We start from the raw sequence: 57,671 nt of genomic DNA, 5'->3' as shown, positions 1-57,671 counted from the left end.
CTGTTTTCATGGATGACGATGACGGTGCCGAGCTTGCCGGTCTGGTTTGCCGGTTTGACCAGATAGCCCTTCATCTCGCCGCCAGTGCCGGGATAGGTGATGTCCTCGCCTTTCACCCTGATATCGTTGTCGGCGACGATCGCCGCCTGGGCGGAGTTCGCCGCCAGCATCGGCACAATGGCCGCCGCTGCCGCGCCCGACCCGGCAAGCCTGGTCAGCTGTTCCATGAAGCGGCGACGATCGAGCGTCAGATGCGTATATTCGTCATAGGCATCGATCATCGCCTGGGTGATCGCAGGCTTGGTGTTGACGTCGGTCATGGCGCGCTCCTTCGGTCTCGGGATATGCGCAAGATAGGGGCGCGAGTCGCCCCGTCCAGTCACGAATGACTGAGACGTCGATCCGGCATTTTCATCGCGAACGCATGAGACCGGTGGCCGCGTCAATGAACGCGCGCAGCTTCGGTTGCGCCTGGCTGCGGGTCGGAAAATAGAGAAACAGGCCTGGTTTGGTCGGCAAATAGGGCTGGAGCACCGGCTCGAGCGCACCCGATGCCAGCTCGGCTGCGGCAACTCTATCGGCGGAATAACAGAGGCCGACGCCTCTTGTGGCCAGTTCGATCATGCTGATGTGATCGTTGACCACGATGCCGCCGGGCGCATCGAGCGAGAATTCGCGGCCGTCGCGCGCGAACTGCCAGCGGTAGATTGTTCGCGCGGTCGGAAACCGGTAGCGGATACATTCGTGGTGCATCAGGTCTTCGGGTGCTTGCGGCCGTCCACGCGTGGCGAAATAGGACGGTGCGCCAAGCACCGACCAGGCGAAGTCCGGCGTGATCCTGACGGCGATCATGTCTTGCTCGATGAATTCTCCGATGCGGATGCCGGCATCATAGCCACCCGCCATCAGGTCGACCGAGGCGTCGTCGACGTCGATGTCCAGGGTTATGTCGGGAAAGGCGTGGCGAAAGCCGGGCAGCAGCCGATAGAGCACCAGGTCCAGCGCAATGCGCGGCACCGAGAGCTTGAGGTTTCCCATCGGGCGCTGGCTGAGAACCGACAGCGCGTCGAAGGCGTCGCCGATCTCGGCGGAGGCTGGCTTCAGCCGCGCCAGAAAATCCCTCCCCGCTTCCGTCAGCGCCACGCGCCGTGTCGTGCGCTGGAACAGCGGCATGCCGGCGCGAGCCTCAAGCGTACGGACCGCCTGGCTGACCGCCGCGGGCGTCACGCCAAGTTCGGCCGCCGCGACCCGGAAGCTTGCATGCGCGGCAACCGCGAGGAACTCGGACAGGCCGGTGAAAACGTCGGTACGGGCCATGCTGCTCTCTAGATTATATAGATGATGTTTATTACCTATACCGATTTCACCAATTTTTCCAGCCAATTGATTCCGCTAGCTTTGCCTCCATCGACAGCGTTCGAAAAGGAGACGACCGATGAAGTCCATCGAGCAAATGGTGAGCCGCTATGTCGCCATGTGGCATGAAACCGACGCCGCCGTTCGGCGCCAAACGATCACTGAGCTGTGGGCACCGGAAGGCGCGAACTATCTGACATCCGCCGCCCATCATGGTCATGCCGAAATCGAGGCGCGGGTGACCGCCTCGCATGAGAAAAATGTCGTTCAGGGACGCAACCGGTTCCGCGCAAGGCCTGGCGTTCAGGTCGTGCAGAACGGCGTCTTGCTGACCTGGGAAATGCTGCCGCGGGACTCCGATACGGTGCTTGCTGTCGGCCATGAGTTCTTCGTCCTGGACGATCAAGGCCGCATTCTTTCCGACCACCAGTTCATCGTGTCGTAGATCACACCGTCAACAGCCGGGCGGCTGCCCGAACACCAGGAAAACACCATGAAAACCTACCGTGCCAATCTCGGCGGCGGCATTGACGGCATCGTCATGCGCGACGAACCCATCCCCACGCCCGGCCCGAACCAGATACTGGTCGCCGTCCGTGCCGTCTCGCTCAACGCCCGCGAATTGTCGATCCTGCAAGGCTACTATCCGCTGCCGGTCAAGCCCGATCTCATCCCTGTTTCCGACGGCGCCGGCGAAGTCGTGGCGATCGGCGACGACGTAACCCGCGTCAAGGTCGGCGACAGGGTTGCCGCCGCCATCTTCCCGCGCTGGATCGACGGACCGTTCGGCTGGGACTTCGCCGCACAGCTCGGCGGCTCGCTCGACGGCATGTTGAGCGAATACGCCCTGTTGCCCGAGGATGCCGCCATGCACATACCGCCGCATCTATCGTTCGAGGAGGCTGCCACCTTGCCTTGCGCCGCCGTCACGGCCTGGAACGCGATCTCGGGTGGTGCGCCGCTCCTACCCGGCCAGACCGTGCTGACGCTGGGGTCGGGTGGCGTTTCGCTGTTCGCGCTGCAACTGGCCAAATTGTTCGGCGCCCGCGTCATCGCCACCACGTCCAGCGACAGCAAGGCAGAGCGCCTGCTGGACCTTGGCGCCGACGCGGTGGTCGACTACCGCAAGACCCCGGACTGGCATGCCAAAGTGGGCGAACTGAATGGCGGCCGCGGCGTTGACGTGATCGTCGAGGTCGGCGGCGCCGGAACCATGGAGCAGTCCTTGAAGGCCGTGGCGTTCAGCGGCCAGATCAGCCAGGTCGGCTGGCTGGACAAGAGCGCCTCGTCGATCAGCATCGCCGCGCTCTCCGCCACCGTCACCACCGTCAGGCGCATTGCCGTCGGCAGCCGCGCCCAGTTTCTCGCCATGAACAATGCCATCGCCATGCACAGGCTGAAGCCGGTCATCGACAGCGTCTTCCCGTTCGAAGATGCGTTGGCGGCTTTCCGCCACTACGCGCGTGGCAATAGTTTCGGCAAGATCGTCATTCGCCACGATTGAGAGGTTTGCCGGAGCCTCATCACATTCTTGTCATCGGCGACAAATCTTGATGGCGCCGCCACAATAGTAGGGGGAAACTAACCATCCGGCCGCCCCATGGCGCGGCCACGGTCCTGAAAGGCCCGATCTGACCTTAAGGGCCGATCTGAAAAGGAAAACGCCGATGACCATGCCCTCGCCGATCCTGGCAACCGCCTTCATGGTTGCCGCAGCCGCCCTTCTTGCGATGCGCGCGACTGTTGTCGCGGCGAGCCGGAAGTCCCCGGTCAAGGTCCGCAGCCGCCAGCGCCATCCGGCAAACACGAAAACCCAAGGTTGAGGTGAGATCATGAACGTCCAGGATATCGTCAATACCGTCAGCCAAAAGGCGGGCCTCGACCAGGCGACGACGGAAAAGGTCGTCGGCACCATTTTCTCGGTTCTGGAGCATGAGGCCGAAGGCACCAGCGCCTCGTCGTTTTTCGCCAAGATTCCCGGCGCCGACGACCTTGCGCACCAGTATGATGTCATGGCCGCAGCCCCTGCCGGCGGGGGTGGCGGCTTCCTGTCTTCGCTGCAGGGCGCGCTTGGCGGCGTTCTCGGCGAGAAGGCCGGCGCGCTGGTCAACGGCCTCGCCGCGCTCAAGGCATCCGGGCTCGACATTGCGCAGATCCAGAAGGCCGGCGAGACTTTGGTCCAGCAGGCCGAAGTCGCCGCCGGTCCCGATTTGACCAACCAAGTGCTGGGCTCTGTGCCCAGCCTGAAAGTCATTTGGGGCTTGGCTAACCCTTACCCGACTCGCCTGCTTTCGCATTCTGCGGCAGCAGGCGCATCAGTTCCTCGGCCACCGTATCAAGCGGTGCGCTGCTGCCTTCCGCGCGACACAGGATGAGTGCGCCTTCCATTCCCGCAACCGTGGTGACCGCGATGGATGCCGCTCGGTCCGACGGAACGCCGGCAGCCTCCAGCTGCGCCCTGAGCAGGTCAACCCAGGATCGAAATGTGGAGCGCACCACCTCGATCAGGGCGCCCTCGCCCGGCCCGCTGTCGATGGCAACACCGGCCACGGCGCACCCTGACGCGCCGGCCGAGGCCAGCACCACCTGACGCCACAGGTCGACGAAGCAGGACAGGACGTCCGCTGCGGTGGTGCCTGCACAAGCGCGCTGACGCGCCAGCACCCACTCGCCGGTCAAGCGCACCGCATCTTGCGCCAGCTGGTGCTTTCCCAGGGGAAAATGGTGGTAGATCGAACCGCGCGGCGCCCCACTATCCGCAAGCACATCCGAGAATGACGTCGCGTTTACACCGCGCGAGGCGATCAGCAACGCCGCGCTGCGCACCATTTTCGCCCGACTATCGGATTCCATCACCACTCCATTGACTATGACGATCGTCATATGCCATTGCTGAAGCTCCTATGACGGCTGTCATAGTGCTTTGAAGGGACCGTTTCATGCCCATGATCGACGTGTACGCCGCCAAAGGAACATTCGGCAACAAACCAGAGCTGACCAAGGCGCTCAACGAGGCGCTGATGCGGTGGGAAAAGGTGCCTCCCATTTCATGGTTCACCGACAACACCGCGGCCTTCATCCATGAAATGGAGCCCGATTCACTGGCAAACGCCAATGGCGACAGCACCTATGTGCGCATCCAGGTTCTGACCCCGGTTGGCGTCCTCGATCGCGACAAGAAACTCGGCGTGACCAGGGAGATGACCGACATCGCTGCCCTTGCGGCCGGCGACCCCACGCTCAAGGAGCGTACCTGGGTGCAGATCATCGAAGCCCCAGACGGCGGCTGGGGCATCGGCGGACACGCCTACACCAACGAGGAAATCGCCACTGAAGCCAGGCGCCGGCTCGCTGCACGCTGAGACGCCGCCTCTATTTCGGCAGCGCGTAAGCCATCACATAATCCCCGGCTTGGTGCCGACCGAGCCATGGCCGCCGGCGACGATGACCACGAACTGGCGGCCGTCGGCGACCGTATAGGTCATCGGCGTCGATTGCCCGCCGGCCGGCAACCGTGCCTGCCAGAGCTGCTTACCCGATGTCAGGTCATAGGCGCGCAGATAGTCGTCGACCGCCGCTCCCAGGAAGGCGACGCCACCGGCGGTGATCATCGGCCCGCCAATGCCGGGCACCCCGACCTTGAGCGGCAGCGGCAAGGGCGTCATGTCGTAGACGGTGCCGTTGCGGTGTTTGTAGGCGATCGCGCCGGTCCTGAGATCGACGCCGGCGACATACCCCCAGGGCGGCGCCTGGCAGGGAATGCCGAGCGGCGACAGGAATGGTCCCATCACCACCGCATAGGGCGCGCCCTCATTGCGGTTCAGCCCCTGCTCGCTGCCCTTGGTGTCGTCGCCCGGCGCCGGCACGTCCGCGCGGGGAATAAGCCTGGATGTAAAGGCCAGATAGGTCGGCATGCCGAACATCACTTGCCGCACCGGATCGACCGCCACTCCGCCCCAGTTGAAGGTACCGAAATTGCCGGGATAGATCAGCGATCCCTGCAGCGAGGGCGGCGTGTAGCGGCCTTCATAGCGCAATTTGTGGAAGGCGATCCGGCAGGCCAGCTGGTCGAACATGGTGATGCCCCACATGTCGGCATCGGTCAGCGGCTTCGGGTTGAAGGAAAGGTCGGAGGATGGCTGCGTCGGCGAGGCCTTGTCGCCCTCGATGGCGCCGCCGGGCGCCGGCACTTCCTTGACCGCGATCACCGGCTCGCCGGTGCGCCGGTCGAGCACATAGAGGTCGCCCTGCTTGGTCGGCCCGACCAGTGCCGGCACGACCGAGCCGTCGGCCTTGGTGATGTCGATCAGGCTCGGCTGCGCCGGCACGTCCATGTCCCACAAATCGTGATGCACGGTCTGCCGCACCCATTTCAACTGCCCGGTGTTGAGGTCGAGCGCGGTGATCGAGGAGGAGAATTTCTCGACATTGGCGCTGCGCCCGGCGCCGAGCTGGTCCGGCGTCTGGTTGCCGAGCGGCACGTAGAGCAGGCCAAGCTTCTCGTCGGCACTCGGCGTCGACCACATGTTGGGCGAGTTGGCGGTGTATGTCTGGCCGGCCGGCAGCGGCGTCGTCTGGTCCGGATTGCCGGAATCCCAGTTCCAGATCAGCTTGCCGGTGCTCGCATCATAGGCGCGGATGACACCAGACGGCTCCTGCGTCGAATAATTGTCGTTGACCGCGCCGCCGACGATGATCTTGCCGCCTGATATCAACGGCGCCGAGGTCGAGTAATAATAGCCCGACTTCGGGTACGGCATGCCGGTCAAGAGGTTGAGCGTGCCGGCCTCGGCAAAGGCGGGACAGACCTGGCCGTTGGCGGCATCGAGCGCGATCAGCCGCGCGTCAGACGTCGGCAGGTAGACACGGGTCGCGCAGGGTTGGCCGGCAGCAATCGCGGCATCGGCATAGTAGGACACGCCGCGGCAGGTCTGGTGCTGGCGGTCCTTGTCGAGCTTGATCTTGGGATCGAAGCGCCACTTCTCCTTGCCGGTTGCCGCGTCCACCGCGATGGCGAAATTGTGTGGCGTGCAGATGTAGAGCGTGTCGCCGATTTTAAGCGGCGTCACCTGATAGGTGGTCTCGCCGACGTCGTCCGGCCCCTTCACGTCGCCGGTGCGGTAGGTCCAGGCCGGCTGCAGATTGGCGACATTGTCCGGCGTGATCTGGTTGAGCGGCGAATAGCGCTGGCCGAACTGCGTGCGGCCATAGAAGTGCCATTCGCCCGCCGGCACATCATTGCCCAAATTGGCATTGGGGATCACCTTGTCGGTGTCGAGCGCGCCTCCAATGTCCTTCGGGTCCGTGGTCATCGAATAACCGGCCACCGCCAGCGACGCCAGCACCGCGAGGATGAGCGGCGCGCGCCCGTCAGGACCGGCAAGACCCCGCCTTGCCCATGGCGTCAGCAGCCACAGCGCCACCAGCACGATGATGCCGCCGCGCGGGCCGAGTTCCCACCAGTCGAAGCCCGTTTCCCAGACCGCCCAGGCCAGCGTGCCGAGCACGATCGCCGCGTAGAGCCACAACGCCGTGGTGCGGCGCCGGTAAAGCAGCCAGGCGGCGATCAGGAACGCCAGACCGACGATGATGTAATACCAGCTGCCACCCAACGAGGCCAACCAGAGACCGCCGGCGCCAAGCGCCAGGCCGATGAGGAAAAGGATGAGGGAGGTGATGGTGACAGCCAAGATGATACTCCTTCGACTGTTGCGCCCAGCGGCGCGGCCATGGGCAAATCGGTGCACCGTTCCTGCCCTCGGCCCAGCTTTCTCCCGCCTGCCTCGCCTGTCAAGTTGGCCCACACGCCAAGGTGGCAATTCATCTTGCCTGTATTCGGGTTTTCCAGCAGTCTCCACTGGTCATCTCTCCCGTGGAGCAAGCAAAATGCCGTCATTCGTTCCGCCACTGACGCGCATCGCGCTTGTGCTCTGCTGCCTCGTCGCCCTTATCGCCGGGACCGTGGCCGCGCCGGCGCAGACAATCAGCGACATCAACAAGGCGAACGGCTTTCACGAGATGCTGATGGGCATCGGCCCGGGTTTCACCGCGGCCGTGAAATCGGCGCCGGGAACGCCGGTGCAAAAAGTCCAGGACGCCCTTGCCGCCGCCATGGAAGGTGCCTTTGACCCGAACAAGATGGAGACGGCTATCGAGGCGCGAATGGATGGCAAGCTGTCCGCCAAGGACCTGTCCGACCTCGCTGCTTTCTATGCTTCGCCCTTGGGCAAACAGGTCACCGGGCTGGAGATCCAGGCTTCCTCACCGGAAGCGAGAGAGGCCAAGAAGATCGAGGGCGCCAAAATCCTCGGCGAGCTTCCATCCAGGGATCCGGCCCGGCTCGCATTGTACAGGAAGATGATGGACGATATCAGCGCCGTCGACACTGGCGAGGCCGTCGCCTTGAACATGGGCTATGCGATGCTCACCGAAATGCTGGGCGCGGCCGGAAAGCCCCTGCCCGACGACCAGGTCATGGCCCTGCTGCGCAAGCAAACCGAAGGGCTTCGCCGTGACATCGACAACGATGCCATGGAATCCTCGGCCTACATCTACCGGGATATGTCCATGGCCGACCTGAAGCTCTATGAGGCCTTCCTGGCCTCACCCGCCGGCGGCCGCTATTACGACCAGATGCAGGTCGCTCTGGGCGCGGTGATGACGGACGAGGCCCGCTCGTTCGGCCATCGATTCTTCGTCGCCCTCGGTTACCGCAAGGCTTGAACCGCTATATCGGGCACTTTACCGGGAACAAAACGTAGACAGTTCTGGTCTTTCCCCGCCGAATCACTACATTCGGGGGAGATGTCCGGCTTTTCGGAAGACATGTCCTTTTTCGACGAACCCAATGCGCGGCCCACGGCCCCGTCGGGCATTGCCGCGCGCGCCATGGCTGCCCGCAGCGGGCAGAACAGTGCGCCGGACTATCTGAAGGGGCTCAACCCCGAACAAAGGCTGGCGGTGGAAACCACCGAAGGTCCGGTTCTGGTGCTGGCCGGCGCCGGCACCGGCAAGACCCGCGTCTTGACCACCCGCATCGCCCACATCCTTGCCACCGGCAAGGCCTTCCCGTCGCAAATCCTTGCCGTCACCTTCACCAACAAGGCCGCGCGCGAGATGAAAATCCGCATCGGCGTCCTGATCGGCGAAGGCAATGTCGAAGGCATGCCCTGGCTCGGCACCTTCCACTCGATCGGCGTGAAGCTGTTGCGCCGTCATGCCGAGCTTGCCGGCCTAAGATCCGATTTCACCATCCTCGACACCGACGATGTCGTGCGGCTGATCAAGCAATTGATCCAGGCCGAGGGGCTGGACGACAAGCGCTGGCCGGCCAAGCAGTTCGCGCAGATGATCGACGGCTGGAAGAACAAGGGGCAAGGCCCGGCCGACATCGCCGAGGGCGACGCGCGCAGCTTCGCCAACGGCAAGGGCCGCGAACTCTACAAGGCCTATCAGGAGCGCCTGCAGACACTCAACGCCTGCGACTTCGGCGACCTGCTCTGCCACCCCATCCGCATCTTCCGCGCCAATCCGGATGTGCTGAAGGACTATCACCGGCGCTTCAAATACATCCTCGTCGACGAATACCAGGACACCAACACCGCCCAATACATGTGGCTGCGGCTTTTGGCGCAGCGGCCGCAGTCCTCCCCCTTGAGGGGGAGGTGCCCGCGAAGCGGGCGGAGGGGGTCGCCGCAGAAGGCACCGCTGCAGCGTCGCGCACTGCCGCGAGGACCCCACCCGACCGGGCTTCGCCCGGCCACCCTCCCCTCAAGGGGGGGGAAATCCGCGCCCGGCCACCGTAAATATCTGCTGCGTCGGCGATGACGACCAGTCCATCTATGGCTGGCGCGGTGCCGAGGTCGACAACATCCTGCGCTTCGACAAGGATTTCCCGGGCGCCACCATCATCCGGCTGGAACGCAACTACCGCTCCACCGCGCACATCCTTGGTGCCGCTTCCCATCTCATCGCCCACAATGAGGGCCGCTTCGGCAAGACGCTATTCACCGACCGCAACGAGCCGGAGGACGGCAAGGTCAACGTCCACGCCTCCTGGGATTCGGAGGAGGAAGCCCGCGCCATCGGCGAGACCATCGAGGCCTATCAGCGCCAGAAGCATAACCTCAACGACATGGCGATCCTTGTTCGCGCATCCTTCCAGATGCGCGCCTTCGAGGACCGCTTCATCACGCTCGGCCTCAACTACCGCGTCATCGGCGGCCCGCGCTTCTACGAGCGCATGGAAATCCGTGACGCACTGGCCTTCTTCCGCGTCGTCGCCAACGGCGGCGACGACCTCGCCTTCGAGCGCATCGTCAATGTGCCCAAGCGCGGGCTGGGCGAAGCCACCATCCGCCAGATCCACGACACGGCGCGCGCGCTGCGCATCCCGATGCTGGAAGCGGCCGCCAACCTCGCCGAAAGCGACGAATTGAAGCCAAAGCCGCGCGCCGCGTTGCGCGAAGTCGCTGCCAATTTCGAACGCTGGCAGAAGGCGCTGGAAACGAAGCCGCACACCGAACTCGCCGAGACCATTCTCGAGGAGAGCGGCTACACCGACATGTGGAAGAACGACCGCTCGGCCGAAGCGCCGGGGCGACTGGAGAACCTCAAGGAACTGATCCGCTCGATGGAGGAGTACGAGTCGCTGCGCTCCTTCCTCGAACATGTGGCGCTGGTCATGGATGCCGAGCAGAATGCCGGGCAAGACGCCGTCTCGATCATGACGCTGCATTCGGCGAAAGGCCTCGAATTCGAGACGGTTTTTCTCCCCGGCTGGGAGGAAGGCCTGTTCCCGCACCAGCGCGCGCTCGATGAAGGCGGCCGTTCCGGGCTGGAGGAAGAGCGCCGCTTGGCGTATGTCGGCCTGACCCGCGCCAAGAAGAACCTGCATATCTGGTTCGTCTCCAACCGCCTCATCCATGGGCTCTGGCAATCGACCATCCCGTCGCGCTTCCTCGAGGAACTGCCGGAATCCCATGTCGAGATCGCCGAAAGCGGCAACAGCTACGGCGGCTATGGCAATTCGTACGGCGGCGGCTCATTCGCGTCGGGTCGTGGCGGCGGGCGGCAGAACCCGTATGGCGCCTCGCGCTTCGACAATGTCGGCGCCAACACCGAAAAATCCGGCGCCTTCTCCAACACCTATTCGACGCCGGGCTGGCAGCGCGCGCAGGCCAACCGCACGGAGGCGACCGACCGCAACTGGGGCACCCGCTCAGGCCACCAGGTGGAGCGCATCGGCTATGGCGAGACCGACAGCGGCTACGGCGCCGGCCGCACCTCGGTCAAAGGCCGCACCATCGACGGCGAACTGGTCGCCAAATCCGTCTCCGACACGCCGTCCGCCTTCAGCGTCGGCGACCGCGTCTTCCACCAGAAATTCGGCAACGGCAATATCTCCGCCATCGAAGGCAACAAGCTGACCATCGACTTCGACAAGGCCGGCCAGAAACGCGTGCTGGACGGGTTCGTCGCGGCGGTGTGAGAATCCGCGCGTCCCGTTGTCCTACAAGCGACCACTTTATCATTCTCTGGCAGAGCCCTCCCCGCCTTCGTCATCCACGGGCGAAGCAGGAGCGAAGCTCCGTCGCGGAGACCCGAGGATCCATGCCGTGACCTTGGCCGTGGAACGCAGCGGAGCAGAATTCTGGACCGTGGTGACGCGTTGGAGTCCCGGCATGGATCCTCGGGTCTGCGCTGCGTCGCTTCGCTCCTTGCTCCGCCCGTGGATGACGAAGCGACGGACGTCTGCCGCAATCGTCAAGGCACGCGGCCCATCAACGAAACGCCTCACCTGTACCTTGCCTGGTTCCATTTATGCCCGAGCAGCGACAGGATGATGATCAGTCCGTTGAAGAACTGCACGTAGAAGCCGCTCAGGCCCGCCGCGACGACGCCGGTCTGGATGAAGAGACACGGTGACCGCGCCGATCGCTCCACCGGCAACCGTGCCGATACCGCCCCAGGTTGGGGTGCCGCCGACGAACACCGAGGCCAGCACTGGCAGGAGATAGCCGTCGCCGGCCGTCGGCCACCAGGTGAAGTTGATCATCACCGAAAACGTGCCGGCGATCGCCGCCCCGATGCCGACGAAAACGAACACTTTCACCCGCACGCGCTTGACGTCGATGCCCATCTGCTGGGCGCTGTCGGGATTGTCGCCAACCACTTTCACCTGCGCGCCGAAACGGTGCCTGTTGTAGAGCATCGCCGATAGCACGACGAAGGCGATGGCCCAGAAGATCTGCACCGGGATGCCGTAAACCTGGCTGGAGAAGATCTTGTAGGCCCAGCTGTCGGCGAGGCCCGTCAGCGACATCGACTTGCCCTCGTTGATGATCTGGATCAGGCCGCGCAGGAGGAAATTCATGCCGAGCGTGGCGATCAGCGACGACAGCCCGCCATAGACGACCAGCGACCCGACGAGGAAGCCGAGCAGCATGCCGGTGAGAACCGCGGCGGCAATACCGAGAAACGGATCGTAGCCGGCCTGCACGACCAGGGCGAAGACCCAGGAGGCAAAACCCATCGTTGCCGGAAACGACAGGTCGATCTCGCCGCAGGTGACGACGAAGACCAGCGGCACGACCACGAACAGCGCAACGGGGAGCGTCGTCAGCACGGAACTGTAGAGATACCAGGTGGTGAACACGGTCGGGTTGGCGATCATGAACACCGCCATCATGACGATGAACACGGCGAGCGTGCCGAGCGAGGCGCGGTTGTCGAGGACGAAGCCGCGCAGCCAGTGATCGGATGGGTGTTTCCACTCTTTGCGGGCGGCTCCGCCATGCGCGCCGAGAGGCGTTTCGAGATCGGGTTCCATGGTCTTGCTCATCGCGCTTGCTGCTCCGCTTCGCCGGCCTCGTGCAGTCCGGCCAATCCGCCGGGATGCGCGACGTCCTCCATGAAATTGATCAGCTCCTCCGCCGACTTGACCTGGCTGCGGTCGGCGGTCAGCGCCACCTTGCCGCGATCGAGCACCACGAAGCGGTCTGCAATGTCGAAGACGTGATGGATGTTGTGGCCGATGAACAGGATCGATCGCCCGCCGGCCCGCACCTGGCGCACGAAGTGAAACACCTTGGCGGTCTCGGTCAGCGACAGCGCCGTCGTCGGCTCGTCGAGGATGATCAGCTCGGCCTGCTTGTAGATGGCGCGCGCGATCGCCACGCCCTGGCGTTCGCCGCCCGAAAGCTGGCCGACGATCGAATGCGGCGTGAACACCTTCGAGGTGAAGCCGATCTCGCGCATCAGCCGGCTCGCCTCCTCGATCTCCTTGTTGACCTTCAGCCAGCCCATGAAGCCGGTCAGCTCGCGGCCCATGAAGATGTTGCGCACGATCGTCTGCTGCACGGCGAGCGCCCGGTCCTGGAACACCGTCTCGATGCCGGCGTCGCGCGAGCGTGCCGCGCTCCAGCCGCTCACTGGCTTGTCGCGCACGAGGATCTCGCCGCTGGTCGGCCTGACGACACCGGACAGGATCTTGATCAGCGTTGACTTGCCGGCGCCATTGTCGCCGATCAGGCCGACCACCTCGCCGCGATCGACGCTGAGATTGACGCCGCCCAGCGCATAGACCTGGCCGTAGGATTTCTTGATATCGCGCAGTTCGATGATGCGTTCGGCCATCGGATCCTCGCTTGTCATTGTCGCTTGCCGGCCTTCTCAACCGGCGGTCCTGCCGGCCGGGTCAACCCGGCCGGCAGCCTTGGGAGGTCAGCGCAGCGCCTGCTTGGCGAGCTCTGAGACGATCTCATAATTCTGCGGCGTGACGAAGCCCGCACCCGTGTCGACATTCATCGGCGCCAGGCCCAGCACCACTTGCTGGCAAAGGCTGAGGATCGGCAGATAGCCCTGCAGGAATGGCTGCTGGTCGGCCGTCAGCTGTACCCAGCCGCCCTTGAAGCCCTCGACGATCTGCGGGCTGGTGTCGAAGCCGAAGTTGAAGACATCGCCGGGCTTCCTTCCCGCGGCCTGCATGTAGGTCGGCACATTGCCGAGCATCTGCCCGCCGGGGTAGCCGACCGCCTTGACGGTGGGATTGTTGAGCAACGCCGCTGTGATCACCGGGATGGCGAGATTCGGATCGGCTGCCCACTCGGGTACAGAATTGATTTGTACGACATCGACGCCCGCCTCTTTCAATGCGGCCACCGTCCCGCGCTCGCGCGCGCCCCGGCTCTCATTGTCGAACGGGCCGATCATGATCGCCTTGTCGCCGGATTTCAGCCCGGCCAGCTTGAACGCCTCGGCGCCGAGCGCGCGGCCCTGCTGCTCCTGCTGGGCGCCGACATAGCCGCCGCCGAACGCCGCCGTCACCTTCGGCACCGGCACGTTCTGGTACATCATCTTGATGCCGTCCTTGTGCGCCTGCTCGGCCAGCGGCATGATCGCGTCGTCGCCTGGATGGCCCATCATGGCGATGCCACCGGGCTTGACCGCGACCGCCTCGCGCAATTGCTGCACCATCTTCTCGACGTCCCAGCCCGAGAAGATGTAGTCGACCTTCGGTCCGAGATCGGCCGCCGCTTGCTTGGCGCCGTTATAGACGATGGTGCCGAAAGCGTCGCCCTCGGCGCCGCCGACGAAGAAGCGGATATGGACATCCTTGCACCACTGCGCGTCGAGCGCCTGTGCCGGCAAGGTCGAGATGGCGGCGCAGAGCGCCGTGGCGGCGGCCACGACGGTCGTGCGCAGAAGTGTCGTTCTGATCGCGATGCTCATGCACTTGTCCTCCCATTGTTTCCCCTCGTCAGCCGAGGGGCTTTTGACGATTTGCTGGCATTGGCACTTGACGGCCGGCTCCTCCCGCCGGCCGTTTCTCACGTCGGATTTGGCAGGTAGCTGGCACCTCCCCGGCATTGCTTGAGATACTCCAACGCTCGCGCCTGCCCCGTGATTTCGAGGTCGCCGCGATAGACCGGATCGTGCCAGCCCTCGATGTCGATGGCGCCCTTGTATCCGGCCAGCCGCAATTCGCTGATCACCCGCGTCCAGTCGCTGTCGCCAAACCCCGGCGTGCGCATCTGCACGAAGGGCAGCCGGCCGAACACGCCATGCTCGCGGATGACGTCCCAGCGCACGGTGGCGTCCTTGCCATGGACATGGAAGATGCGTGGCGCCCATTTGCGGATCTGCGGCATCGGGTCGATGAGATAGACGAGCTGATGGCAGGGCTCCCATTCGAGACCCAGATTGTCGTCGGGCAATTCATTGAACATCAGCTCCCAGGCATCCGGATTGTGGGCGATGTTCCAGTCGCCGGCGGCCCAGTTGCCGTCCATGGCGCAATTCTCGAAGGCGATGCGCACACCCTTGTCGGCGGCGCGTTTGGCCAGCGGTCCCCACACCTCGCGGAAGCGCGGCAGGCTGTCCGACAGCTTCTTGCCGCGCAGGCGGCCGGTGAAGCCGCTGACCATCGACGTACCGAACAGATGCGCATTGTCGATGACGGTTTCCCAGGCCTGGAGCACACCCTGATCGACCTCGCCGCTCTCCAGCGGATTGCCGAACACGCCGATCGAGGACACGCTGACATCGGCATCGCCGATCGCCTCGCGGATCTCGCCGGCCAGCCGTGGCAGGTCCTTGCCGCCGAACGTCTGCCAGAAGAAGGGCTGGATGCTCTCGAAGCCGAGCGGCAGGATCTGTTTGATGTAGGCGGCCGGGTCGTCGAGATTGGCCCGCACCATGGTGCCGATCCGGATGTCGAGAAGTGGGTTTGGCATCACTGTGCTTCCCTTGTGATCGCCACGCGGCGTCCGGTCTCGGCGCTTTCGATGGCGCCAAAAACCATGGCCAGGCTTTTGATGTTATCGGCGCCGCGCGTCTCCGGCTCGGTGCCGGCCTCGATGGCGTGCATGAAATCCCTGATGATGCCAAGATGACCGCCGATGCGGTCGGCCGGATCGAGCGGCGGCACGTCGATCGGTTGGGTCTTGTCGATCAGGCCATCGCGGCCCGGCGCCACCACTTCCGCCTTCAGGCCGTCATGGCCGTCCCAAATCAGACTGCCGCGCTCGGCGACGATGCGCCAGCTGCCTTCCCAGCTCGTGCGAAAACCGTCGGCGCACCAGGAGCCGGTATAGGTGAAGACCTTGCCGCCGCCGAGATCGAAGACGGCGCTCGCCGACGATCCCTGCCGGTACCAGGAATTGGCCGGCTCCCACTCCTGGCAGTAGACACCGGCCGGCTCGCCGCCGACCATGTAGCGAGCGGCGTCGAAAGTGTGGATCGCCATGTCGAGCAGCAGCACATGCGCCATCTCCTCGCGAAAGCCGCCGAAATGCGGCGCGACGAAGAAGTCGGCATGAATGCTGGTCGCCGCGCCAATGGCGCCGGAGTCGAGAAAGCGGCGGATGCGCCTGACATTGGCGACGTAGCGGCGGTTCTGCACGACAGCATGAATACGCCCGGCCTGGCGGGCTGCCTCGATGATGGCACGGGCATTCTCAGGACTGTCGGCCAGCGGCTTTTCGGTCAAGAGATGACAATTGTGGGCAAATGCCGAAAACGCGACCTCGCGCCGGGCGGCGGGAACCACGACATCGAAGACCGCGTCAGGCCTGGTCTGGTCGAGCACGGCGTCGAGGCTGGTGCCGATGACGGCATTGGTGAGGTTGTATTCGTCCGCCCTCGCCTTCGCCCGCTCGGCGTCGAGGTCGACAAGGCCGACAATGGCGAGCCCGTCGATCTGCCTCGCGGCATCGAGCCACTGCCTGCTCATCGCTCCGCAGCCGACGAGGACGACATTCATCATCCGGCATTCCTCCCGTCCGGTCCCTCCAGACCGAATGTCACGGCATTCACGGCATCACCGTAAACGTTTTCCCGTAAACGTTTACGAGAACATACCCGATAGCGTAGAATGTCAATCGGCTGCCAGCGAAAATCGTCCCGAAGCCTTGGCCTGAGCGGCAGCCGGTGCTAGCCAAGACAGGGGGAGAGAAGTCTTTGGCGTCCAGCATCCACGACCTTGCGCGTCACCTGAACATTTCGATCGGCACCGTGTCGCGGGCGCTGAACGGCCGCGCCGACGTCAATGCCGACACCCGCCAGCGCGTGCTCGCCGCCGCCAAGCAGCTGAACTACTCGCCGAACCAGTCCGGCCGCAGCCTAAGGCAAGGCGCCACCCATTCGATCGCCTTCATGCTGCAGCCGCATCCGGGCGACCAGCAATATGGCGAGCCGTTCTTCATCCCGTTCCTGATCGGCTTGCAGGGCCGGCTTGCCGAAAGCGGCCTCGACCTGACCGTGGTGATGGGCGCGCCGGGCGACTATCAGCAGGAGCGCCTGCGCCGCGTGGTCGAAACCCGCCGTGCCGATGCGGTGGTGCTGGCCTGGACGCGGCGCGAGGACGAACGCATCGACTATCTGCTCGAGGCCGGCTTCCCCTTCGCCACGCTCGGCCGCAGCCGATCCGGCGGCAAGGCGTACTCCTCGCTCGACCTCGATTTCGAAAAGGCCGGCAGCGACGCGGTCGACCGGCTGGTGGCGCGCGGCCATCGTCGCATCGCCGCCATCCGCCCTTCCCTCAATCTCAATTTTGGCTATCTGTTCCTGGACGGCTACCGCAAAGCCCTGAAGCGGCACGGCATCGAGGTCGATCCGGCGTTGATCGCCGATGGCTTCATCAACGAGGCCGGCGGCTACCAGGTGACGCCACGCGTGATGCTGGCCAAGGAGCGGCCGACGGCAATCATCTTCAACAATGACGCCATGGCGCTCGGCGGCTGCAAGGCGCTGGCCGAGATGGGCATCCGGCCCGGCCAAGACATCGCGGTGACCGTCATCGTCGACACGCCGCTCTGCCGCTATTTCTCCCCGGCGCTGACCGCTTTCCGCCCGGCGCTGGAGCCGATGGGCCGGCGGCTGGCCGAAATGCTGCTGGCCTCGCTTCCCGCCTTCGCCGGCCCGGAAGGCCCGCGCATCATCCGCGAAGTATGGCCGCTGGAGCTGATCGCGCGTGACAGCGATTGATGAGAGAGCCGGCTAAGGCGCTCAATCCACCTTCTTCTCGCCCCGCTCGCCGGCCTTGACGATGTCGCCCGTCGTGAACAGGATTTCCTTCAGCTCCGCGCGCCAGTCCTTCTTCTGGCGCAGCAGGAATTCCAGATCCATGCCGAAATGCTTGAACTCCTCGCCTTGCGCGTTCTTCATGATCGCGCGGGCTTGCGGGTCCTTCTCCACCGAGATGCGCTGTTCGTACCAGCCGATCGCTTCCGCCTCCTCGATCAGCGAGGTGATCATGCGGGCAAAGGTCCGCACCTTCTGCGACAGTTCTTCAGGCGGTTCGTGATACTGGTCGAAACCCATGTCGTCCTCCGTGAGCCATTCCCATGAATGCCTGGGAATGCCGCCGGTTCCGCCTTATCGCTGCAATTCCGCCAATGCCCGCTCCAGCGGCGCCGACGAAATCTGGATCGGTCCGGAGAACGCCACGTCCATGTCCAGAATCAGGTAGATCGCCCCGGCGATCAGTGCGGCCGACATCAAGAGGGTGGCGACAGTGATGGCATTCTGTGGCGCCCTGAACCCGAAGCTGGCGAAGATCAGCGCCAGCCATATAACCAGCATCGCGATCAGCGGCCAAGGGATCGCGCCCTCCGACTGCTCGACCAGGATCCAGCGCTGTTCCAGCACCTTCTGCAGGCGCTGGCGTGCATCCTGCAGAAGGGAACCACGTGCAGCGTCGGGCGGTGTCAGGGCATTCAGCCGTGAGCCGATCTCCGTCAGCAGATGTTCGGACAGCTGGTTGGCGGCGATAGTCGTCTCGCTGTTTTGTGACGAGGTGGTCACCACCCTCTGCACATAGGCGATCAGCGGCTGGCGCACCGCGTCGGTTTCCGGGCCATACAGGCGCAATGTCCTGTCGAGCAGGATCAGTTCCGTTGCATAGGCGTGCACATTGTGGTCGATCGATTCGAAGGTGTTCTTAGCAGAATTGATCATCAGGCCGAGCATCAGCGAGGTCATCACCCCGAACAGATTGGCGGCGAGCCGAACCACGGTGTTCGTGTCGTCATCACGATGTCTGGCTGGCAATCTCGGCCAGATCGCCATGCTGGCGAACGCCGCCCCCGCCAGGCACAGGAAGATCACCATTGCGATGAACGCTTCGAGCATCGCTCATCTCTGCACGGGACGCGCCAATTGCCAATGGCAGGGCGACCTGTCTAAAGCGAAAGTTGCGACGGCGTCAGCTGTTTCCCGCCGCTGTCTCACGAGACAGGCAGCGCGCCGCCCTCTTTGGTGCGCCGCGCGATGAATTCGTCGAGCACGCCTGATGTCGCGGCAGCCGATGCGGGCGGCTCGAAATCGGCAACCGCGCGCCGCCAGACCCCGGTGGCGCGTTCGTTTGCCGTCTTCGATCCGCTTTGCGTCCAGTTGCCGAAGTTCGACCAGTCGGCCACCAGCGGTTCGTAGAAGGCGGTGCGGTAGCGCGCCATGGTGTGGCCCGCCGAGAAGAAATGACCGCCCGGCTGCACTTCGGCGATCGCCTCGAAGCCGATAGAATCGTCGTCGCCGGGCGTCGCGGCGCAGAGTTCGGCGACCGTCTGCAGCGCCTCGATATCGGTGATCATCTTCTCGAAGGAGACGCTCAAGCCACCTTCCAGCCAGCCGGCGGCATGGATGCACATCGTTGCGCCGGCCAGCACCGAGCCCCACAGCGCGAACTGCGTTTCGTGTGCTGCCTGCGCGTCCGAGATGTTGGCTGCACTGCCGCCGCCGGACCGCCAGGGCAGTCCGGTGAAGCGCGCCAGCTGGCCGGCGCCCAGCGTCGCCTTGACATGCTCCGGCGTGCCGAAGGCCGGCGCTCCGGATTTCATGTCGACATTGGAGGAGAAGGAACCGTAGACGACCGGTGCGCCGGGCCGCACGATCTGCGCCAGCGTCAGGCCCGCCAGCGCTTCGGCATGCTGCAGCGCCAGAGCGCCGGCGACCGTGATCGGCGCCATCGCACCGGCCAGGCAGAACGGCGTGATGACGGAGACCTGGCCAGCCTTGGCGAAATCGATGATGCCTTGCGCCATCGGAATGTCGAGCTGGCGCGGCGAGTTGGTGTTGATCACCGTGTAGCAATGGGCGTTCGCCAGGAATTCGTCCTGCGACAGGCCGCGCGCCAGCCGGATCATCTCGAAACCATCCTCGACCTGCGGCGTGCCGCGCGCGAAGACGAACGGAAACTTGTCGGACAGCGTCAGCTGCGCGCGGTTGACGGCATAGTGGCGAAGGCGGTTGTCGACATCCTGCGGCTCGATGCAGGGGCCAAGCATGTGCAGCACGTCGAAATGCTGCACCAGCCGCAGAAGGTCCTCGAAATCGGCCAGCGTACCCGGCCGGCGGCCACGTTCGAGATCGGTGACGTTCGGCGCGCCGCATCCAGCCAGGAAAGTCATCGACCCGAGTTCCAGCGTCAGGTCGCGCGAACGGTCGCCAGCTTGCGCGTGGATCGACTTCGGCGCCGAGGCCAACGCCGCCACCACCATGTCGCGGCCGATGCGCACCATGTCGGTGTCCGGGTCGACCAGGGCGCCGGCGCTGGCGAAAACCTCTCGTGCCTGCGGCAGCAGCACCTTGATGCCGAGTTCTTCCAGCACGCGCAGCGCCGTGTCGTGGATGGCTGCCACCTGATCGTCCGAAAAGATCGGCTGCGGCAGGAACGGGTTCTTCAGCGACCGGTAATTGGGCCGGCGGCTGCTCTCGCTGCCGGCCTCGCCCGTGCGTCCGCGCCGGCGTTCGCGCCTGCTGTCTCGTGCCGCGTCATCGACCATCGAAAATCCTCCTCATTGCCGCATCGCCTTGCCCGAGGGATCGTAGGGCGAGGCCGCGATGATCCGCGCCGGCCGTTCGACGCCGACAATGTGCACCGAAAGCGCCGTCCCCTCCTCGGCAAAATCGTCGTCCACCAACGCCAGCGCGACGCTCTTGCCGATCGTGTAGCCAAATCCGCCCGAAGTAACGAAGCCGACGCGGCGGCCGTCGCGCCAGACCGGCTCGAAGCCGCTGGCGTCGGCGTCATGCGCATCGATCTCCAGCGTCACGATCCGTTGCGAGGTGCCGGCATCGCGCTCCTTGAGCGCCGCCTCGCGGCCGACGAAATCGCCCTTGTCGAAGGCGATGAAGCGGTCGAGGCCGGTCTGGCGTGGCGTGTAGCCCTGCGTGAATTCGCGCGACCAGATGCCGAAGCTTTTCTCCAGCCTGAGCGCATTCAGCGCATAGTAACCGATCTCGGCCAGGCCAATATCCTCGCCGGCGGCAAGCAGCGTGTCGCGCAGTGTGGCATGCGTGGCCACCGGGCAACTGATCTCGAAGCCGAGTTCTCCAGCGATGGAGAGGCGGGCGACCCGCGCCCGCACCATGCCGATGTCGAACGCGCCGCAGGCCATGAACGGCAATGCCGCGGCCGAGACGTCCTGATGCGTGGCGCGTTCGAGGATTTTCCGCGCGTTCGGCCCGGTCAGCAGGAAGCCGCTCATCGCGTCGGAAATGTCAGTGACGGCAACACCTTCCGCCGCGTGGCTCTCGAACCAGCGCATGTGGAATTCCCTGAGATAGTAGGAGCCCATCAGCCAATAGTCACTGCTGCCCCAGTTGATCACGGTGAGGTCGCCCTTCAGCCGCCCGTCCGGCCCGAGCATCGGCGCCAACCCCGCCTTTCCAGCTTTCGGCAGCTTGCAGGCAAGCAGCCGGTCAAGCCATGCCTCGGCGCTTGGCCCCGACACCGCATAGCGTGCGTAGGCCGAGATATCGACGAGGCCGGCGGCACGCCGGACCTGCAACGCCTCGTCGCCGACGATATCGAAGGCATTGGAACGCTTGAGCGTGGTGTTCTCGCGAAAACCCATCGGCGCGAAATAGGCCGGGATTTCCAGCCCCCACGATGCCGTCCATTCGCAGCCCGCCGCACTCATGCCGTCATAGGCGCCGGGGCGTTTCAAGGGCCTGCCCGCCGGCAGCCGCTCATTGGGAAAGCTCATGACGAAGCGGCGTGAATAGAATTGCCGCGTCGTCTGCTTGAGATATTCCCGGTTGGCGGCAAAGGCGCCGTAGCGGGCAATGTCCATGCCGAAGATATCGGCCTGCGGCTCGCCGTAAATCATCCATTCGGCCAGCGATTTGCCGACGCCACCGCCCTGGCTGAAGCCGGCCATGACGCCACAGGCGACCCAGTAATTTTTCAGGCCGCGCACCGGTCCGACGATCGGATTGCCGTCGGGGGTAAAGGTGAAGGCACCGTTGACCCATTTGCGGATGCCGGCTGTCGCCAGGCAGGGAAAGCGCTCATGTGCCTTGGCGAGCTCCGGGCTGATGCGGTCTATGTCTTCCGGGATCAGCTCGATGCCGTAGTCCCATGGCGCGCCATCCATGTTCCAGTGCTTCGGGTTCTGCTCGTAGACGCCGAGCAGCACGCCCTTGCGCTCCTGCCTGAGATAGGAAAACCCGTCCAGATCGACGGCGATACCGATCTCCCGGTCCAGTGCCGCGATCTCCGGAATGTCCTCGGTGATGAAATAGTGGTGCTCCATCGGCGTCACCGGCAAGTCGACACCGGCCATGCGGCCGAGCTGCTTGGCCCACAGCCCGCCGGCATTGACGACATGCTCGGCAACGATGGTGCCCTGCTCGGTGATGACGTCCCAGTGGCCGTCGGCGCGCGCCTTCAGCTCGACGACGCGGTTGCGCAGGATGATATCGGCGCCGCGCTTCTTCGCGGCACCGGCATAGGCATGTGTCGTGCCGTAGGGGTCGAGATGGCCTTCGTTGGCATCATGCAGGCCGCCGAGCACGCCGGTGACGTCGACGATCGGGCAGATTTCCTTGATCTCGTCGGGTGTCACCAGCCGGGCGGTTTCGATGCCGACTGACTGGAACACCGCCCAGGCCGATTTCAGCCATTCCCAGCGCTGGGGATCGCTGGCGATGTTGACGCCACCAGTCATGTGCAGGCCGATATTCTGGCCGGATTCAGCCTCGATCTCGCGGTAGAGGTTGATGGTGTAATCCTGCAGCGCCGCGACATTGGGATCGGCGTTGAGCGCATGGAAACCCGCCGCCGCATGCCAGGTCGAACCGGCGGTCAGTTCGGCACGCTCGATCAGCGCCACGTCAGACCAGCCGAACCGCGTCAGATGGTAGAGCACCGAAGCGCCGACCACCCCACCCCCGATAACCACTGCGCGGTAGTGCGACTTCAAGGCTTCCCTCCCGGTCTGTCAGAAGCCGCACCATATACGCACTGGACATAAGTGTCTAGTGCTGTGCTTGGGCACCCGAACGGATACGAGGGGATGATCAATTCTTGCGTCCGACGCGTGTTTTTCTCGGCGTGCGAACAAGCCGGCTGACCTGCATGCCGCGCTGTCACGCAAGCATCATGTTCGCGCCGTAGACCGCTTTGCGGGGGCGGCGCGCGGCATCATCGATGTGCCGCCTCTTTCAGCTTTTTCGTTCTTCGGCCGCTCCGGCACATCCGTCACAAGAGGATATCCATGAAACAGCTTTACCGAACCGCCTCGCTCGGCGTCGCGCTGGCCCTGTTCACCGCCTTGACGCCGGCGCTCGCCGACAGCACAGCGACCGCCCTTGTCAACAAGGGCCTGGTCGGCGTCGGCCGCATCCCGGCCGCCCAGCGCGACAAGTTCGGCGAGACGTTCGGCTCGGGCTCCGGCATGGCGATCGACACTGCTGGCTGGACGCATGATGCGGGCACCTACAAAGGGTCGCTCTGGCTGCTGCCGGATCGCGGCTACAATGTCGCCGGCACCACCGATTACCGGCCGCGCATCAACACCATCGGCATCGAATTCACCCCGGCGGCACCAGGCACCGCCGGCCAGGAGCAGACTGAAGTCAAGGCGACGCTTGCCGACACCATGCTTCTGACCGACGACAAGGGCGCCGACGCCACCGGCCTCGATCCGCTGTCGGATGTGCGCGCCGCCGCCGGCGACATGCCGATGCTACCCGCCGCCACCAATGGCAAGCTCGCCCTCGACAACGAGGCGATCGTGCGGCTGCCCGACGGCTCGATGTTCATCTCCGACGAATATGGTCCCAATATCTATCGGTTCTCGGCGCAAGGCCGCCTGCTGTCGGCGACCCAGCCGCCGGCGGCCCTCGTACCGACGCGCAAGGGCGCTCCGAATTTCTCCTCGGACAATCCTGGTCCAGGTGCTGCCGAGCCCGATCCGAAGGATCCCGATACCGGCCGCCAGAACAACCAGGGCCTGGAAGGCATGGCGATGACGCCGGACGGCAAGTTCCTGATCGCCGTGCTGCAGTCGGCGACCCGCCAGGATGGCGGCGATTCGGGTTCGACCCGGCAGAACACACGGGCGCTGGTCTATGACGCCTCCGACCTCGCCCATCTCAAGCTGGCGCATGAATATGTCGTGCCGCTGCCGGTGTTCAAGGATGCCAAGGGCAAGACCAAGGTCGCCGCGCAAAGCGAGATCGTGGCGCTGTCTGACACGGCGTTCCTGATGCTGGCGCGCGACAGCGGCAACGGACAAGGGGTGAAGGGTGACACCTCACTTCTGCGCCAGATCTTCGTCGTCGACGTTTCGACCGCGACCGACATCGCCGGCGGCGCCTTCGATGCCGCCGACAAGCCGGTCGCCCCCAAGGGCGTGCTCGATCCGTCGGTGACGCCGGCCAAGCTGACGCCGTTCATCGACATCAACGACAATGCGCAGCTCAATCGCTTCGGCCTGCACAATGGCGCGCCGAACGACCACAACAACCTCTCGGAAAAGTGGGAAGCGATGTCGCTGGCCAGCGTGCTCGACCCGAAACTGCCCGACGATTACTTCCTGTTCGTCGCCAATGACAACGACTTCCTGGCCCAGGACGGCTTCCAGGTCGGCGCCGCCTACAAGGCCGATGACGGCGCCAATGTCGACACCGTGTTCCTGGTCTATCAGGTCACGCTTCCCGGCCTCGCCAAGAAGTAGTCGCAGACAAAAAGGCGGGCGCGCTTGGCTCGTCCGCCTGTTTTAGCCCGGTCGAACCATCGATTGTGAAGGCTACTTCAAGAACTCCGCATCCTTCGGCACGCCCGCATCGATCGGCTCGGCCGTCCGGCTCGACACCGCCATGATCTTGCCGGCAGCCGACAAATTGGGACGCACGAAAACCTGGGCGGGGCCGTTGACGCGGCTGTAGAGGTCGATGATGTCCTGGTTCATGAAGCGCACGCAGCCCGACGATGCGTTCTTGCCGATGGAATCCCACTCCGGCGTGCCGTGCAGCCGGTACATCGTGTCCTTGCCATCGCGGAAGAGATAGAGCGCGCGGGCGCCGAGCGGGCTCTGCGGGCCGGGCGGCATGCCGTCCTTGAATTTCGCCAGTTCCGGCCGGCGCTTGATCATTTCCGGCGGCGGCGTCCACACCGGCCACTTCTTCCGCGCCTGGATCACGGCGCTGCCGGTCCAGCCGAAGCCGGCCTTGCCGAGGCTGACGCCGTAACGGATGGCCTTGCCGCCATCGCGCACCAGATAGAGGAAGTGCTCGGAGACATCGACGACGATCGTGCCGGGTTTTTCACCGGTCGGATCGGCCACGATCTGGCGCACGAACTTCGGATCGAGCTTGGCCACTGGGATGGCCGGCAGCTGAAAGCCCTCATCGGTGCGCGCGGTATACATTGTTGCGGTATCGCCGAGCGCAGGCTCGGGCGGCGCCGAGGCCACTGGCGGCGGCGTCACCACCTCCGTCGTGGTGCATCCTGAAACAGCCACGGCGGCCGCGCCCAAGGCGGACGCACCAAGAAACGCACGCCGGTTCAGGCGCTCGGAAAACAGCGTAATATCGGACATAATCCCCCCGGCTATTCATAAGATCTGGTAAGCAATGCGGGCCCCACGCCCCCGGGATCAATATCCCATTCCGGGAACTTTGAGAACATGATTAGATCAACATACGTCAGGCGGAATTTTCCGGCGCAGCATCGACCTGTCTCGTTGAATCGGCAATCATCACGGACCGGACTTGAGACAGGCCTTCAGCCATGACCGAAAAAATGCCCACGCGCCGGCGCACCGGCGACCTCACCAGCGGCCCGATCCCGCGCACGCTGCTGCTGTTTGCCTTGCCGGTGCTGGGCTCCAACGTGCTGCAGTCGCTCAACGGGTCGATCAATGCCGTCTGGGTCGGCCGCTTCCTCGGTGAATCGGCGCTGACCGCCACCTCCAACGCCAACCTCGTCCTGTTCCTGATCCTGGGCACGGTGTTCGGCATCGGCATGGCGGCGACCATCCTGGTGGCGCAGTCGGTCGGCGCCCGTGACCTGCCCGAGGCCCGCCGCATTGTCGGCACCAGCGCCACCTTCTTCTTCCTCGTCTCCATTGTCTTCGCCGTCTGCGGCTGGATCTGGGTCGACGCCATTCTCAACACGCTTGGCACACCCGCAGACGCCTTGCCGCTGGCGCGTTCCTATCTGCGCATCATCTTCGTCGCCGTGCCGATGATGAATCTTCTGTCCTTCGTCATGACCGTGCTGCGCGGTGCCGGCGATTCGCGCACGCCCTTCTTCTTCATGGCGCTGGCGGTGGTCCTCGATATCGTGCTCAACCCGCTGCTCATCCGCGGCATCGGACCCTTCCCGGAACTCGGAATTGCGGGCTCCGCCACTTCGACGCTGATCGGCCAGACGGTGAGCGTCATCGCCATTCTTGTCGTGCTCTATGTACGCAAGCATCCGTTGCGGCTGGCCGGCGCCAATCTCGCTCTGCTGCGGCCCGATCCGGCTTTGCTGCGCATAATCGTCTTCAAGGGCGTGCCGATGGGCCTGCAGATGATCGTCATCTCGGCGGCGGCACTGACCGTGATGGGCATCGTCAATGCCTACGGCTCACAGGTCGCCGCCGCCTACGGCATCGCCGCGCAGTTGTGGACCTACATCCAGATGCCGGCGCTGGCCATCGGTGCAGCGGTCTCCTCGATGGCAGCGCAGAATGTCGGCGCCGGCCGCTGGGATCGGATCGGCCGCATCGCCGCCTCCGGCGTCGGCTTCAACCTTGTCCTGACCGGCGCCCTGGTCGCGCTGCTGTGGCTCTTCGACCGCTCGATCCTCAGCCTGTTCCTGAGCAGCGACAGTGCTGCGATCGATATCGCCGCCCACATCAACTCTGTTGCGTCCTGGTCGTTCATCCTGTTCGGCATCACCATCGTGCTGTTCGCCACCGTACGTGCCACCGGTGCGGTGATGCCGCCACTGATCATCCTGGTGATCTCGGTGCTCATCGTGCGCACCGGCTTTGCCTATTTCATGCGCGGCGTGATCGGCGAGGAAGCGCTGTGGTGGAGTTTCCCGGCCGGCTCGATCACCTCGCTGGTTCTGGCCGCGGCCTATTACCGCTTCGGCGGCTGGCGCAGCTTGCACATGATCGAGAACAGGCCGGCCGCCGGCGAGCCGCCGGACACCGGGCTTGGCGTGCCGCGCGGGCGCGCCAACATGGCGCCGGAAACGCCGAACGGCTGAAAGCCGACTTCATTGACGCCGGCGACGCCGAACTGTCGGCGATCTATCGCGCATGCTTCGCGCCAAAAGCGAGCGCCACCAGGGAAAAGACCGTGATCATGCAGGCAAAGGCCAGGCTTGCCGTCGTTGCGGTGGTCCAATTCGACAGAATGCCGATACCGATGACCGGCAGCGCGTTGCCACAAAAACAGCAGATGAAAAAGGCCGACACCACCTCGGCGCGCCTGTCGGCAGGCGCAATCTGGTTGACCACTTGCAAACCGCCGCGATAGCCAAGCGCCGACGCCAAGCCGCAGCAGGCAGTGGCGATGATCATGATGGCCATCGAGCCGAAGAATTGTGCCGCCACAATCAATCCAACGGTGGGGATGATCAAGACCAGCGCCGCAAACATGGTGACACGGCTTGAGAGCCGCGTCGTCGCCAGAATGGTCACGGCGGCCACGATTGTGAGTTCGAAGAACACCGCGCCGGCTGCGGCATGGTTGGTCACCTTGAGCTGCTGCGCCAGGATGCTCGGCGCAAGTGCCGCATAGAAACCGACCAGTGCCATGGCACCGAAGCCGGTCACCGCAGGCGCCACGAAGCGGGCTCGGACGTTGCCAGGCACGGAAAGCCTGGGCCGCATCGAAATATCAGCCAGTTTCCCTGGTCGTGAAACGGTCTCGCGCGTGCGCAGGATCAATAGGGTGACCAGGACAAGCACAGCCAGATTGACAACGAAGGTCAGCCTGAGCGGCCATGGCGCATATTCGGCCAGCAGGCCCGCTCCCAGCGCGCCAAGTCCGAGACCCAGGAAATTGGTGCTGGTGGCGATCGTGGCGGCACGCGACTTGTCGCTGGTCGCGATCAGTTCGGTCAGCCATGCCGTGCCGGTTCCGGTACCGACGCCGATCGCCAGACCCATCAGAATCCGCGCGGCGTCGAGCCACGCAACATTTTCGGCGAACAGAAAAAGCAACGTGCTGACCACGGCCACAGCCATCGCCGCCAAGGCAGCCGGACGACGGCCGACTAGATCCGACACGCCGCCGAACATCAAAAGCGCCGCGAGATTGCCGATCACATACACGGCGTAGATCAGGGTCAGCGTGATCTGGGAGAAGCCGAACGCCTGCTTGTAGATGATGTAGAGCGGCGTCAGTGCCGTGCTGCCGGCAAACAAGACCGCGATCATGGCAGCGACGACCGCCCTTGCCGCAGCGCCGTCGAATTCGTTGTTACGTGTCAGGACGATGCTGTGAGCGGTCATTTCGACATCTTGGTCGGGGGATCTCATCACCAACGGCTTTGCGAGGCATGCGTTCCCCGCCTGAATTCACTCCTGCCAAGTTGAAGTTCGCCCATGGCGCTGGGCGAAATCCTCTCTTACCTTCGACCGGATTGGTAAGGGGAGAATCCATGGGCAAAGGCAGGGTCGAGGCATTCACCGATGGCGTGGTGGCCATCATCATCACCATCATGGTGCTGGACCTGAAGGTGCCTGAGGGCGAGGACATTTCGGCGCTGCTGCCGCAATGGCCGGTCTTCCTCTGCTATGTACTGTCCTTCATCAATGTCGGCATCTACTGGAACAATCTGCACAACATGTTCCACACCGTGCAGCGCGTCGACGGCCGGGTCCTTTGGGCGAACCTGCACCTGTTGTTCTGGCTGTCCTTGATGCCCGTAACGACTGCTTTCATGGGCGAGAACCATTTCGCCACGGTCCCGGTCGCGGTCTATGGCGTCGACCTCGCACTGTGCGCGACCGCCTATGCCATCCTGGTCCTGGCGCTGCACCGGCTGCATGGTCAGGATACCGCCTTTGCCAAGGCAATTGGCAATGACCGCAAGGGAAGGCTTTCGCTCGCCGTCTATATCGCAGCCGTTGCGCTGGCCTTCCTCAACCGGTGGGTCAGTGTGGGCCTCTACGTTGCCGTCGCCCTGGTCTGGCTTGTGCCGGATACGCGCTTTTCGCGCGTTCTCGAAAAATAACGCCAGGAATAGCCCTATTTGCGCATCGCCTTCAGCTTTTCCGCCACTGAAGCCGCAAGGTCGGCGTAGCGCTCCTCCAACCGTTCGGCTGCCTTGATGATCGAGAAATCATGGCCGAATTTCTCCAGCGCCATGCGCAGTTTCTCGACGAACTCGGCCTGTTTTTCCAGCGCGGCGAACAGTGTCTTGACCTGCGCTTCGCTGATATCGGGGTTGGCCAGCATCTGCGGCACCTCGCGCCCCATCTGGTCGCCGGTGGCGGTCTGCTCCTTCAGAATTACAACCCAGTCCGTCAATCGAAGATCTCCATTTTGCCCAGGCAAAAGGCTCCTTTTGCCCCGGCAGTGCCCAAGCAACATGCGCAGCCTCGACCGGAGTGGTCAACCCGAACACGTGTTGACGGAGGCTTGCGCAAGCCCGTTCGAGCGCTAAGTTCGGCGCCATCGAGAAAAGGACACCGTTGCTCATGATCACCGACGCCGAAATCCAGACCGCCCTGCCCGCGCTTGGCAAAGGCAACACCGCCGTCATCACCGGAGCCGCCAGCGGCATCGGTCTGGCAGCCGCCAAGCGGCTTGCGCTCATGGGCATGAAGATCGTGCTCGCCGACATTGGCGGCACCCGCCTTGACGATGCCTCCCGGGCGATCTCGGCCATTGCCGGCGACGACGCCGTGCTTGCCGTTGCGTCAGACGTGTCGAAGGCCGATGAGGTCGATCGTCTCGCCGATCGGGCATTCGGCGCCTTCGGCGAGGTCTCGCTGTTGATGAACAATGCCGGCGTCGGCGACAATCCCGGAAAGCCGTGGGAAAACCGCGATGCCTGGAAACGGCTGCTCGACATCAATTTCTGGGGCGTCGTGCATGGCGTCGAAGCCTTCGCGCCGCGCATGCTGGCGTCGGCCAGGCCAGGCCTGGTCATCAACACCGGCTCCAAGCAAGGCATTACCACGCCGCCCGGCAACCTGGCCTACAATGTCTCCAAGGCCGGCGTGAAGACATTCACCGAAGGCCTGGCGCATGCACTGCGCAACGAGCCGGGCGCCCGCCTCTCGGCGCATCTGCTGATCCCCGGCCTCACCTATACCGGCCTCACCGAAGGCGCGACGGAAAAGCCGGCTGGCGCCTGGACCGGCGAGCAGGTCGTTGATTTCATGCTGGAATCCCTGGTCAGGGGCGACTTCTACATCCTGTGCCCGGACAATGATGTAGCGCGGCCGCTGGACGAGAAACGCATGGCTTGGGCGATCGGCGACATCATCGAAAACCGGCCTGCTCTGTCGCGCTGGCATCCCGATCACAAGGATGCTTTCGCGGCCTTCGTGAAGCAATGAGCGTCGCCTCGAAAGCATGTCTTCGGACCTACCTCGAGGACAGGAACCGGTTTTCGGATCAGGTCACGCTCAAACAAGAACAGGCAGGACCCTGAGGTTGATTTCTCGTTCAATCTGAGGCGCTTACGCCGCGTTCTTTTTGAGGGACGCTTCTGCGTCACGACCTTTTTCGCCGCCATGGTGGCGATCTTCTCGATCATGCCGCTGGTCATGCCGCTTCGCTGCCCGCTCGCACTTGTCGCGGATCTCCTCGACCTCGGATTCGGTCAGGTGCTCGATGCCGATGAAATGGTTGTGGCCCTCGCTGACCCGGATCAACTCATCGAGCTTGGCCTGGATCGCGGCGCCGTCGCGGTTCTGGGTGTTCTGGATCAGGAACACCATCAGAAAGGTGATGATGGTCGTGCCGGTGTTGATCACCAATTGCCAGGTGTCCGAGAAACCGAAGAACGGCCCGCTCACCGCCCAGACGACGATGATCAGGCAGCAACCGACGAATGTCAGCGGCAGGCCGGTTATGTGGGCGACCCAGTTGGCGATCCTGGTGAAAAGCTTTTCCATCTGTCGATATCTCTCAATGGCTGCGGCGATGAGAAACAACCGGCGACCGTCTCAGGTTCCCGCCGGCTGGAAATACGTCAGGCACAATTGAATACACGCAAAGCGAGTATGCGTCAGAAAACACACCTTATCGGTTTAATGTCATAGTAACCGTGCAGGCAAGAGAGCCTGCTCCTTCCGCTTCACAGCGGTTTACCTCCAGCCCCTTCCGCTGCGCCACCCCCGCATGGCGGAAGGGGTTTCAGTCTGATGAGGGCGGAGCACGGGTCCCGAAAGCGCCGACCGGTCCAAGACATCACACTTTTCCTGGAATTGCTCTAAACGGCGTCGTTTTCCCAGCGATCGAGGAAGGCCCCGATCGGCATGGCCTGGATGTCGGGAACCGCCCTGGCGAGTTTATCGACCGGCCAATCCCACCAGGCGAGCGCTTCGATCCGCGCCGCTATGTCAGGGGCAAAGCGCGGCCGCAGCGGCTTTGCCGGCACGCCGGCGACGATCGAGTAGGACGGCACGTCCTGCGTCACCACCGCATTGGCGCCGATGACGGCGCCATTGCCGATGGTGATGCCAGGCATGACCACCGCGCCGTGGCCGACCCAGACGTCATGGCCAATGCTCACGGCTTTCGACTGCCGCCGCTCGCGGAATGCCGCATCGACACCCAGCCAGCGGAAATACTCGTTCGGCCGATAGCTGACCTTGTGCTGGGTCAGCCTTTCGATCGGATGCTCCAGCGCATTGATGCGGCTGTTGGCGGCGATCGAGCAGAATTTGCCGATGCTTGTGTAGATGGCTTCCGAATGGCGCTCGAAATAGGAGAAGTCGCCGACGCTGACGTCGCGCAGCACCACCCGCTCGCCGATCGAGGCGTAGCGGCCAAGCTTGCACGCCTTCAACTCCGCGGTCGGATGGATGCGCGGCTCGGGATCTTTCAGGACGAGGTTTTCGGAACGGTCCATCGGGGGGCTTTACCCCCGGACGATTGGTCCCGCAAGCCGGGGTCCCAACGCATAGCTTCGCCTATTACGGAAGCTCAACTTATAGTGCCCAGCCGCTCGGTTGCGACGCTGACGCATTCGTCGCAAATAAATGAGACCTTTTCAGCTACAAACCGCCTCTTTCCATCATTCTGGAACTCACATACCGAGCACACGAAAGTCATTGAGCTAGGTGTCCCAAACAGGCAAAGGCTGCCTTTGAATGCAGGGGCAATACATTTCTCGCAGCTGTATCTGGCATGACCGGCAAAGAATTTTCTGACGTCGTCATATTTCGCGCCGCAGAAGTCACATGCAATTGTCTGAGGCCGGCTCCGGGGCGGTGGGGAAATCATCGGGTCTCCTCAAGCATGACGTAAAGAGCCAGCTTCTGTCTCCAACTTAGTGGTGCCCTATCGGGGACCAATCGCCCAGCCTATTTCGGCTTGCCGTTGGTCCACACCACGCTCTGGCCGTACAGCGGCACGGTGGTGACCGACATTTTGGCCGAGCCGTTCTGCACCTGGCGCGAATGCGAGAGATAGATCAACGTCTCGTTGGTCTTGTCGTAGATGCGGTTCACCACCTGCTTCTTCCAGATCAGGCTGATGCCTTGCTTGAAAACCTCTTCGCCGCCCTCGCTCATGTCGATGTCGCCGATGGTGATCGGCCCAGTCTGACGGCAGGAGATCGAGGAATCGGAGGGATCCTCGAACCAGTTGCCCTTGTGCAGGCGATCGATGATGCCGCGATCGAAATAGGAAACGTGGCAGGTCACGCCCTCCACCTTCGGGTCCTTGATCGCCTCGACGATGATGTCATTGCCGAGCCAGTCGACGCCGACCTTGCCGACTTCCTCGGCGACGGCATTGCCAGCGCCCAGCATGACGCACGCGGCCACGGCGCCGCCGATCAGTTTTCGACCAATCCGTTCGCGCCCAATCAGTTCGAGCAAAGGAGCCTCCTGCGGTTCGAGTTGCCGGTCTCAGGTGGGACGCGTTGTGCGGCTTTGCAAGCACAAGCGTCAACACCACCGCGGTTGCGGCATCGCGGCACTTTGCCTGCGCAGGCCCGAACCGCTAAGAGTGTCGCACCGGCGCGGCATCGAGCCGGCGCGATGATTTCTGCAAACGGACTTTTCTGATGATGCGTTCTATCCTGGTCGGCATTCTCGTCCTTATGGCGGCCGGCATCGGCTGGCTGAGCTTCGACTGGTATCGCGGCCATTATGGCGGCGAACCATTCGGCGCCCCCTTCACTTTGGTCGACCAGAAAGGCGCACCGATCACCGAAGCCGCCTTCCGTGGGCAGCCCAGCGTCGTCTTCTTCGGCTTTACCCATTGCCCGGAAGTCTGCCCGACCACGCTGTTCGAACTCTCCGGCTGGCTGAAGACGCTCGGCGACGACGGCAAGACCTTGCATGCCTATTTCGTCTCGGTCGACCCGGAGCGTGATACGCCGGCGGTGATGAACGCCTATGTCAGCAACTTCTCCGACCGCATCATCGGCATTACGGGCGACCCGGACAAGGTCCATGCCATGGCCAAGTCGTTTGGCATCTACTGGAAGAAGGTCGACACCGGCGACGGCGACTACACGATGGATCACACGGCCTCGGTGCTGCTGCTCAACGCCAAGGGCGACTTTGCCGGCACGATCGCCTATGGCGAAAGCGCCAGCACCGCAGTCGAAAAGCTGAAGCGCCTCGCGGCCAAGGGTTGATACTGACTCGATGACCCAGACGCGGCTCCATTTCACCACCGGAAAGATCGAGGCGGAGCGCGTCTTCGCGACGCTCGAAATGGCCTTCGAGGATGAAGGCCTGCCGATCGCCGTGATCGAGGTCGACGAGGACCAGGATATCCACGAAGTCTCGCTTTATACCGATGGCGACGTCGATGCTGTCGAGGCGCGGATGAAGGACGTTCTCGCCGGCCTCGCTCTGTCGAAGCCGATCGAGCGCGAGGCGCTGCCCGACATCGACTGGGTCGTCCACTCTCTGGAAGGCCTGAAGCCGGTGCGCGCCGGCCGTTTCTTCGTCCACGGCGGGCATGATCGCACGAAGCGCCACAGCGGCGAACTCGCCATCGAGATCGAAGCCGGGCTCGCCTTCGGCACCGGCCATCACGGCACCACCGCCGGCTGCCTCGAAATGCTGGAGAAAGTGGTGCGGCGCGAGCGCCCGCGCAACGCGCTCGACCTCGGCACCGGCAGCGCCGTGCTGGCGATCGCCGTCGCCAAGCTGGCGCATATTCCGGTGCTGGCCACTGACATCGATCCGGTGGCGGTGAAGGTCGCCGCCGCCAATGCACGGCTAAACCACGTCAAGGGGCTGATCGAAACAGTGACCGCGCCGGGCTTCCACCACCCGATCTTCGGCAAGCGCGGCCCCTTCGATCTCATCGTCGCCAACATATTGGCACGGCCGCTGATGCGGCTGGCGCCGCAAATGGCCGGACACATCGCGCTTGGCGGCTCGATCGTGCTGTCAGGCATCCTCGAGCGCCAGCGCGACGCCGTCATTTCCGCCTATGTTGGCCAGAATTTTCGGCACGTGCGCACGCTGCACCGCGAGGGCTGGGTGACGATTCACCTCAAGCATTGAGGCCGGCAAGACACTGCCAGCCTCGACGGCGTCAATTCCTAGAACTTGATGCCCAGATTGGCCTTGAAGCCATTGTCGAAGGCATCCGCCCCGAACTGTCCGGCATAGGACAGGCCAAGCGTGGCATTGTGTGCCAATTGCACGTCGAAGCCGGCTTCGACCAGCACCGCATCCCTGGCGATCGGCACGCCGGCAATGGTGAAGCTGTCACCACCCGCGAAGGCGACGGTCGATAGCGGCGTCACATCGCCGAAAGCATGGCGCCAGCCGAGCATGCCGCGCGCGGTCGCCGCCACGCCGCCAAGGGTGACGTCGGTCGAAGCCCTGACGCCAAGCGTGGTGAAGGTCGCATCGGTGGTTGAACTGTTGCTGGTCAACGCCGCGGCGCCGCCGCTCTCGGCAAAACCATCGGTGTGCAGATTGACATAAGCAAGATTGGCGAAGGGCTCGAAGGCAAACGGCCCGGCATCGGTCTTGTAGGCCAGTTCGCCGAAGGCCTGCCCGGTCGCGGCGTCGTAATCGGCCGACAGACTGTCGGTGAAGCCCTGGAAAGCGACTGAGCGCGATGTCGAGATCCGGTGCCAGGTGTAGGCGGCACCGGTGCGCAAGGCGACAGCGCCCCAGTTGGTCCCGCCATAGAGGCCGAGATGATAATTGTCGCTGTCGCCGGAAGAGTTCCTGTCATCGGCATCGAAGCTGGTGCGGCTGTAGCCGCCGACCACGCCGATGCGCCAGTTGCCGGCCAGGCCGTCGGCGCCGACCAGCAGGCCGCCGGTCGAACGATCGAAGGCAGCCGCATTGCCGTCGCTGTCGGCACCGCCCCACGAGCCAAATCCCTGCGACCAGACGGCGAAACGGTCCGTGTCGGCGGCGACGGGCTGAACGCCGTCCTCGCCATAGGCCATGACCGGCAGCGAGGCGGTTTTGCCGCTGTCACCGAAGGCGGCGCGCAGGCGCGCCGTCACCGCGTCTTGCAGGAAGCGGCTGTCCTGCACCAGCATGCCCTTGGCCGAGGCATGGATTTCGCCGGAAAGCTGGTCGAAAGCGGCCTGCGCCGCCGCGTCGCTCGGCAGAGCAAGCACCGCGCTGACCAAGGCACTGCTGGCCGCGCTGTCCAGCCCGTCACCGGTGGCAATCTGGTTCGGCGTCACGCCGGCCGAGCCGAAGGTCTGTGTCTGGATGACGTCGACATAGGCCTGCGTCGTGATCGAGTGGGTGCTCAGACGGACGAAGGCGGAGACCTGCGGATCGCCCACCAGGGTGAAGGTTCCGGCCACGCTGGCGGCTTGAAGCACGACGTAGTGGGAGCCCGCCACCAGGTCGTCCAGCCCAATATTGGTCACGCTCAAGCCGGCGCCTGGGGCTATGCTTGCCGTGCCTACGGCAACGATCCGATCGGTAGCACCGGCGGAATTCAGTTCGACCGCATAGGTCGAGCCGGCTGCGAAGCTGGCGTCGCCATAGACCGCCAGCGCGCCGATGCCATTCTTGCCGGGGGCGACCGTGCCGGAAACAGCGATCGACCCAACCGAACCACCGCCGCCGAGCGTGGCGCCGCTGTCGACAGTAATGGCCGAACCGATCAGGGAGCCGGAAACCAGCAAGGTACCGGCCTTCACCTCGGTCCCGCCCGACAAGGCGTTCGTACCCGACAGCTCGAAAGTTCCCGTGCCGTCCTTGATCAGTCCGTTGGTACCCGTGATGACGCCCGAAAACACCGTCGAGCCATTGTTGCCTCCGGTCGTCAGCTTGCCTGTCCCGGCATTGACCGCTCCGGCGCCGGCAAGCGAGCCGATCGCCTGGTCGAAATTGTTGAGATCAAGCGTTGCACCGCTTTCGATCGTATAGGCGCTGTTAGCGCTGAAAATGTTGGCGGCGAACAGGCCCGCCTTGAGCGTGCCTTGGGCGACATCGGTGGCCGTGGCATAGGTGTTGTTGCCAGCAAAACCGTCCACTGTCAGCGTTCCGGCCCCCGTCTTGGTAAACGTCCCGCTCGGCGTGCTGTCGTCTCCCATGCTGGCGGTCGTGGTGACGTCAAAGCCGTTTGTGTCAATGGTGCCGCCGGCGGAGCCAAACAGGATCGAAACATTCGGAAGGGTAAGGTTCGCACCCGCCTGCAGCGTGCCGCCATCCAGCGTGATCGGCCCCAAACCCAAAGCATAATCGGCCGTGACCCGGATCGTTCCCTCCTCGATCCGGGCGCCGGAGCCGAAACTGTTGTTGTTGGTCAGCACGAGCGTGCCGGCGCCGGTCTTGACGATCGCGGATGGATCGCTGAGGTCCGAAATCTGGCCGGCATAGGTTCCGGTTGCCCCGGATCCGACATTGATGGTCTGGCTGAGATCGATGGTCAGGTCGTTGTTGATCGTGACGCCATCCTGGATATCGATCACCGTTCCACTGAAGGCGGAAAGCAGGCCGGTTCCCAGCGCGTTGTTGTTGCCGAGGCTGAGCGTGCCGCCGTAGAGGTTGGTGCCGCCGGTGTAGGTGTTTGCGCCATTCAAGGTAAGCAAGCCGTCACCGCTCTTGGTGAGGCTTGCGCCCGAGATCACTCCATCGGCCGTAAAATGAGCACCGGCATCGACCGTGACGACAGTGTCGGAGACGAAATTGAAACTGCCGCCGGCGTCCAGGTCGGGAATGAAATTGTTCGTCTGCACGTTGATCGAGGCCTGCCCGGAGGCCTGGAAATTCAAAACGCCGTTTGAAAACCGGTAACCGCCAGAGGTGCTCGTGGCATTCAAGTTCAGCGTGCCGACCGTATAGGGTCCGCCAGTCAGGAAAACGGTATAGCCGAGCCCCTGGTCCGGCGCATCATGGTTGAAGTTCGCGACCGCATCGACGCCGTTGGGAACCGTTGCGGGAGTCCAGTTCGCAGCCGTACCCCAATCGCCGCTGTTGTGAGCGAAATCCTCGGCCGAGGCGACACCTGACGTGATCGGCGTTACAGCGGCCACGATCAGCCCGGCTAACAGCAGAGCGGGAAGCGACGTGGACGACAGAAGCGAGCCCGCAAGCCGCTCGTTCACCTCGCCCTCGCCTTTGGCACGCACTGTAGAAACGGAATGTCTCATGAAAATCCCCCGACCAGCCATCCATTGGCTGAATCGACCCTTGAAGCCCATGGCGACGCTACGAAAACCGCCGCCGACAGACAAGCGAATGTAGGCCGTAAAAATTACCGGAACCAAGCAACACAGAGCCCAGACAAGAAATCAGAGCAACTCCGTTGCGAATTTGCATCAATCAATAGTTGGCCACACCAGATGCCAAACTGCGCACAAGCGCGGTTTTTGCCGACTGACTGGCTCAGGATATAGTCCTCTTTTTCAACATCGATCCTGCAAGCGGCGCATGGCCAGCATCATGGCTTTCAACAGCGTGCCGGAACTGTTCCCCGACACCAACCCTGACCGAAAGGCCCACCCCCGGCGGTCAAGACAAGAAAACCCGAACCAGATAACTTGCCGTGCGAAGTGACGCACGCTCAAAAAGCAGCCTTTGCTGACTTTTTCTGGTTGCAATTCCCTGGTGCTGGCGGCAGCGCAGCAATGCCGCGTCGTGTCGGCGATGAACAACGACAACCCAGCCTTCGTGCTGCTGGACCAGCCCCATTTGGTTGTCAGCCAAGCGGCGCTGTAGCAGGTTGCGCCGGCCGGAAATCGATTCCGATTTCCGGGCCTATAGGCTACGGTCAGGCCAGCATCAGGAGGCCCATCATGTTCCAGACCTTCGATTCCGCAGGCGACCCTTCCGTCGGCAAGCCGCGCGTGGCGCTGCTGCGTCAGTGGCTGGCCGCGAATGGCCTCGATGGTTTCATCGTTCCGCGTGCGGACGAGCATCAGGGCGAATATGTCGCCGATCGTTCGGCACGGCTGAAATGGCTGACCGGCTTCAGCGGCTCGGCCGGTGTCGCCATCGTTTTGCGCGACCGCGCCTTCGTCTTTGTCGACGGACGCTACACGCTGCAGGTGCGAAATGAGGTCGATCTCGACATCTTTTCGATCGAAAGCCTGGTCGACAACCCGCCCGCCGTCTGGCTCAAGGACAATATCGGCAAGGGCGCGCGGCTGGGCTTCGATCCCTGGCTGCACACGATCAGCGAGGTCAAGGCCCTGCAGGCCTCGGCCGACAAGACCGGCGCCGTTCTGGTGCCGCTCGACAGGAACCCGATCGACATCATCTGGAAGGATCAGCCCGAGGCGCCGGTGGCCCCGGTCGAGCTGCACCCGATCGGCTTTGCCGGCGAGCTCGCCAAGGACAAGTTGGCGCGGCTGGCGGTGGCGATCGGCAAGGACGGCGCCGCCCATGCGGTGCTGACCGACCCCTCCTCCATCGCCTGGGCTTTCAACATCCGTGGCGGCGACGTGCCGCACACGCCGCTGGCGCTCGGCTTCGCCATCCTCGCCGCCGACGGATCGCACCAATTGTTCATGGACAAGCGCAAATTCCCGCGCCAGGTCGCGGCCTATCTCACCCAGCTCGCCGATCTGCATGAGCCCGGCGAATTCGAAGCGGCGATCGCAGCGCTTGCCAAGGGTGGCGCCAAGATCGCGCTCGACCCGGTGCTGGCGGCCGACCGGCTGCGCATGCTGGTCGAGGACAATGGCGGCACCGTGATTGCCGCGCCGGATCCTGCCCGCATCCCGCGCGCCACCAAGAACCAGGCCGAGATCAATGGCTCGCGCGCCGCGCATCGCCGTGACGGCGCGGCGGTGGCGAAGCTCCTGTGCTGGCTGGAGCGGCAAAAACCCGGCTCGCTCGACGAGATCGCGGTCGTCATCAGGCTGGAAGAGAGCCGCCGGCAGACCGGCGAGGAAACGCAGATGCCGCTGCGCGACGTCTCCTTCGATACCATTTCCGGCGCCGGCCCGAACGGCGCCATCATGCACTACCGCGTGTCGCGCGCCACCAGCCGCAAGCTGCAGGCCGGCGGGCTGTTCCTGCTCGATTCCGGCGCGCAGTATCAGGACGGCACCACCGACATCACCCGCACCGTGCCGATCGGCCAGCCGACCGAGGAGATGCGCGAACGCTTCACGCTGGTGCTGAAAGGCATGATCGGCATTTCCAGGCTGCGCTTCCCCGCCGGCACGCGCGGCTCGGAGATCGACGCTGTCGCCCGCATGGCGCTGTGGAAGCATGGCTGCGACTTCGCCCATGGCACCGGCCATGGCGTCGGCTCGTATCTCGCCGTGCATGAAGGCCCGCAACGCATTGCCCGCACCGGCACCGAAAAGCTGCTCGAAGGCATGATGCTGTCCAACGAGCCCGGCTATTACAAGGAAGGCGCCTACGGCATCCGCATCGAGAACCTTATCCTGGTGACGCCGGCCGAACAGATCGAGGGCGGCGACATCGCCATGCACGGCTTCGAGACGCTGACGCTGGCGCCGATCGACAAGCGGCTGGTGCGGTCAGACCTGCTGACGCGCGAGGAGCTGCATTGGCTCGACGCCTACCATGGCTGGGTGCTGGCCGAGATCGGGCCGATGCTTGATGGCGAGACGCTGGCCTGGCTTGAAAAGGCAACCGCGCCGCTGCCGCACGACGCGAAGATTTGAGCGGGCTGATATTCAGCTTGGAAGGCTGACGCTGCCCTATCCCACAAATTGGCGCGCCAGGATCAGCACCGCCGCACCGGCCAAGAACATCGACATCAGCCCGCCGCGCAGCGAGACCACGGCGGTGACGGCCAATGCCGCCCATTCGGCTGGTCCGGCATTCAACAGCTCCGGCGCCACCAACGTCGTCAGCACGGCTGCCGGCACGGCGTTGAGGCCGGCCTCGACGCGCGGATGGATGTTGTCGAAGCGAGAGATGACCAGATGCCCACCGATGCGCGTCAGATAGGTGGCGATCGCGCCGGCGATGATGATCCAGAAGGTCGTGCTCATGGCCGCTCTCCCACGCCACTATGGTGCGGTGGCAGGATGACCGCGAGCAGCACGCCGGCAATGGCGCCGATCGAGACGTGCCAAGGCGAGCCCACCGTCTTGTAGGCGATGATCGAGGCGCAGGCACTGGCGACCACCACCGGCAGCCACAGCGGCCGCTTGCGGAAGCCCATCACCAGGCCGAGAAAGTAGATCGGCAGCAGGAAATCGATGCCCAGCGCATGCGTGTCGGGGATGAGCTTGCCGAACACCGCGCCGAGCGCGCTTTCGATCACCCAGAACACATAGACCGGCAGGCCAAGCCCCAGATACCAGGCGAAGCCGACGGTCTGGCCGGATTGCGCCCTCGCCTCGGCCACCGCGAACTGCGGATCGGTGAGGATGAAATAGCCGATTGCCTGTTGGATGACAGGCCAGTGCGCGATGCGCCGGCCGATGCCGGCGGAGTAGAGCACATGGCGGAAATTGACGGCGAAGATCGACAGCACGATCAGCCACGGCGCGACATGCTGGCCAAACAGCTGGATGCCGACCATCTGGCTGGCGCCGCCATAGATCAGCGCGCTCATCAGGAAGGCTTCGAGGATCGAGAAGCCATTGTCGACGGCAAGCGCCCCGAACAGCACCGCGAACGGCGCCGACGCCACCACGACAGGCATGGAGAGCCGCACGCCTTGCCAGAAGTCGCTTTTGCCGCCGCCCTCTGAGATCACGTCCGTCGCCATCACCACTCCTGCTGCATGTCGCCCAAAAGTGCGTAGCGGTTTTGGGAAAACGACATGCACAACAACAAGGGAGTGGCGGTATGTAGGCGGCGTACCTTGCCTTGTCACACGAATTCGCTTGAGCCAAACGATCAGCGGAAATGATCGTTGCCGCACTTGAACCGTGGCTCAGTCCTTCGCGGTTTTGCCCTCGATCGCCCTGCCCCAGTCGAGCAGCGGCTTGGCGCGCAAGGTGAAGTCGACAAGTTCCTCGACCAATTCCGGCGCATGAATATCGGCCGGGTCGATCGCATGCCGAACGGCAAAATGCCGATTTCGGATGGCGGTAATGAGGTCTTCGTCCGTGACATGCTCGAAGCCGCGCGGCGTGCGCTTCATGCGGTCCTCGGCATCGAGTTCGAGGCCGTTCTTCTTCAACGCCTTCACCATGGCGCGAAACCTGTCGGGCCACGTCTCGATGGCCCGCCGCATCGCCAGCAGCAGCGCTGCCTCCGGCTGCCACCAGGCGATGCCGGCAAAGCATCCCTCCAACCCGATATGAACGTAGAACACGCCCTGCACGGACTTGCTGCCATCCAGCGACAGGATCGCCGAGACATGCCGGTTGTACGGCCGCTTGTCCTTGGCGAAGCGCACGTCACGGTTGATGCGAAACAGTGACTTCTTGCGGTCGCCGCGCAAGCTGAGCCCGGCATCCGCGAAACGCTGCGTCAGCGTGTCGACCAGATCACCCAGAGGATCGCGCAATTCCTGTTCGAACAGGTCGCGGTTCTCCAAAAACCACTCCCGGCTCTGGTGGAAGTCCAGTGCCTTCAGGAATGGAATGGCCTTTGGGCCGAAGCCTTTGAACGCTCCGTCCGTCACGACTTACCGACCCGCTGCAGCCAGGTGTCCTCGTCGATGACTTCGACACCGAGTTCGCTGGCAAGCTTGAGCTTGGAGCCGGCCCCCGGTCCTGCCACCAGCAGATCGGTCTTCGCCGAAACCGAGCCGGCGACCTTGGCGCCAAGACGCTCGGCCATCGCCTTGGCTTCGGAACGCGTCATCTTCTCCAATGAACCGGTGAAGACGATGGTCTTGCCGGCGACCTCGCTGTCGGCCGAGACGGTGACGATATACGGCTTCGGCTTGACCTCTCCGAGCAGCTTGTCGAGCACGTCGTCATTGCGCTCATTGCCGAAGAAATCGCGCAGCGCATCGATCACCGTGTCGCCAATGCCGTTGACCGATGGGAAGACCGTGTGCGGATCCTCCGCTGCCGCCGTCTCCTTGCCGACGCGGATCAGCTCCTCGATGGTGGAAAAGGTCTTGGCAAGCAAGGCGGCCGTCGTCTCGCCGATATGGCGGATGCCGAGCGCGAAGATGAAGCGGTCGAGTTCCGGCTCGCGGCGCGAATCGATGGCAGCAAACAGCTTGTCGAGGCCTTCATAGTTGCGGTCCTCGACGCTGCGCACATTCTTGCGGGTCTTGCCGGATGCCGCCTCGCGCTGCCTGGCCTGCTCCTCGCGCCGCTCGGCCAGCGCCCTGGTGACGGCGGGGCGACGGTCCCTGAGGGTAAAAATATCGGCGGCCGTCTTGATCAGTCCGGCGTTGAAGAACGTATCGATGTTCTCCGCGCCAAGGCCTTCAATATCCAGGGCGCCGCGCGAGACGAAATGGCGCAACCGTTCCACGGCCTGTGCTGCGCAGATCAGCTCGCCGGTGCAGCGGCGCCGCGAATCCTCCTTACCGGTCTTCTCGTTGATCTCGCGCGTCGCCGGCGAACCACACACCGGACAGGTATGCGGGAACTCGTAAGGCACGGCATCGGCCGGACGCTTGTCGACGACGACGCTGACGATCTGCGGGATGACATCCCCTGCCCGCTGGATCACCACCGTATCGCCAATGCGCACATCGATGCCATCACGGATCGGCAGGCCGTTGCTGTCAAAGCCCTTGATGTAGTCCTCATTGTGCAGCGTCACGTTCTCGACCACCACGCCGCCGACGGTGACGGGCGCAAGCCGCGCGACCGGCGCCAGCGTGCCGGTGCGGCCGACCTGGATGTCGATCTTCTGCACCGTCGTCATTGCTTGTTCGGCCGGAAATTTGTGGGCAACGGCCCAGCGCGGCTCGCCGGTGACGAACCCCCAGCGGCGCTGCAGCTCCAGCTGGTCGACCTTGTAGACGACGCCGTCTATGTCATAGCCGAGCGAAGAGCGCTGCTCCTCGATCAGATGGTAATGCGCGACCAGTTCATCGGCCGACTTCGCCCGCACCATCAAAGGGCTGATCTTGAAGCCCCAGTCGGCGAATTTTTGCACTGATTCGTACTGCGTCGGGGCCGGATCCGCTGTCGTGAAACCCCAGGCATAGGCGAAGAATTTGAGGTTGCGGCTGGCGGTGACGGAGGCATCCTTCTGGCGTAGCGATCCGGCAGCCGTATTGCGCGGATTGACGTAATCCTGGCCACCGGCCGCGGCCGAGCGCTGCTTCAGCGCCTCGAATTCCGCATAGGTCATGTAGACCTCGCCACGTATCTCGATGGTATCGGGCCAGCCTGAGCCTTTCAGCCTCGCGGGGATGTCGGCGATGGTTCTCAGATTGGCGGTGATGTCTTCGCCAACCGCGCCGTCGCCGCGCGTCGCACCTTGCACGAACACGCCCTTTTCATAGCGCAGCGATGCCGACAGCCCGTCGATCTTCGGCTCGGCGGTGAAGGCGATGTCGAGATCCTTGTCGCGGTCGAAGAACCGCCGGCCGCGGTCGATGAAATCGGTGACGTCCTCGTCGGTATAGGCCTTGGCGAGGCTAAGCATTGGCACCGCGTGACGTACCTTGGTGAAGCCTTCCGCCGGTGCGGCACCCACCCTGAGCGAGGGCGAATCCTCGCGCACCAGGCCGGGAAAGCGCTCTTCGATGGCAAGGTTGCGGCGCCGCAGCGCATCATAGTCCGCGTCCGTGATCGTGGGCGCGTCCTCGGTATGGTAGCGCCGGTCGTGCCCGGCGATCTCCTCGGCCAGAAGCTGGAGTTCGACTTCAGCCTCGCTTTCGCTGAGCGAATCGACAGGTTTTTCAGCCATGCTTTTCTCCCCCGAACGGTGGCGCGTCACAATAGAGCATGATCCGGAAATGTGGGAACCGGTTTTCGGAAAAGATCATTCCTGAACAGCAGGATGGAGCCATATCCTGACTCGGCTCATGACACTGGATATTCTACGCCGCGTTTGTATTTTCACGCAGCAGCCGCTCGGCGGCGGCGCGCGCCTCGTCGGTTATGGTGGCGCCTGCCAGCATGCGGGCGATCTCTTCCTGCCGCGCCGTCCTGTCCATCTCGGCAATGCCGGTCGCCACGCGGTCGGTGCTGCCCGATTTGGAGATCAGGAAATGCGTCGCCGCGCGCGCCGCCACCTGCGGCGCATGGGTGACCGAAAGCACCTGCACGCGCTTCGACAGCCGCGCCAGCCTCTGGCCGATGGCATCCGCCACGGCACCACCCACGCCGGTGTCGATTTCGTCGAAAACCAGCGTCGGCGCCGAGCCACGGTCGGCCAACGCCACCTTCAGCGCCAGCAGGAAGCGTGACAGCTCGCCGCCGGATGCTACCTTCATCATCGGGCCTGGCCGTGTGCCGGGATTGGTGCGCACCCAGAACTCGATCTGGTCGATGCCCTCTTCCATGCGGGTCTCGGCCTCGCTCTTCATCTCGACGATGAAGGCGGCGCGTTCGAGCTTCAGCGCCGGCAATTCGGCCATGACGGCCTTGGTCAGGCCGACGGCGGCCGCGTGGCGATGCGAGGACAGCTGCGCGGCGCCGATGTCATAGGCCTCGCGCGCAGCTGTGGCCTGCTTTTCCAGCCCGTGCAGGCGTTCCTCGCCGGCGTCGAGATCGGCGAGATCGGCAACCATCGTGTCGCGCAGCTGCGCCAAATCATCGACGGCAACGCTGTGCTTGCGTGACGCGGCACGCAGCGAAAACAGCCGCTCCTCCGCCTTCTCCAGCCGTTGCGGATCATATTCGGTGGCGCGAAGTGCCGCCTCGACACCGGATTGGGCCGCGTCGAGCGACAGCATCGCCTCGTCGAGCGACTTCACCACATCCTCGAGCAGGCCGGGCGCCTCCGTCGCCTTGCGCTGCAGCCGTCGCAGCAGACTGGCCAGTTGCGGCAAGGGCGAGGACGGGCCGGACAGCACATCCTGCGCGTCATGGATTTCGGAAGCGATCTTTTCGGCGCGCATCATGTGGGCGCGCAGTTCGGCCAGTTCCGTTTCCTCGCCGGGCTGCGGATCGAGCTTGGTCAGTTCCGCCACCGCGGCGCGCAGATAGTCGGCCTCGCGCGCGGCGGCCGTCACCTTGGCGCGGTGGCGCGTAAGCTCCTGCTCGCAGGCGCGCCAATGCCGCCAGGCCTCGCCGGTCGAGCGAACGGCGCCAAGATGGCCACCAAAGGCGTCGAGCACGTTGCGGTGGGCGCCGGGATCGACCAAGGCGCGTTCGTCGTGCTGGCCGTGGATCTCGACCAGCGCACGGCCGACATCGCGCATCAGGGTGACGCTGGACGGCTGATCGTTGACGAAGACGCGGGTGCGGCCGTCCGCCGTCTGCACGCGGCGCAGGATGATGTCGCCGTCATCCTCGATGGCATTTTCGACAAGCAGCGCGCGAACCGGATGGTTGCGCGGCACATCGAACACGGCAATGACCTGGCCCTGTGCCGCGCCGTGGCGCACCAAAGAGGCGTCGCCGCGCGCGCCGAGCGCCAGCGACAGGGCATCGAGCAGGATGGATTTGCCGGCGCCGGTTTCGCCGGTCAGCACGGAAAGGCCGGGCTGGAAGTCGATATCCAGCTTCTCGATCAGGACGATATCGCGGATCGACAGTCTGGAAAGCATCAGAACCCGGACCTCAAGCAATTCCAGGAAAAGTTCGTAACGGTTTTCCCACAGGAATTGCGTAGAACAAAAAGTTGGGACGGTTCAGCGCTTCAATCAAACCACTGAACCGCTGTGGAGCGGCACGCGACCAATCGGAGTCGCAGCGCCGCACTATCTTTTTGTTTCAGCATCGGATCAATCCGAAAAAGCGCGTCGCTGCGACGCGCTTTGGGGATCAGGCGCCGGTGATCAGCTTCCCGGCCTTGGATATCCACGATCCGGCATTCTCACGCGGCGAAAGCCCGTTGCTCTGCAGGAGCTTGTAGGAATCCTTGTACCATGAGCTGTCAGGATAGTTGGTGCCGAGCACCGCGGCGGCCGTCTGGGCCTCCGAGGTCAGCCCCAGCGCGTAATAGCTTTCGGTGAGGCGGGCCAGAGCTTCCTCGACATGGCGCGTGTTGGAATAGTTCTCCACCACGTTGCGGAACCGCTTGACGGCGGCGATGTACTCGCGGCGCTCCAGATAATAGCGGCCGATCTGCATTTCCTTGCCGGCGAGCTGGTCGTTGGCGAAGCGGATCTTCTGCTTGGCGTCGTCGACATATTCCGACGTCGGCCAGCGCGTCACCAGATCCTGCATCGTCTGCACGGTCTGGCGTGCTTCCTTCTGATCCTGCGTCACATCCTTGATCTGGCGATAGTAGCTCAGGCCGATGATGTACTGCGCGTAGGGCGCGTCATCCGTGGACGGGTAAAGCGCCAGATAGCGCTTGGCCGACGAGATCGCATCGTCGTAGCTGCCCTTTCGATAGTCGGCGAACGCGCCCATCACCATCGATTTACGGGCCCATTCGGAATAGGGATGCTGGCGGTCGACGGCGTCGAACTTCTTGCTCGCCTCGTCCAGGCGGCCGGCATTCAGATTGGCGAGGCCCTCATTGTAGAGAACGTCGGCCGGCTCGGTCTGGTCGACATAGGTCGACAGGTTGATGTCTTTCTCCGGCGACGACATGCAGGCCGACAGAAAGAGCGATGGAACAACCAGCGAAAGCGCCAGGATAACAGACCGCTGGGGCGCCTTCGATTGACCGGCTCGCTTGAAGAACATGATTGGATTGCGCCCTTTCGGCGTTATTTTAATGCCTCTTGCATGCTGTTGTCCCAAAACTGGTCCCCACTTTTGAGCGACATGCACTAATCGACGGCAGCAGCCATAAACCATAACCGCCTTGCCCGGCAACGCTATGTCTAGCCAATCGCACATTTTTGTGGCGGTCGGACAGAGCCGGAGAATCCATGCAATTTCGCTGGATGGTGGTGCATTGATGCCACACCCGCCATCCTACATGGAATCCGAAAAACGTTAAAGAATCAGATCATCCAGGGCGCGTAGAGCGGCGCATTGACGGCGCTCATCTCTGCCGCGCGGCCACGCTCGCGGCGTGTCGTTTCGACAATCTCGAACGCTGTGCGGTCCGACAGCAGGCGCCGCAGCGCCGCGGCGTTCATCCTGTGGCCACCGCGATAGGAGCGGAAGCAGCCGATGAAGCGGGCTCCGGCCAGCGCCAGGTCGCCCATGGCGTCCAGCGTCTTGTGGCGCACGAATTCGTTCGGATAACGCAGGCCGCCCATATTGATGACGCGGTTGTCGTCACCGATCACCAGCGAATTTTCCAGCGAGGATCCAAGCGCATAGCCGGCGGCCCACAGCCGCTCGACATCCTTCATGAAGCCAAAGGTGCGCGCCCGCGCGATGTCGCGGCGGAAAATATCGGCATTGAGGTCGGATGCAAACAGTTGGCGGCCGATTGCCGGGCTTTCGAAATCGATCTCGACCTCGAAACGCGTACCGTCATAAGGCCTGAACTCCGCCCACGAGGCGCCGTTCTCGATACGGACCGGCTTGATGACCCTGATGTAACGGCGCTTGACCGACAGCGTCTCGATGCCCGCCTGATCGATGGCCTCCACGAACGCCATGGCGCTGCCATCGAAGATCGGAACTTCGGAGCCGTCGATCTCGATGAGGACATTGTCGATGCCGAGCCCGAACAGCGCCGCCATGATGTGCTCGACCGTGGCGATGTGCTCGCCCGCGGGATCGCCAAGCATGGTGCACAGATCGGTGGCGCCAACCTCGGCGACCAGGGCGCGGAACTCGCGGCCCTGCTCTGCTCCGTTGACAAGCTGGAACACGATGCCAGTATCGGCATCCGCGGGCAGGAAACTGATGGAAACTTCTTTGCCACTGTGGACGCCGGTGCCCGTAAGCGACGCGCGCGTCTTCACTGTCGTCTGATAGTCGTGCAAGACAATCCCCATAAGCCCGAAATGCCTAGGTCCGCTTCTCCAGCCCGAGGGCGCGGCTCTTGTTAAATCGGCAGGCAGGGTCACTTCCCCCGAAATCCCGGCACACCGACTATGGTAGGCAGCGAAGATAGTGTCCCGGCAGGGAGACTCCAAATCACGGTTTCTTACCCTCTGTAACCGCAAGCCGGAGCGAGCTCGATATTATAACCCTTTGATTTTGCACAATTTAAAACATTGGCAGGCAAGCAATTCCTTGCCTGCCTGTTAACAAATGTTACAGTCCGTTAACCGCTCAGTTGGCCTGGCGGCGCAGGAACGCCGGAATCTCCAGCTGATCGTCGTCCTGAGTCGCCCGGGTCTGCGGCGTCAGGCGGCCCTGGTCATCCAGCTGGCCGCGGCGCGGCGCGTAGAGCTGGGCGTCCTGGCTGGCGAGACGGCGCACTTCGGGGGCGGCCTGGCGCAGCTTGGGCTCGCGCGGCTGCGCTGGCTGCAGCCGTGCAGGCTCCTCCTCGCGGCGGGTCAGGCCGTTGGTCAGGCGCTTCAAGAGGCCCATCGGTCCGCTGTTGTTCTCATGATCGACCGGACGGCTCTTGGCGTCGACCTCTGCCTTTACGACCGGCGGAAAGTCCTCGACGCGCGGCATGCGCTGCGGCGCCATCGCCACCGGCTGCTGGACCTCACGCAGCATCTCGCGCGGCTGCGGGGCCGGCTGCATCATCTGCTGGACGACCGGCTGCGGCATTGGCTGCGGCTGTGCCGGCGGCGCCTGGAAGATCTTGCTCTGCGGGCGGAAATCGTCCGCATGGGCGATCGCAGCCGGACGAGCCTGCGCCATGGCCGCGGCGTTTGCCTCGGCGAGCTGGATGGCTTCGGCGACCGGGTCGGCGGCGCGCGGCTCATAGACAGGCTGCTGGACCGGTGCCGGGCGGCTTTCCACGGCGGCCACAGCCGGACGGCTGGCCGGCTTCGGCGGAGCGGTACGGATCGAGATCGGCGCGGCGGCGATTTCAGCCGCCGACTTGTCGATGCCGGTCGCAACCACCGAGACGCGGATGACGCCTTCGAGCTCCTCGTCGAAGGTAGCGCCGAGGATGATGTTGGCGTCCTGGTCGACTTCCTCGCGGATGCGGGTCGCCGCTTCGTCAACTTCGAACAGGGTCAGGTCGCGGCCGCCGGTGATCGAGATCAGCAGGCCCTTGGCGCCCTTCATCGAGGTCTCGTCGAGCAGCGGATTGGCGATCGCTGCTTCCGCCGCGGCCATTGCACGGCCCTCGCCCGAAGCTTCGCCGGTGCCCATCATCGCCTTGCCCATCTCGCGCATCACCGAACGTACGTCGGCGAAGTCGAGATTGATCAGGCCTTCCTTGACCATCAGGTCGGTGATGCAGGCAACACCGGAATAGAGCACCTGGTCGGCCATGGCGAAGGCATCGGCGAAGGTGGTCTTGTCATTGGCCAGCCGGAACAGGTTCTGGTTGGGGATGACGATCAGGGTGTCGACGCATTTCTGCAGCTCCTCGATGCCCATGTCGGCCGTCTTCATGCGGCGCTGGCCTTCGAAGTGGAACGGCTTGGTGACGACGCCGACGGTGAGGATGCCCTTTTCGCGGGCAGCGCGGGCAACGACCGGAGCAGCACCCGTGCCGGTGCCGCCGCCCATGCCGGCGGTGACGAAGCACATATGGGTGTTGGTGAGATGGTCGAGGATCTCGTCGATGCACTCTTCCGCCGCCGCGCGGCCGACTTCCGGCTGCGATCCCGCACCGAGCCCCTCGGTGACATGCGCGCCGAGCTGGATCAGCCGGGCGGCCTTCGACATGGTCAGCGCCTGCGCGTCGGTGTTGGCCACCACGAACTCGACACCGCGCAGACCGGCGGTGATCATGTTGTTCACGGCATTGCCGCCGCCGCCGCCGACACCGAACACGGTGATGCGCGGCTTAAGCTCGGTGATGTCCGGCTTCTGCAGATTGATGGTCATTGTCTCCGTCCTTTGCCTTTCACGCCGCTTCGCCGCCGCGGCCGCCTATGGGGCTGTCCCCGTCAATTAGAAACTGTCTCTCAACCACTGACTCATGCGATGCAGTTTTCCACCCGTTCCGGTCATCCTGAGACCGGAAATGCCTTTCGCCGGATGGCTCTCGAAACTCGCCATCTGCGGATAGATCAGAAGCCCGACGGCGGCCGAGAAAGCCGGTCCCTTCGCCGCTTCGGGCAGGCCGGCCACGCCGAGCGGGCGGCCGATGCGCACATTGCGTCCGAGGATGCGGCGTGCCGCCTCCGGTAGGCCGGCCAACTGGCTGGCGCCACCGGTCAGCACGACGCGCTTGCCGACCGCATTGCCGTAGCCGGACTTGTTCAGCCGGTCGCGCAGGAGTTCGAGTGTTTCGTCGATGCGGGCGCGCACGATGCGCGTCATCACCGAACGCGGGATCTGCAGCGGCACGTCGCCATCGTCGCCGATCGGCTGGATCGAGACCAGGTCGCGGTCGTCGGCGCTGCCCGGCAGCGCCGAGCCATGCATCACCTTGAGCCGCTCGGCGGCATCGAGCGAGGTGGAAAGCCCCTTGGCCATATCGAGCGTGACATGGTTGCCGCCGATGGCGATGGCGTCGCCATGAACGAACTTGCCTTCCGAAAACACCGAGATGGTCGTCGTGCCGCCGCCCATGTCGATGCAGGCAGCACCCAGCTCGAGCTCGTCGTCGACAAGCGCCGCCAGCCCGCTGGCGTAGGGCGTCGCCACCATGCGCTCGACCGACAGATGCGAGCGGTTGATGGAGAGTTCCAGGTTGCGCATCGGCGCCGCGTCACCCGTCAGCACATGCATGTCGACGCCAAGCGCGTCGCCGACCATGCCGCGCGGATCGCGCACGCCACGTTCGGCATCGAGCGAGAAGCCGACGGGCAGCGAATGGATCACCTCGCGCTCGGCCTTGAGCGCCTGCTTGGCGCCGGCACCGAGCACACGCTTGATGTCGGCCTCGTCGGCCTCGTGGCCGCCAAGATTGATGGTCGCCGAGAAGCTTTCGCTCTTCAGCCGGCCGGCGGTCATGTTGACGATGAGCGAATCGACCGTCAGCCCCGCCATGCGCTCGGCGGCGTCGACGGATAGCCGGATGGCATGCTCGGCGCGGTCGAGATCGACGACCACGCCCGACTTCACGCCTTGCGACTTCTGATGGCCGATGCCAATCACCTGGATCCGGTGCGAGCGGCCGCGCAAGAGCTTGCCGTCATCGTTCGGCTTGAGCTTGGCCACCATGCAGCAGACCTTGTTCGAGCCGACATCCAGCACCGTCAGAGTGCCGGACCGGCGCGACGAGGCATCGCCTGAACCGCCAAGCCAGCTCATATCTTCGTCTCCGACTTGCGCTTGAGGGTCTTCGGCTTCTCGTTGAGCGCGGCCTCGCGCTGCGTCGCCGCTTCGGGCGTCAACTCCACGACCAGCCGGTCTGTCAGGCGCATGTCGACAGCAGCGATGTCGCGCGACAGCAACCCTTTGTCCTTGTCCATCTTGACCAGCTCGGCGAGCGCCTGGTCCTCATCGTCCTCAGGCAGCTTGACGGTGATGCCGTTGTCCAGCTTCAGGTCCCAGCGCCGATCGCCAACGCGGATATAGCCTTTGACCCGGCTCGCGAGATCAGGATATTTTTCGATCTTGGCCAGGAAGTCCGGCGCCTTGGCCGGCGCACCGTCGCCGATCAGCAGCGGCAACAGCACCTGCTTGCCGCCAGAGAACGGCGCGATGACGGCGCCATCCTTTTCGATGACCGAGAGATCATTGCCCTGCTGCCAGAGCGCGAAGGCATCGCGCTCCTCGACGCGCACTTCCAGCGTGTGCGGATAGACCTTGCGCACCGCCGCGACCTCGATCCAGGGCAGGCCGGATATGCGCTCGCGCGCCGCCTCGGCATCAAAGCCGATCAGCGAGGTCCAGCCATCGAGTTCGAGCCTGTCGAGAATGTCGATCTCCGAGGTCTGGCGGTTGCCGACCACCTTGACCTGATCGACGGCAAAGCCGGTGCGGGCGGTGATGCTCTGGATGATGCCGTCGGCATGACCACCGAGATAGGCGCCATAGGCGCCGCTCGAAGCGAGCAGCACAGCCGACATGATCGCGACGGAGAAGCGCGGCGCCTCGAAGTCGCCATCGCCCAGGCGCGCCAGGATGCGCACCGGGCGGCGAAGCACGCGCGGCAGCACGAAATGGTCAAACGACAATGGCAGGCCGAACAGCGACGGCACGGCCGCGCCCTTCCCCTTGCCCTGTCCCCATTTCAACGCAGACACGAAGCGTCCTCCACCATCCAACTCAACAATTCACCAAACGAATGCCCGGCCTGGGCAGCGATTTCCGGCACCAACGACGTCGGCGTCATACCCGGCTGAGTGTTGACCTCGAGCCATACAACCTCGCCATTTTCGGAGTGCCGATCGTCATAACGGAAGTCCGACCGGGAAACGCCCCGACAGCCGACAGCTTGGTGAGCCTTGAGCGCCAGTGTCTGTATTTTTTGGTAAATATTCGGTGAAACTTTTGCGGGGCATTCGTGTTTTGATCCCCCCGCGACATATTTTGAATCGTAATCATAGAAGGAATGGCCCGTCGGGATGATCTCGCAGACGCCGAGCGCCACATCACCCATGACGGCGCAGGTCAGCTCGCGCCCATGGATGTAGCGCTCGACCATGACGGTATCGCCATATTTCCACTCGGACGACCCGACGACCTGGGGCGGATGCGACTGCCCTTCCGACACAATGACGACACCAAAGCTCGATCCCTCGTTGACCGGCTTGATCACATAGGGCGGCTTCATCGGGTGCTTGTTCCGGATGGCGAAGCGATTGGTGACCTTCGATTCGGCGACGGGAACACCGACCGATTTAACGATCTTCTTCGCCTGCTCCTTGTTCATGGCGAGCGCCGAGGCGAGCACGCCGGAATGGGTGTAGGGAATGCCGAGATATTCAAGGATGCCCTGAATGGTGCCATCCTCGCCAAACGGGCCGTGCAGCGCATTGAAGGCAACATCGGCCTTGAGCTCGGCAAGCACGGAGCCGACATCGCGCCCGACATCGACGCGAGTGACCTGGTAGCCTTCCTGCTCGAGCGCATCGGCGCAAGCCTTTCCAGAAGACAGGGACACGGGCCGCTCGGACGAAAAACCTCCCAGCAGGACGGCCACATGCTTGCTTTTCATTCCCCGTCATCCCCTCTCACGGCGGACCAAAAAACCAAGATTTCCGCAACATTGAGTCCGAGTCTCCCGGCAGGTTGCCCCCCAGACGGAAAAACGCGGGTAACGCGTCGAACGACTCAAATCAGGAAACGCTTTGGAGCAGAGAATCAGAGAGTTGATTCACTGGCAAGTGCTTATGATTCCGAGAGATTCACTTTGTGAGAAAATGGCTGCGAAAACCGCCTCGCTGAGTCTTTGCAGCAACGGTTTCGCGCGTTTTGGCAGCGTGTTGAAGTTCATGCATCACATGAACTTCAACCAGGATCAGAGCAACTGCCCCAGAAACTCCTGCACGGCATGGCCGGGCCTGAAATTGCCGATGCGCTTGATCTCCCAGTGCAGCCGGATGCCCGAATGCTCCAGCACGCGGGCGCGCACCGTCTCGCCGAGATATTCGAGGTCGTAACCGGTCGCCGTTCCGGTGTTGATCATGAAATTGCAGTGCATTGGCGACATCTGCGCGCCGCCGATCATCAGGCCGCGGCAGCCTGCCTTGTCGATCTCCTTCCAGGCCGACGTACCCTCGGGATTCTTGAAGGTCGAGCCGCCGGTCTTCTCGCGGATCGGCTGCACGGTCTCGCGGTGGTTCTGCACCGCGTCCATCGCCGCCTTGATCGTGGCCTTGTCCTCGGCAAAGCCTTCGAACACGGCGGAGGTGAAGATCAGCCCGGAAGGTGCCGCCGAATGGCGATAGGCGTAGCCCATCTCGGCATTGCTCAGCGTCTGGACATTGCCCTTGCGGTCGAGCGCACGCACCTCGACGACGCGCTCGCGCGTCTCGACGCCATTGGCGCCGGCATTCATCCTGAGCGCGCCGCCAATGGCGCCCGGAATGCCATGATAGAAATGGAAGCCGCCAATGCCCGCTTCGAGCGCCAAGGCCGCCACGCGCTTGTCGGGCGTCGCAGCGCCCGCCTTGATCCTGATCGGCGAAACGATTTCGGCCTCGCCAAAGCCCTTGGCCGAAAGCCGGATGACAAACCCAGGAATGCCGCCGTCGCGAACCAGCAGGTTCGAGCCGACGCCGACGATCGTCAGCGGTATCTCTTCGGGAACCGCGCGCAGGAACGCTGCAAGGTCCTCCTCGTCCGCCGGCTGGAACAGCGCCTCGGCGAGGCCACCGGCGCGGAACCAGGTGATCTTGTCCATCTCGGCATTCGGCGTCAGCCGGCCGCGCAGGCCGGCAAGCCTGTCGCCGAGTTTGTCGATCAGGGCCTGGCCGTGCATCATGAGGCGGCAAGCTCCTTGGGCAGAGCATAGGCCCATTGGGTGATGTTGCCGGCGCCGAGGAAGACGACGAAGTCGCCGGGCTTGGCCAGGTCACGGATGATTGGCGCGATTGCAGCCGGCCCCTCTATATAGCGCGCGTCGCGATGGCCGCCGGCGCGGATGCGTGACACCAGTTCGTCGGACGTGACACCGTCGATCGGGTCTTCGCCGGCAGCGTAGACCGGCGCCACCATCACCGTATCGGCATCGTTGAAGCAGGCCGAGAACTCGCTGAACAGATCGTGCAACCGGGTGAAGCGGTGCGGCTGGGCAATGGCGATGACGCGCCCCTTGGTGGCGCTGCGCGCCGCCTTCAGCACCGCCGAGATTTCGACCGGATGGTGGCCGTAATCGTCGAACACATCGACGCCGTTCCACGACCCGGTGTGGGTGAAGCGGCGCTTGACGCCGGCGAAGGACGACAGGCCCTTCTTGATCGCCTCGGCGGACAGGCCGAGCTCATGCGCGACGGCGATCGCGGCGGTGGCGTTAGAGACATTGTGACGGCCGGGCATCGGCAGGCGCAGATCCGATATTGTCTTCTGGTTGCCGGTCTTGCGGTCGCGGATCACCACGTCGAACTCGGACGTGGCGCCGGCCATGCGGTGGTTGATGAAGCGCACATCGGCCTGCGCGTTCTCGCCATAAGTGATGACGCGGCGGTCCTCGATGCGGCCGACCAACGCCTGCACTTCCGGGTGGTCGGTGCACATCACACCGAAGCCGTAGAAGGGCACGTTCTCGACGAACTGGCGGAACGCCTCGCGCACCTTGTCGAAACTGCCATAGTGGTCGAGATGCTCGGGATCGATGTTGGTGACCACGGCGATTTCCGCCGGCAATTTGAGGAAGGTGCCGTCGCTCTCGTCGGCCTCGACGACCATCCACTCGCCATCGCCCATGCGGGCATTGGTGCCATAGGCGTTGATGATGCCGCCATTGATGACGGTCGGGTCAAGCCCGCCGGCTTCGAGCAGCGTCGCCACCATCGAGGTCGTCGTTGTCTTGCCATGCGTGCCGCCGATGGCGACGGCCTGGCGGAAGCGCATCAGTTCGGCCAGCATCTCGGCGCGGCGCACGATCGGCAGCAGCTTTTCGCGCGCGGCCTTCAGCTCCGGATTGGATTTCTTGATCGCCGTCGAGACGACCACGACCTCGGCATCGCCGAGATTCTCGGCCTTGTGGCCGACGAAGCATTCGATGCCCTTGTCGCGCAGCCGCTGCACATTGGCGCTGTCGGCCTGGTCGGACCCTTGCACCTTGTAGCCGAGATTGTGCAGCACCTCGGCGATGCCGCTCATGCCGATGCCGCCGATGCCGATGAAATGCACGAGGCCGATGGTCTGCGGCATCTTCATGGGTGCGTCCCCTTCCTGAAATCCGAAACGGTTTTTCTGGACGCAATAGCCTCTGTGAGATCGGCGAGCAACCGTGCCGCGTCCGGCCTGCCGGCCGACTTCGCGCCCGCGGCCATCGCCGCCAGCCGCTCGGGATTGTCCATCAGCCCGCCAATGAGGGTTGCAATGAGCTCAGGCGACAGTGTCGATTGCGGGTGCACTTCGCCGCCGCCGGCAGCGGCAAGCGCCGCAGCGTTCGCCGCCTGGTCGTGGTCAAGCGCATAGGGATAGGGCACCAGCAGCGCCGGCCGGCCGATGACGGCGATCTCCGAAACGGTCGAGGCGCCGGAGCGCGAGATCACCAGATGCGCCGCGGCGATGCGCGCCGCCATGTCGGTGAAGAAGGGCGAGACCTCAACAGCGACGCCAAGGGCCGCATAGGCCGCCTTCACCCGCGCCACATCGTCCGCGCGAGCCTGCTGCGTAATCAACAAGCGCTTGCGCTGGGCATCCGAAAGCAGCGCGATGGCCCCCGGCATGGCATCGGAAAAGAACTGGGCGCCCTGGCTGCCGCCGAACACCAGCAGGCGGAAAGGCTCCTCGCCGATCGACGCCACGTAAGGCGTCTTGGCCGCTTCCAGCACCGCCGGCCGGACAGGATTGCCTGTCGTCACCGTCTTTTCACCGATGGCACTCGTATCCTGCGGCAGGAAGCCGCCGGCGATGGCATCCACACGGCCGGCCAGCGCCCGGTTGGCGCGCCCCATCACCGCGTTCTGCTCGTGGATCAGCGTCGGCACCTTGCGCCGCGTCGCCGCATAGAGCGGCGGCAGGGTCGGGTAGCCGCCAAAACCGACCACCGCGTCCGGCTTGATCCGGCCGATAATGGCGGAGGCCTGGCGCACGCCGCGCCAGATTTTCCAGAAGGCGCCAAGCACGGCGATGGGATTTTTCGAACCCATCGTCGCCGACTGGATCGGATGGATGGCGGCAGCCGGGAAGTGACCGGCAAACCGCTCGGCGCGGTCGTCGGTGGCCAGTTGCACCGACCAGCCGCGATCGATCAGCTCATGCGCCAGCGCCTCGGCCGGAAACAGATGTCCGCCGGTTCCGCCTGCCGCGAGAAGGATGACACCCCTCGCCATGTCACTCCGCCGGCATGGCGCGCTGCGGCAGGGTGAAGCCCATCTGCTTGCGCTTTTCCGGCCGCTTGCGCGTCAGCGCCAGCACCATGCCCATCGAAATGGCGATGGCGATCTGCGAGGAGCCGCCATAGGAGATGAAGGGCAGCGTCATGCCTTTGGCCGGCACCAGTTGCAGGTTGACGCACATGTTGATGACGGCCTGCAGGCCGAACACGGTGACGAGGCCGCCGACCGCATAGCGGGTGAAGTCGTCATGTTCCTTGAGCGCCGTGTTGAGGCCGCGCAGCACGATGAAGGCGAAGATCGACATGATGAAGAAACACATGATCAGCCCGAACTCCTCGCCCGCGACCGAGAAGACGAAGTCGGCATGGCTGTCGGGGATGACCCGCTTGACCGTGCCCTCGCCCGGCCCGACGCCGAACCAGCCGCCATTGATCAGCGCGTCGCGCCCCATGTCGACCTGGAACGTGTCGCCTTCGCCGGTGAGGAACTTGTCGATGCGCAAGGCAACGTGCGGGAACACCGTATAAGCGGCAAAGACGCCGCCGACGCCGGCGGCACCCAGCACGATGATCCACAGCCAT

48 protein-coding genes and 3 pseudogenes (2 of these 51 cut by a window edge) are annotated in these 57,671 nt (G+C 63.9%); 14 read left to right on the top strand and 37 right to left on the bottom strand.

Features of this window, described 5'->3' with window-relative positions; all coding sequences use genetic code 11:
- Window positions 1–320: the start of a dienelactone hydrolase family protein gene (locus tag AC0V7N_RS19830; RefSeq protein ID WP_475450146.1), read on the bottom strand. 568 nt of this gene lie to the left of the window's left edge; only the first 320 of its 888 coding nucleotides appear in the window; its start codon is at window positions 318–320; the stop codon falls past the left edge of the window.
- Window positions 321–411: 91 nt separating this feature from the next.
- Entirely contained in the window at window positions 412–1,317 is a 906-nt protein-coding gene (locus AC0V7N_RS19825) for a LysR family transcriptional regulator (RefSeq protein WP_475450145.1), read from the bottom strand.
- A 118-nt stretch (window positions 1,318–1,435) separates the two neighbouring features.
- Between AC0V7N_RS19825 and AC0V7N_RS19820 the strand changes: the two genes are divergently transcribed.
- Both AC0V7N_RS19820 and AC0V7N_RS19815 read left to right on the top strand, forming a co-directional pair.
- Window positions 1,436–1,801 (top strand): hypothetical protein, encoded by a 366-nt coding sequence (locus AC0V7N_RS19820; RefSeq protein WP_475450144.1) that lies wholly within the window; start codon window positions 1,436–1,438, stop codon window positions 1,799–1,801.
- Between the two features lie 48 nt (window positions 1,802–1,849).
- Window positions 1,850–2,860, top strand: a complete 1,011-nt coding sequence (locus AC0V7N_RS19815; protein WP_475450143.1) for a zinc-dependent alcohol dehydrogenase family protein — start codon at window positions 1,850–1,852, stop codon at window positions 2,858–2,860.
- Window positions 2,861–2,993: 133 nt separating this feature from the next.
- Here the strand turns inward: AC0V7N_RS19815 and AC0V7N_RS19810 are convergent, their stop codons facing one another.
- Both AC0V7N_RS19810 and AC0V7N_RS19805 read right to left on the bottom strand, forming a co-directional pair.
- A complete protein-coding gene (locus AC0V7N_RS19810; protein WP_496627203.1) occupies window positions 2,994–3,578 on the bottom strand; it encodes a hypothetical protein in 585 nt (194 codons plus the stop codon).
- Window positions 3,579–3,621: 43 nt separating this feature from the next.
- On the bottom strand, window positions 3,622–4,209 hold the full coding sequence (locus tag AC0V7N_RS19805) for an LmrA/YxaF family transcription factor (RefSeq protein ID WP_496627202.1): 588 nt from the start codon (window positions 4,207–4,209) through the stop codon (window positions 3,622–3,624).
- Window positions 4,210–4,295: 86 nt separating this feature from the next.
- Between AC0V7N_RS19805 and AC0V7N_RS19800 the strand changes: the two genes are divergently transcribed.
- Complete coding sequence (locus AC0V7N_RS19800) at window positions 4,296–4,718, top strand: tautomerase family protein (protein ID WP_475450139.1); 423 nt, start codon at window positions 4,296–4,298, stop codon at window positions 4,716–4,718.
- Between the two features lie 10 nt (window positions 4,719–4,728).
- Here the strand turns inward: AC0V7N_RS19800 and AC0V7N_RS19795 are convergent.
- A pseudogene (locus AC0V7N_RS19795) lies at window positions 4,729–7,046 on the bottom strand (glucose/quinate/shikimate family membrane-bound PQQ-dependent dehydrogenase).
- A 196-nt stretch (window positions 7,047–7,242) separates the two neighbouring features.
- On the opposite strand from AC0V7N_RS19795, the gene AC0V7N_RS19790 reads away from it, so the two are divergent.
- Window positions 7,243–8,079, top strand: coding sequence for a DUF2059 domain-containing protein (locus AC0V7N_RS19790; RefSeq protein ID WP_475450138.1), 837 nt, complete (start codon window positions 7,243–7,245; stop codon window positions 8,077–8,079).
- An 81-nt stretch (window positions 8,080–8,160) separates the two neighbouring features.
- Window positions 8,161–10,846 (top strand): annotated as a pseudogene (locus AC0V7N_RS19785) (ATP-dependent helicase).
- 330 nt (window positions 10,847–11,176) lie between these two features.
- Here AC0V7N_RS19785 and AC0V7N_RS19780 read toward each other — a convergent pair.
- The 5 genes from AC0V7N_RS19780 to AC0V7N_RS19760 all read right to left on the bottom strand — a co-directional run bounded on the left by AC0V7N_RS19780 (window position 11,177) and on the right by AC0V7N_RS19760 (window position 16,123).
- Window positions 11,177–12,199 (bottom strand): ABC transporter permease subunit, encoded by a 1,023-nt coding sequence (locus AC0V7N_RS19780; RefSeq protein ID WP_496627201.1) that lies wholly within the window; start codon window positions 12,197–12,199, stop codon window positions 11,177–11,179.
- Window positions 12,196–12,993: an ATP-binding cassette domain-containing protein gene (locus AC0V7N_RS19775; RefSeq protein ID WP_475460403.1), complete on the bottom strand. Its 798-nt coding sequence runs from the start codon at window positions 12,991–12,993 to the stop codon at window positions 12,196–12,198. The genes AC0V7N_RS19780 and AC0V7N_RS19775 overlap by 4 nt, the downstream gene beginning before the upstream one ends.
- A gap of 87 nt (window positions 12,994–13,080) precedes the next feature.
- Complete coding sequence (locus tag AC0V7N_RS19770) at window positions 13,081–14,088, bottom strand: substrate-binding domain-containing protein (protein ID WP_475450136.1); 1,008 nt, start codon at window positions 14,086–14,088, stop codon at window positions 13,081–13,083.
- 98 nt (window positions 14,089–14,186) lie between these two features.
- Window positions 14,187–15,092: a sugar phosphate isomerase/epimerase family protein gene (locus AC0V7N_RS19765; protein WP_475450135.1), complete on the bottom strand. Its 906-nt coding sequence runs from the start codon at window positions 15,090–15,092 to the stop codon at window positions 14,187–14,189.
- Entirely contained in the window at window positions 15,092–16,123 is a 1,032-nt protein-coding gene (locus AC0V7N_RS19760; RefSeq protein WP_475450134.1) for a Gfo/Idh/MocA family protein, read from the bottom strand. Before AC0V7N_RS19760 ends, AC0V7N_RS19765 begins: the two co-directional genes overlap by 1 nt.
- Before the next feature lie 194 nt (window positions 16,124–16,317).
- On the opposite strand from AC0V7N_RS19760, the gene AC0V7N_RS19755 reads away from it, so the two are divergent.
- Entirely contained in the window at window positions 16,318–17,343 is a 1,026-nt protein-coding gene (locus tag AC0V7N_RS19755) for a LacI family DNA-binding transcriptional regulator (RefSeq protein WP_475450133.1), read from the top strand.
- 21 nt (window positions 17,344–17,364) lie between these two features.
- Here AC0V7N_RS19755 and AC0V7N_RS19750 read toward each other — a convergent pair whose 3' ends face one another.
- The 4 genes from AC0V7N_RS19750 to AC0V7N_RS19735 all read right to left on the bottom strand — a co-directional run bounded on the left by AC0V7N_RS19750 (window position 17,365) and on the right by AC0V7N_RS19735 (window position 22,562).
- Window positions 17,365–17,679 (bottom strand): ferritin family protein, encoded by a 315-nt coding sequence (locus AC0V7N_RS19750; RefSeq protein WP_095087016.1) that lies wholly within the window; start codon window positions 17,677–17,679, stop codon window positions 17,365–17,367.
- Between the two features lie 54 nt (window positions 17,680–17,733).
- On the bottom strand, window positions 17,734–18,489 hold the full coding sequence (locus AC0V7N_RS19745; RefSeq protein WP_475450132.1) for a bestrophin-like domain: 756 nt from the start codon (window positions 18,487–18,489) through the stop codon (window positions 17,734–17,736).
- Window positions 18,490–18,584: 95 nt separating this feature from the next.
- Window positions 18,585–20,138: a trimethylamine methyltransferase family protein gene (locus AC0V7N_RS19740; protein WP_475450131.1), complete on the bottom strand. Its 1,554-nt coding sequence runs from the start codon at window positions 20,136–20,138 to the stop codon at window positions 18,585–18,587.
- Between the two features lie 12 nt (window positions 20,139–20,150).
- Window positions 20,151–22,562 (bottom strand): GcvT family protein, encoded by a 2,412-nt coding sequence (locus AC0V7N_RS19735; protein ID WP_475450130.1) that lies wholly within the window; start codon window positions 22,560–22,562, stop codon window positions 20,151–20,153.
- Window positions 22,563–22,856: 294 nt separating this feature from the next.
- On the opposite strand from AC0V7N_RS19735, the gene AC0V7N_RS19730 reads away from it, so the two are divergent.
- Window positions 22,857–24,320: an esterase-like activity of phytase family protein gene (locus tag AC0V7N_RS19730; protein WP_475450129.1), complete on the top strand. Its 1,464-nt coding sequence runs from the start codon at window positions 22,857–22,859 to the stop codon at window positions 24,318–24,320.
- A gap of 72 nt (window positions 24,321–24,392) precedes the next feature.
- On the opposite strand, the gene AC0V7N_RS19725 is transcribed toward AC0V7N_RS19730, so the two are convergent.
- On the bottom strand, window positions 24,393–25,184 hold the full coding sequence (locus tag AC0V7N_RS19725) for a L,D-transpeptidase (RefSeq protein WP_475450128.1): 792 nt from the start codon (window positions 25,182–25,184) through the stop codon (window positions 24,393–24,395).
- A gap of 191 nt (window positions 25,185–25,375) precedes the next feature.
- On the opposite strand from AC0V7N_RS19725, the gene AC0V7N_RS19720 reads away from it, so the two are divergent.
- A complete protein-coding gene (locus AC0V7N_RS19720) occupies window positions 25,376–26,848 on the top strand; it encodes an MATE family efflux transporter (protein WP_475450127.1) in 1,473 nt (490 codons plus the stop codon).
- A 43-nt stretch (window positions 26,849–26,891) separates the two neighbouring features.
- Here the strand turns inward: AC0V7N_RS19720 and AC0V7N_RS19715 are convergent, their stop codons facing one another.
- Window positions 26,892–28,100 (bottom strand): MFS transporter, encoded by a 1,209-nt coding sequence (locus tag AC0V7N_RS19715; protein ID WP_475450126.1) that lies wholly within the window; start codon window positions 28,098–28,100, stop codon window positions 26,892–26,894.
- Window positions 28,101–28,249: 149 nt separating this feature from the next.
- On the opposite strand from AC0V7N_RS19715, the gene AC0V7N_RS19710 reads away from it, so the two are divergent.
- Window positions 28,250–28,825 carry a TMEM175 family protein gene (locus AC0V7N_RS19710; RefSeq protein ID WP_475450125.1) on the top strand — a complete coding sequence of 192 codons (576 nt, stop codon included), beginning with the start codon at window positions 28,250–28,252 and terminating at the stop codon, window positions 28,823–28,825.
- Between the two features lie 14 nt (window positions 28,826–28,839).
- On the opposite strand, the gene AC0V7N_RS19705 is transcribed toward AC0V7N_RS19710, so the two are convergent.
- A complete protein-coding gene (locus AC0V7N_RS19705) occupies window positions 28,840–29,121 on the bottom strand; it encodes a hypothetical protein (protein WP_475450124.1) in 282 nt (93 codons plus the stop codon).
- 170 nt (window positions 29,122–29,291) lie between these two features.
- On the opposite strand from AC0V7N_RS19705, the gene AC0V7N_RS19700 reads away from it, so the two are divergent.
- A complete protein-coding gene (locus AC0V7N_RS19700) occupies window positions 29,292–30,158 on the top strand; it encodes an SDR family NAD(P)-dependent oxidoreductase (RefSeq protein ID WP_475450123.1) in 867 nt (288 codons plus the stop codon).
- Window positions 30,159–30,281: 123 nt separating this feature from the next.
- Here the strand turns inward: AC0V7N_RS19700 and AC0V7N_RS19695 are convergent, their stop codons facing one another.
- From AC0V7N_RS19695 to AC0V7N_RS19680, 4 genes are all read right to left on the bottom strand, one after another.
- Window positions 30,282–30,719, bottom strand: a complete 438-nt coding sequence (locus AC0V7N_RS19695) for a low affinity iron permease family protein (protein WP_496627200.1) — start codon at window positions 30,717–30,719, stop codon at window positions 30,282–30,284.
- 317 nt (window positions 30,720–31,036) lie between these two features.
- Window positions 31,037–31,678, bottom strand: a complete 642-nt coding sequence (locus AC0V7N_RS19690; protein WP_475450121.1) for a transferase hexapeptide repeat family protein — start codon at window positions 31,676–31,678, stop codon at window positions 31,037–31,039.
- A gap of 74 nt (window positions 31,679–31,752) precedes the next feature.
- On the bottom strand, window positions 31,753–32,052 hold the full coding sequence (locus tag AC0V7N_RS19685; protein ID WP_475450120.1) for a ClpX C4-type zinc finger protein: 300 nt from the start codon (window positions 32,050–32,052) through the stop codon (window positions 31,753–31,755).
- An 80-nt stretch (window positions 32,053–32,132) separates the two neighbouring features.
- Window positions 32,133–32,651, bottom strand: coding sequence for a CreA family protein (locus AC0V7N_RS19680; RefSeq protein WP_475450119.1), 519 nt, complete (start codon window positions 32,649–32,651; stop codon window positions 32,133–32,135).
- A 188-nt stretch (window positions 32,652–32,839) separates the two neighbouring features.
- On the opposite strand from AC0V7N_RS19680, the gene AC0V7N_RS19675 reads away from it, so the two are divergent.
- Together AC0V7N_RS19675 and AC0V7N_RS19670 are read left to right on the top strand one after the other, a co-directional pair.
- The gene (locus AC0V7N_RS19675; protein ID WP_475450118.1) at window positions 32,840–33,418 is read left to right on the top strand and encodes an SCO family protein; all 579 of its coding nucleotides are present in this window, start codon (window positions 32,840–32,842) and stop codon (window positions 33,416–33,418) included.
- Window positions 33,419–33,428: 10 nt separating this feature from the next.
- Window positions 33,429–34,301, top strand: coding sequence for a 50S ribosomal protein L11 methyltransferase (locus AC0V7N_RS19670; protein WP_475450117.1), 873 nt, complete (start codon window positions 33,429–33,431; stop codon window positions 34,299–34,301).
- Between the two features lie 38 nt (window positions 34,302–34,339).
- Here the strand turns inward: AC0V7N_RS19670 and AC0V7N_RS19665 are convergent, their stop codons facing one another.
- Window positions 34,340–37,375, bottom strand: coding sequence for an autotransporter outer membrane beta-barrel domain-containing protein (locus AC0V7N_RS19665; protein WP_475450116.1), 3,036 nt, complete (start codon window positions 37,373–37,375; stop codon window positions 34,340–34,342).
- A 427-nt stretch (window positions 37,376–37,802) separates the two neighbouring features.
- On the opposite strand from AC0V7N_RS19665, the gene AC0V7N_RS19660 reads away from it, so the two are divergent.
- Together AC0V7N_RS19660 and AC0V7N_RS19655 are read left to right on the top strand one after the other, a co-directional pair.
- Entirely contained in the window at window positions 37,803–37,943 is a 141-nt protein-coding gene (locus AC0V7N_RS19660) for a hypothetical protein (RefSeq protein WP_475450115.1), read from the top strand.
- Window positions 37,944–38,020: 77 nt separating this feature from the next.
- Entirely contained in the window at window positions 38,021–39,865 is a 1,845-nt protein-coding gene (locus tag AC0V7N_RS19655) for an aminopeptidase P family protein (RefSeq protein ID WP_475450114.1), read from the top strand.
- 36 nt (window positions 39,866–39,901) lie between these two features.
- Here the strand turns inward: AC0V7N_RS19655 and AC0V7N_RS19650 are convergent, their stop codons facing one another.
- The 15 genes and pseudogenes from AC0V7N_RS19650 to ftsW all read right to left on the bottom strand — a co-directional run.
- Window positions 39,902–40,198, bottom strand: coding sequence for an AzlD family protein (locus AC0V7N_RS19650; protein WP_475450113.1), 297 nt, complete (start codon window positions 40,196–40,198; stop codon window positions 39,902–39,904).
- Complete coding sequence (locus AC0V7N_RS19645) at window positions 40,195–40,923, bottom strand: AzlC family ABC transporter permease (protein ID WP_475450112.1); 729 nt, start codon at window positions 40,921–40,923, stop codon at window positions 40,195–40,197. The genes AC0V7N_RS19650 and AC0V7N_RS19645 overlap by 4 nt, the downstream gene beginning before the upstream one ends.
- A 168-nt stretch (window positions 40,924–41,091) precedes the next feature.
- Window positions 41,092–41,787, bottom strand: coding sequence for a DUF2461 domain-containing protein (locus AC0V7N_RS19640; protein ID WP_475450111.1), 696 nt, complete (start codon window positions 41,785–41,787; stop codon window positions 41,092–41,094).
- On the bottom strand, window positions 41,784–43,988 hold the full coding sequence (ligA, locus tag AC0V7N_RS19635) for an NAD-dependent DNA ligase LigA (protein ID WP_475450110.1): 2,205 nt from the start codon (window positions 43,986–43,988) through the stop codon (window positions 41,784–41,786). Before ligA ends, AC0V7N_RS19640 begins: the two co-directional genes overlap by 4 nt.
- A gap of 133 nt (window positions 43,989–44,121) precedes the next feature.
- The gene (gene recN, locus AC0V7N_RS19630) at window positions 44,122–45,795 is read right to left on the bottom strand and encodes a DNA repair protein RecN (RefSeq protein WP_475450109.1); all 1,674 of its coding nucleotides are present in this window, start codon (window positions 45,793–45,795) and stop codon (window positions 44,122–44,124) included.
- A gap of 217 nt (window positions 45,796–46,012) precedes the next feature.
- Window positions 46,013–46,885, bottom strand: a complete 873-nt coding sequence (locus AC0V7N_RS19625) for an outer membrane protein assembly factor BamD (protein ID WP_475450108.1) — start codon at window positions 46,883–46,885, stop codon at window positions 46,013–46,015.
- Window positions 46,886–47,148: 263 nt separating this feature from the next.
- A complete protein-coding gene (gene lpxC, locus AC0V7N_RS19620; RefSeq protein WP_475450107.1) occupies window positions 47,149–48,099 on the bottom strand; it encodes a UDP-3-O-acyl-N-acetylglucosamine deacetylase in 951 nt (316 codons plus the stop codon).
- 280 nt (window positions 48,100–48,379) lie between these two features.
- Window positions 48,380–50,068 carry a cell division protein FtsZ gene (gene ftsZ, locus AC0V7N_RS19615; protein ID WP_475450106.1) on the bottom strand — a complete coding sequence of 563 codons (1,689 nt, stop codon included), beginning with the start codon at window positions 50,066–50,068 and terminating at the stop codon, window positions 48,380–48,382.
- A 66-nt stretch (window positions 50,069–50,134) separates the two neighbouring features.
- Complete coding sequence (gene ftsA, locus AC0V7N_RS19610; RefSeq protein WP_064988167.1) at window positions 50,135–51,442, bottom strand: cell division protein FtsA; 1,308 nt, start codon at window positions 51,440–51,442, stop codon at window positions 50,135–50,137.
- The gene (locus tag AC0V7N_RS19605; RefSeq protein WP_475450105.1) at window positions 51,439–52,380 is read right to left on the bottom strand and encodes a cell division protein FtsQ/DivIB; all 942 of its coding nucleotides are present in this window, start codon (window positions 52,378–52,380) and stop codon (window positions 51,439–51,441) included. Before AC0V7N_RS19605 ends, ftsA begins: the two co-directional genes overlap by 4 nt.
- Window positions 52,368–53,294, bottom strand: coding sequence for a D-alanine--D-alanine ligase (locus tag AC0V7N_RS19600; RefSeq protein ID WP_475450104.1), 927 nt, complete (start codon window positions 53,292–53,294; stop codon window positions 52,368–52,370). Before AC0V7N_RS19600 ends, AC0V7N_RS19605 begins: the two co-directional genes overlap by 13 nt.
- A gap of 303 nt (window positions 53,295–53,597) precedes the next feature.
- Entirely contained in the window at window positions 53,598–54,563 is a 966-nt protein-coding gene (gene murB, locus AC0V7N_RS19595; RefSeq protein WP_475450103.1) for a UDP-N-acetylmuramate dehydrogenase, read from the bottom strand.
- A complete protein-coding gene (gene murC / locus AC0V7N_RS19590) occupies window positions 54,560–55,960 on the bottom strand; it encodes a UDP-N-acetylmuramate--L-alanine ligase (RefSeq protein WP_475450102.1) in 1,401 nt (466 codons plus the stop codon). Before murC ends, murB begins: the two co-directional genes overlap by 4 nt.
- A complete protein-coding gene (gene murG, locus AC0V7N_RS19585) occupies window positions 55,957–57,084 on the bottom strand; it encodes an undecaprenyldiphospho-muramoylpentapeptide beta-N-acetylglucosaminyltransferase (protein WP_475450101.1) in 1,128 nt (375 codons plus the stop codon). Before murG ends, murC begins: the two co-directional genes overlap by 4 nt.
- 1 nt (window position 57,085) lies before the next feature.
- Window positions 57,086–57,671 (bottom strand): annotated as a pseudogene (ftsW, locus tag AC0V7N_RS19580) (putative lipid II flippase FtsW); it runs 481 nt beyond the window's last position.

The sequence above is a fragment of the Mesorhizobium kamtschaticum genome (assembly GCF_056174585.1).
Note: the sequence above shows the minus strand (reverse complement) of the source record. Positions and strands in the feature narration are given on the sequence as shown.

Bases quoted from the DNA above. Each gene is read 5' to 3' on its own strand.
- AC0V7N_RS19790 (WP_475450138.1), top strand. From the start codon at position 7,243: ATGCCGTCATTCGTTCCGCCACTGACGCGCATCGCGCTTGTGCTCTGC.
- AC0V7N_RS19645 (WP_475450112.1), bottom strand. From the start codon at position 40,923: ATGGCGACGGACGTGATCTCAGAGGGCGGCGGCAAAAGCGACTTCTGG.
- AC0V7N_RS19750 (WP_095087016.1), bottom strand. From the start codon at position 17,679: ATGGGTTTCGACCAGTATCACGAACCGCCTGAAGAACTGTCGCAGAAG.
- AC0V7N_RS19665 (WP_475450116.1), bottom strand. From the start codon at position 37,375: ATGAGACATTCCGTTTCTACAGTGCGTGCCAAAGGCGAGGGCGAGGTG.
- ligA (WP_475450110.1), bottom strand. From the start codon at position 43,988: ATGGCTGAAAAACCTGTCGATTCGCTCAGCGAAAGCGAGGCTGAAGTC.
- AC0V7N_RS19650 (WP_475450113.1), bottom strand. From the start codon at position 40,198: ATGAGCACGACCTTCTGGATCATCATCGCCGGCGCGATCGCCACCTAT.
- AC0V7N_RS19715 (WP_475450126.1), bottom strand. From the start codon at position 28,100: ATGACCGCTCACAGCATCGTCCTGACACGTAACAACGAATTCGACGGC.
- AC0V7N_RS19625 (WP_475450108.1), bottom strand. From the start codon at position 46,885: ATGTTCTTCAAGCGAGCCGGTCAATCGAAGGCGCCCCAGCGGTCTGTT.
- recN (WP_475450109.1), bottom strand. From the start codon at position 45,795: ATGCTTTCCAGACTGTCGATCCGCGATATCGTCCTGATCGAGAAGCTG.
- AC0V7N_RS19825 (WP_475450145.1), bottom strand. From the start codon at position 1,317: ATGGCCCGTACCGACGTTTTCACCGGCCTGTCCGAGTTCCTCGCGGTT.
- AC0V7N_RS19775 (WP_475460403.1), bottom strand. From the start codon at position 12,993: ATGGCCGAACGCATCATCGAACTGCGCGATATCAAGAAATCCTACGGC.
- AC0V7N_RS19655 (WP_475450114.1), top strand. From the start codon at position 38,021: ATGTTCCAGACCTTCGATTCCGCAGGCGACCCTTCCGTCGGCAAGCCG.
- AC0V7N_RS19685 (WP_475450120.1), bottom strand. From the start codon at position 32,052: ATGATTTCCCCACCGCCCCGGAGCCGGCCTCAGACAATTGCATGTGAC.
- AC0V7N_RS19765 (WP_475450135.1), bottom strand. From the start codon at position 15,092: ATGCCAAACCCACTTCTCGACATCCGGATCGGCACCATGGTGCGGGCC.
- AC0V7N_RS19780 (WP_496627201.1), bottom strand. From the start codon at position 12,199: ATGAGCAAGACCATGGAACCCGATCTCGAAACGCCTCTCGGCGCGCAT.
- AC0V7N_RS19670 (WP_475450117.1), top strand. From the start codon at position 33,429: ATGACCCAGACGCGGCTCCATTTCACCACCGGAAAGATCGAGGCGGAG.
- AC0V7N_RS19710 (WP_475450125.1), top strand. From the start codon at position 28,250: ATGGGCAAAGGCAGGGTCGAGGCATTCACCGATGGCGTGGTGGCCATC.
- murG (WP_475450101.1), bottom strand. From the start codon at position 57,084: ATGGCGAGGGGTGTCATCCTTCTCGCGGCAGGCGGAACCGGCGGACAT.
- lpxC (WP_475450107.1), bottom strand. From the start codon at position 48,099: ATGGGGATTGTCTTGCACGACTATCAGACGACAGTGAAGACGCGCGCG.
- AC0V7N_RS19600 (WP_475450104.1), bottom strand. From the start codon at position 53,294: ATGAAAAGCAAGCATGTGGCCGTCCTGCTGGGAGGTTTTTCGTCCGAG.
- AC0V7N_RS19745 (WP_475450132.1), bottom strand. From the start codon at position 18,489: ATGCTCGAAGCGTTCATCGCAATGGTGATCTTCCTGTGCCTGGCGGGG.
- AC0V7N_RS19760 (WP_475450134.1), bottom strand. From the start codon at position 16,123: ATGATGAATGTCGTCCTCGTCGGCTGCGGAGCGATGAGCAGGCAGTGG.
- AC0V7N_RS19800 (WP_475450139.1), top strand. From the start codon at position 4,296: ATGCCCATGATCGACGTGTACGCCGCCAAAGGAACATTCGGCAACAAA.
- AC0V7N_RS19700 (WP_475450123.1), top strand. From the start codon at position 29,292: ATGATCACCGACGCCGAAATCCAGACCGCCCTGCCCGCGCTTGGCAAA.
- AC0V7N_RS19805 (WP_496627202.1), bottom strand. From the start codon at position 4,209: ATGGAATCCGATAGTCGGGCGAAAATGGTGCGCAGCGCGGCGTTGCTG.
- AC0V7N_RS19815 (WP_475450143.1), top strand. From the start codon at position 1,850: ATGAAAACCTACCGTGCCAATCTCGGCGGCGGCATTGACGGCATCGTC.
- murB (WP_475450103.1), bottom strand. From the start codon at position 54,563: ATGATGCACGGCCAGGCCCTGATCGACAAACTCGGCGACAGGCTTGCC.
- ftsA (WP_064988167.1), bottom strand. From the start codon at position 51,442: ATGAGCTGGCTTGGCGGTTCAGGCGATGCCTCGTCGCGCCGGTCCGGC.
- murC (WP_475450102.1), bottom strand. From the start codon at position 55,960: ATGAAGATGCCGCAGACCATCGGCCTCGTGCATTTCATCGGCATCGGC.
- AC0V7N_RS19675 (WP_475450118.1), top strand. From the start codon at position 32,840: ATGATGCGTTCTATCCTGGTCGGCATTCTCGTCCTTATGGCGGCCGGC.
- AC0V7N_RS19730 (WP_475450129.1), top strand. From the start codon at position 22,857: ATGAAACAGCTTTACCGAACCGCCTCGCTCGGCGTCGCGCTGGCCCTG.
- AC0V7N_RS19695 (WP_496627200.1), bottom strand. From the start codon at position 30,719: ATGGAAAAGCTTTTCACCAGGATCGCCAACTGGGTCGCCCACATAACC.
- ftsZ (WP_475450106.1), bottom strand. From the start codon at position 50,068: ATGACCATCAATCTGCAGAAGCCGGACATCACCGAGCTTAAGCCGCGC.
- AC0V7N_RS19740 (WP_475450131.1), bottom strand. From the start codon at position 20,138: ATGGTCGATGACGCGGCACGAGACAGCAGGCGCGAACGCCGGCGCGGA.
- AC0V7N_RS19820 (WP_475450144.1), top strand. From the start codon at position 1,436: ATGAAGTCCATCGAGCAAATGGTGAGCCGCTATGTCGCCATGTGGCAT.
- AC0V7N_RS19770 (WP_475450136.1), bottom strand. From the start codon at position 14,088: ATGAGCATCGCGATCAGAACGACACTTCTGCGCACGACCGTCGTGGCC.
- AC0V7N_RS19720 (WP_475450127.1), top strand. From the start codon at position 25,376: ATGACCGAAAAAATGCCCACGCGCCGGCGCACCGGCGACCTCACCAGC.
- AC0V7N_RS19690 (WP_475450121.1), bottom strand. From the start codon at position 31,678: ATGGACCGTTCCGAAAACCTCGTCCTGAAAGATCCCGAGCCGCGCATC.
- AC0V7N_RS19725 (WP_475450128.1), bottom strand. From the start codon at position 25,184: ATGTCCGATATTACGCTGTTTTCCGAGCGCCTGAACCGGCGTGCGTTT.